This is a genomic window from Geodermatophilus sp. SYSU D00758 (assembly GCF_054049955.1).
In genome coordinates, this window is sequence record NZ_JBJGYK010000006.1 from 1 (window position 1) to 56,272 (window position 56,272).

A 56,272-nucleotide genomic window follows, 5' to 3' on the forward strand; every position below is an offset into this window, starting at 1 on the left:
CCCCCCCCCCCCCCCGCCCCCCCCCCCCCCCCCCCCCCCCCGCCCGCCCCCCCCCCCCCCCCCCCCCCCCGCGCCGGGCCGGGGGCCCCCGCGGCGGGGACCCTGCCGGCACGGGGGCGGCAGGGACCACCCCGCTGGGCGTCAGGACGGCGGGACCACCCACTCCCCCGCCCGCAGGACGCCCCGCACGTCGAGGCGCCCGTCGAGCAGCACCACGTCGGCCCGCCGCCCGGCCTCCAGGGCGCCGGCGTCGGCCAGGCCCAGCGCCGCCGCCGGGGTCGTGGCGCAGACCCGTGCGGCGTCGGCCACGGACAGGCCCAGGTCGCTCACCGCACGCCGGAAGAGCGCCGCGGCGGTCGCCGTCCCCCCGGCCGGCGCGCCGCCCGCGGCCAGCCGCGCCTGCCCGGCCCGCACCGTCACCGCCAGCCCGCCGAGCGCGTAGGACCCGTCGGGCATGCCGGCCGCGGCCATGGCGTCGCTGACCAGCGCGACCCGGCCCGGCCCCGCGGCCGCCAGCACGTGCCGCTCCCAGGCCGGGTGCAGGTGCACCCCGTCGGCGATCAGCTCGACGGTGACCCGCTCGTCGGCCAGCAGCGCCAGCACCGGGCCGGGCTCGCGGCCGGCCGGCGCGGGCATCGCGTTGAGCAGGTGCGTGGCCACCCGGGCCCCGGCGTCCACCGCGGCCCGCACCGCGGCGAACCCGGCGTCGGTGTGCCCGACCGCCGGCACCACCCCCGCGTCGGCGAGCCGCCGCACGGCGTCGAGCCCCCCGGGGAGCTCCGGGGCGAGGGTCACCATGCGCACGCACCCGGCGCCCGCCACCCGGGCGACCTCCCCGGCCGTGGGCGGGCGGAGCACGGCGGGGTCGTGCGCCCCGCAGCGGCCCGGGGCCAGCCACGGCCCCTCCAGGTGCACACCGGCCAGCTCGCCGTCCTGCACCAGCCCGGCCAGCTCGCCGAGCGCGCGGTCGAGTGCCGCAGGGGGCAGGGAGACCAGGGAGGCCAGGGCGGTCGTCGTCCCGGCGGCGCGGTGCACGGCGAGCGCGGTCCGGGCGTCCTCCGCTCCCCCGTCGTAGGCCGCCCCACCGGCGCCGTGCTGGTGGACGTCGACGAACCCGGGCACCAGCGTGCGCCCGGCGCAGTCGAGGACGCGCTCAGCGGCCGGGGCGGGGCCGGCGCCCACCCCGGTGAGCCGGTCGCCGGTGACGTGCACCCAGCCGCCGGCGAGGACGCCGCCGGGCGTGGCGACGTCCCCGCCGGACAGCAGCAGTGAGCCCATGGGTGCCTCCGTGGCGCCGGCGGTCGACCGGGGGCGCCGATCGCCTTTCTCGTCCCCCTAGCCTGGCCGACATGGGGGAGACGGCACGGGAACCGGGCGCGCTGATGGCCACCGAGATCGCCGAGCAGCCGCAGGTGTGGGCGCGCCTCCTGCACGAGGGCGGCGGGGCGGTCGCCGAGGTGGCGGCGGCGGTGCGGGCCCGGCGCCCGCGCTTCGTGCTGCTCGTCGCGCGCGGGACGTCGGGCCACGCCGCGCTCTACGCCAAGTACCTGGTCGAGGTGCGGCTGGGTCTGCCGGCCGGGCTGGCCTCCCCCTCGACGGTCACCGCCTACGGGGCGCGGCCGGACCTCTCCGACGTCCTGCTGGTGGCGGTCAGCCAGTCCGGGGGATCACCGGACCTGGTGCGCTACGCCGAGGTCGGCCGGGAGCGCGGCGCGACGACGGTCGCGGTGACCAACGCGGCGTCGTCCCCCCTGGCGCGGGCGGCGGAGTTCTCCGTCGACGTGCTCGCCGGGCCGGAGCGGGCGGTGGCGGCGACCAAGAGCTACACCGCCCAGCTGCTGGCGCTGCTGCTGCTCGTGGGGGGGCTGCGCGGGGACGCCCCGGACCTCCGCGGGCTGCCCCGGTGGGGGACCGAGGTGCTCGCGCTGGAGCCGGTGGTGGCCCGGGCCGCCGAGCGGCTGCGCTACGCGCAGCGGCTGGTGGTGACCGGGCGCGGGTACGCCCACCCGACCGCGCGGGAGGCCGCGCTCAAGCTCATGGAGACCTGCTACGTCTCCGCGCACGCCTGGTCCGGCGCCGACCTGCTGCACGGCCCGCTGGCGATGGTGGACGCGACCGTGCCCGTGCTGGCCGTGGTCCCCTCGGGAACCGCCGGCGAGGCGATCGCACCGATCCTCCCCCGCCTGCGGGAGACCGGCGCGGACGTGCTGACCGTCGGGTCGGAGGAGGCCGCGCTCGGCGCGAACGCCGGGCTGGTGCTGCCGGACGGCGTTCCCGAGGTCGCCTCGCCCCTGCTGGAGATCCTGCCGTTCCAGCTGCTCGCGCTGCACCTGGCGCGGCTGCGGGGCGGCGACCCGGATGCCCCGCGCGGCCTCCGCAAGGTCACCGAGACGCTGTGACCGCGGCCGGGACGTTCCCCCGGGGACGTCCCGGGCGGTTGGCCTGCCGTTCCTGCCGGCGGGCGCCCTGGTGGTCCGGATCTGCGGGTCGGGCCCGTGCTGGCCGCCACGGCCTCACCCGCCGCCGCGCCGCCGGGACCGGCGTCCCGACGCCCGACTGGCGACGAGGACGTTCCCGCGGGAACGCGGACCGCAGGAGGTGCAGGAGCGGGACGCCGGCATCTCCCAGCTCACCCGCTTGCCACGGAGGACGAGCCGGGCGGGCCCGCCCGGCTGCGTGGGACCCCTCCGCGGTCATCTCAGCCGGGCGCGGCCTGCCGGAGCCGGGCGGCCCGCCGGGTGAGGTGGTCGCGCTCGGCGAGGTTCGTCGCGGCCCGCGCCGCCGTGGCGTACAGGTCGGCGGCGTCCGCGAGCTGCCCGGCCCGCTCGTGCAGGTAGGCCGCGGCCGCGGCGTGGCGCGGGAGGCGCGGGTCGACCTCGGCCAGGGCGGCCAACCCCGCCGCCGCGCCGTCGGCCTCCCCCACCGCCACGGCCCGGTTGAGCCGGGCCACGTCCGAGCCGGTGAGGGCCACCAGCTCGTCGTACCACTCCACGATCTGCACCCAGTCGGTCTCCTCGAACCGCCGCGCGTCGTCGTGCAGGGCGGCGATGGCCGCCTGGGCCTGGTACTCGCCGAGCCGGTCCCGGGCCAGGGCGGCCTGCAGGACCGCCACCCCCTCGGCGATCAGCGCGGTGTCCCACCGGGACCGGTCCTGCTCGGCGAGCGGGACCAGCCGGCCGGCGGGGTCGGTGCGCGCGGCCCGGCGCGCGTGGTGCAGCAGCATGAGCGCGAGCAGGCCGGCGACCTCGGGCTCGTCGACGGCCGCCGCCAGCTGCCGGGTCACGCGGATCGCCTCGGTGGCGAGGTCGACCTCGCCGGAGTGGCCCTCGTTGTAGATCAGGTAGAGCACCCGCAGCACGGTCGCCAGGTCGCCCGGCCGGTCCAGCGGCACCTCGGCGATGCGCCGCTTGGCCCGGCTGATCCGCTGTGCCATCGTCGCCTCCGGCACGAGGTAGGCCTCGGCGATCTGCCGGGTGGTGAGCCCGCCGACGGCCCGCAGCGTGAGCGCCACCGCCGCGGCGGGCGGCAGCGACGGGTGCGCGCACAGGGCGTACAGCTGCAGGGTGTCGTCGGCGGCCGGCACCGGGCCCGGCGGCGGCTCCAGGTCGTAGGCGACCTCCCGGCCCGAGCGGGCGCGCTCGGCGCGGCGCTGGTCCAGGTGCCGGCGCCACGAGACGGTGACCAGCCACCCCTTCGGGTCCCGCGGTGGGTCCGCCGGCCACGTCTCGAGCGCCTTGAGCAGCGCTTCCTGGACGGCGTCCTCGGCCGACGCGAAGTCCGCTCCGCGTCGGCCGAGGACGCCGATCACCTCGGGGATCAGCTGCCGGAGCCGCGGCCCGTCCACGCCGGTGGTCAGGCCCGCGTCCCGGCCCGTGCTCGCGCCCACGACCGCTCCCGTCCCCGTGCCGGTGCCCGGTGCCGCCGTCGGGTCACTCGGTGACCGTGGGCGGGGCGCCGAGGAAGGGCCGCACCTCCAGCCACTCGCGGATCGGCTTCCCGCCGGCGCCGGGCGCGGCCGACAGCTCCCCGGCCAGCTCGACGGCGCGGTCCCAGGAGTCGACGTCGATGATCATCCAGCCGGCGATCAGGTCCTTGGTCTCCGCGAACGGCCCGTCGGTGACCGGCGGCCGCCCCTCGCCGTCGGACCGGACCCACGCGCCCTCGGGCGCCAGCGCCTGCCCGTCGACGTACTCGCCGGACTCCCCGAGCCGCGTCGCGAAGTCCTGCATGTAGGCCACGTGGGCGTCGATCTCCTCGGGGGTCCACCGGTCCATCGGCACGTCGTTCACCGCCGCCGGTGCGCCCCGGTAGTGCTTCAGGAGCAGGTACTTGGCCATGGGATCTCCCTCGTCGGTGCGGCCCATCCTGGCCGCCTCACCCCGGGGACGGAGCCGATCGGGCGTTCTCGACACATCCCGGGCACCGGATCCGGCATGCCGGGCGAGCCCGTGCCGCCGCGGGCGGTCAGCCCGGCGCCCGGCGGCGGTAGAGCCGGGCCGGCCGCCCGGCGAGGCGGCGCGCCGATCCCCCCGTCGGCTCCACGTGCCGGGCGATGCGCAGCCGGAAGGCGTCCTCGGTCGAGTCGAAGTGCCCGGCGACGGCGTCGTGGACGACGAACAGCTCGTGCAGCGTGAACGTGTCCGGCAGCAACCCGCCCGGGTCGGCGGCCTCGGCGTACTCCCGGCGGGCCCGCTCGAGCGCCGCGGCCACGACCTCCGGCCGCGCGGCGCCGGCCTCGCCGACCGGGGCCAGCCGCAGCGCGCCGTCGCTCCCCGCCACCACGGGGGCCACCCGTTCGTGCGGCACCCACGCCAGGTGCGGGACGGTGAGCACGCCGTCGGGCCCCTGCAGGACGGGCAGCTGCCGCGGCCGGACGTCGTCCCCCGGGGCACCGGCCTCGGCCAGGGCGCGGGCCGCGGCCCGCGCCAGGGGCTCCCCCTCGGCGAGCAGGGTCGCCGGCAGCGCCCACCCCCCCTGCGCCGACCGCACCTGCAGGACGGCGAGCTCGCCGAACCGGACCCCGGGAGCGGCGCCGTCGGGCGGCAGGACGGTGAGGACGGCGGTGTCGACGGCGACCAGCGGCCGGGCCGGTGCCGGTCCGGCCGCCCGCGCCCGCCCCGGCCCGTCGCCCGCCTTCCCCGACCCGCCACGCGCCTTCCCGGCCTTCTCCGGTCTCCCGGCCGGTGCGGGCGGCGCCGCGGCGGCGCTCTTCTTCCGGGCGCCCTTCCCGTCCTTCGGTTCCTTCTTCGCGTCCTTCTTGGCCACGAGGGCACCCTAGGGTTGACGAGCCCTGCTCGGGAACCGGTCGTCGCTAGGGTGGACCGGTGCGTGCAGCCCTGACCACCGACCAGGTCGAGGAACTCGAGCTCGGCGCCCGGACGCCGGAGCAGCGGCGCGCCGCGTCCGCCCGGCTCGAGCAGTGGGCGGCCGACCCGCAACCCGGGGACGACCTGTCGCCGGCCGCCCTGCTGGTGCAGGCCGGTGAGCTGCGCGGGATGGCCGGGGACGCCGAGGCCGCGCTCGCGCTGTTCGAGCGCGCGGCGGAGGCGGGGGGCGAGGTGGTCCCCGACGTCCGGACCGCGCTGCACCACGGCCTGGTCCGGGTCGGCCGCCTCGACGAGGCCCGGCGGCTGGCCGAGGAGGTGCGCCGCTCCCGCCCGCGGGACGCCGACGTCTACGCGCTCATCGGCGAGGACTACGAGGAGATCGGTGACCTCCCGGAGGCCAACCGCTGGCTGAACCTGGCCCTGCAGCGGCTGCTGGCCCAGACCGAGGACCCGCTCGGCGAGGCACCCGGCATGGTCGCGGCGATGGTTCTGGTGGCCCGCCGCCGGGTGCGGGAGCGGCTCGGCTTCCCGCCCGACGAGTTCGACCTGGGGCTCTCCCGCGTCCAGGAGACCGACGGGCCGTGACCGTGCACCGCTCGCACCGGGTCGCCGGGGCCCTGGTCGGCTCCGCGGTCGGCGACGCCCTGGGGGCGCCGTTCGAGTTCGGCCCGCCCGGGGCCTTCTCGGCGCGGTTCCCGCGGCCGGCCCGCGGCCTGCGCACGGAGATGTGCGGCGGCGGGTCGCTCGGGTGGGCGCCCGGCGAGTTCACCGACGACACCCAGATGGCCCTGCTCGTGGCGGGGTCGCTGGTGGAGCGGGGCGGCCTGGACGAGGCCGACGTCTTCGACCGGTTCCGCGCCTGGGCGCAGGCCGGGCCGCCGGGCATCGGCACGCAGACCCGGGCGGTCCTGGGCTCGGGCCGGCCGTGGCACGCCGCGGCCGCCGGGCACGCCGCCCGGTCGGGGCACGCCGCGGGCAACGGCTCGCTGATGCGCACCACCCCGGCGGCGATCCGGTTCGCCCGCGAGGGCCGGGAGGCCACGGTGGACGCCGCCCGCCGGATCTCGGCGCTCACCCACGGCGACCCGTCCGCCGGTGAGGGCTGCGCGGTCTTCCACGAGCTGCTGCGGGTCGCGCTCGACGGCGGCGACCCGCTGGCCGCCGTCCCCTCGGCGCTGGCGGCGGTCCCGCCCGCGCACCGCCGGCGCTGGGCGGCCGTGCTCGACCCCGGCTGGACGCCGGCCGACGCCACCGAGCCCGACGGCGCGGTGTGGCCGACGCTCGGCTCGGCGGTGTGGGCGCTGGGGCAGGGCGGCGGGTTCGAGGCGGTCCTGCGCCGGGTCGTCGACCTGGGCGGGGACACCGACACGGTGGCCGCGGTCGCCGGCGGCCTGGCCGGGGCCGTGCACGGGATGGCCGGCATCCCGATGCGCTGGTCCTCGGCCGTGCACGGCCGGGTGCCCGGGCACGGGGACCGGGTGTGGCGGCTGGCCGCCCTGCAGGAGCTGGCCGCGGTGCTCGACGGCCGGCCCGGCGTGCCGTACGAGCGGGGGGTGATCCCGCGGCTGGGGCCGCGCGAGGTCGTGCCCGGCATCTGGGCGGGCAACCTGGACGGCGCCCGCACCAGCGAGGCCGACTTCGCCGTCCTGTCGCTGTGCCGGCTCGGCGAGCCGTTCCCGCACGAGGTGCACCGGCAGGCCTACCTCGCCGACGACGAGCACAACGCCGACGTCGACGTGGTGCTGGCCGACGTCCTCGACGACCTGGCGGCGCTGCGGGCCGACGGTCGTCGGGTGCTCGTGCACTGCCACGGCGGGGCCTCCCGCACCGGGCTGGTGCTGCGCGGCTGGCTGGTGCGCGAGGAGGGCCTGACCGTCGAGGAGGCCACCGCCCTCGTCGCCGGGCGCTGGGAGCACCTCGGGCTGTGGAACGAGAGCTTCACCGCGGCACTCCACCGGCTGGCCGCGCGGCGCGGTCAGGACCCGTCGACGCGGACCACCGCGTAGGTCGTCGCCGGGGGTGAGCCGCGTCCTCTCGGCACCGCGGGTCGCCGGCCGGCGCCGGAGGTGCCCGCGGCGCCCTCCCCCGGCACGCTCTCCCGCATGACGGACGCCCCGACCTGGCCGCGCGCCGCCGGGCGCGGCCCGGTGGTCGTGCTCGGCAAGCTGGTGGCCGACGCGGTCCTCGAGCTGTCGGAGCCGCTGGTGGTGGGCGGGCAGCAGCGGGTGGTCCGGACGACGGCCGCGGGCGGGGCGCCGGCCAACGTGACGGCGGGCCTGGCCCGGCTGGGCGTCCCCGCGCGGCTGGCGGGCTGGGCCGGCGCCGACCCGCTCGCCGACGGGCTGCTGGCCGGGCTGGCCGCCCGCGGCGTGGAACCGGCGGTGGTGCGCCGCGGGCGGACGCCCCTGTCCACGGTCCTCGTGCACCCGGGCGGCGAGCGGACGCTGCTGTCCGACCGCGGCGAGGGCGGGCTGGTGCCGGGCGACGTCGCGGCCGGGTGGCTGCAGGACGCCGCCGTCCTGCACCTGGACGGCTACGACCTGCTGCGCTTCCCGGACGCGCTGGCGACCGCCGCGGACCGCGCGCACGGGGCCGGCGTGCCGGTGAGCCTGGACGTCGCGGCGGCCACCCGCATCCGGGCCCACGGCGCCGAGGGCTACGTCGGGCTGGTCGGCCGGCTGCGGCCGGACCTGCTGCTCTGCAACGCGGCGGAGGCCGGGGCGCTCGGCCTGGTGCCGGACGGCGACCTCCCGTCCTCGGCGCCCGCGCTGGTCGTGGTGCACGCCGGCGCCCAACCCACCGTCGTCCGCACCCGCCGGGGGACGTGGCGGGTGCCGGTGCCAGGAGTGCCGGTCCGCGACACCACCGGCTGCGGGGACGCCCTCGCGGCCGGGGTCCTCGCCGGCTGGCGGGCCGACCACCCCGTGCTCGACGCCGTGCGGAGCGGCCACGCCGCGGCCGCGGTGGTCGCCGGCGTGGTCGGCGCCCAGCCCCCGCCCTGAGCCCGCGCCCCGGACCGCCCGGAGGGGTGAGCGGCGTGCGGCTCCCCGGGCGGACGTCCCCTCCGGGCGTCCTACGTCTCTGAGTGCAGGTGCACCCAGAGACGTAGGACGCCGGGGTGCCGGCGGGGTGCCGACCGGAGCCGGGCCCCGCGGTCAGCCGACGACCGCGGCCATCTCGGCCAGCCGGCACAGCGCGTTGACCTGCCGCAGCTGCTCCGGCGTCCGCACGGTGGCGTCGAGCAGCTGCTCGCTCATCACCACGACGGCCAGCGCCTTGGCCCGCGACACCGCCACGTTGAGCCGGTGCAGGTCGTAGAGGAAGGAGACCCCGCGCGGGGCGTCCTCGGCGCTGGTCGAGGTGGTCGAGTAGACGACCACCGGGGCCTCCTGCCCCTGGAAGCGGTCCACGGTGCCGACCCGGGCGCCGTCCGGGAGCAGCGCGCGGATCGTCGCGACCTGGCTGTTGTAGGGGGCGACGACCAGCACGTCCTCCGGCCCGAGGAGGGCCTGCTGCCCGTCGGCGTCCACCCAGCCCACGCCCTGCAGCGACCGCCACAGCTCGGCCACCGCCGCGGCCTCCTCGGCCGACGACGCCGCCGACACCCGCGCGTGCCGGACGTACCGGACGGCGAGCCCCGAGCCGGACACCAGTCCGCCGGCCCGCACCGCGATGCGCTCCCGCCCGGGCGCGGACTCCAGCCGCCCCTCGTAGGCCAGCTCGGAGACGTACGCGGTCAGCGCCGGGTGCATCCGGTAGGTGCGGTCGAGGAAGACGCCGCGGTCCTCGGGCACGGTCGGGTGCCCCTCGAGCAGGTGCTCCAGCGCCGAGCAGCCCGACTCGCCGGGGTGCACCGCCTGCGTCGGCTGGGCCAGCTGCTGGGGGTCGCCGAGCAGCACCAGCGAGCGGGCGGAGCGGGCCACGGCGAGGGCGTTGGCCAGCGAGAACTGCCCGGCCTCGTCGACGACGAGCACGTCGACGGCCTCGGCGAGGTCCGGCCGGCACCAGAACCACGCCGTCCCGCCGACGAGGGACGCCGACCCGTCGAGCAGCCGGCCGGCCACGTCGGCGGCGTCCCTCGACCACTCGACCCCCGGAGCCCCGCAGGCCTGGTGCTCCTCGCACTTCTGCAGCGCCGGTCGGTCGACGGCGCGCAGGACGTTGCCGATGACCGCGTGGGACGTCGCGGTGACGCCGACCTTCTTCCCGGCGTCCAGCAGCGCGCGGATCAGCCGGGAGGCCGCCCGGGTCTTGCCGCTGCCCGGCGGCCCCTGGACGGCGAGGACCTGCCCGTCGAGCTCCAGCCCGAGCCGGACGACGGCGTCCCCGGCCTCCTCCCCGGGCAACCGCCGGCAGTCGGCCGGGACCACCCGGTCCAGCAGCGCCCGCCCGAGGCACGGCCGGCCGGCGAGGACGTCGTCGGCGGTCGCCGCGATCGCCGCCCGCATGGCCGTGTCGTCCAGCGGGCCCTCCGGGCCCAGGCCGCGCGGCGGCACCGGCTCCTTGGCGCTCTTGACCACGACCCGGCCGGTGACGGCGTCGACCTCGCGCACCTCGCCGACGCGCACGCGGGTGTCGACGTCGAAGGCCTTCGCGCCGACCGAGAGCTTGGTGTCCTGCGGCGGGAAGGTGAACGCGTAGAGCTTGCTGCGTTTCTCGGTGCCGATCTCGACCGGGCGCGACAGCCCGCCGAGCGCGGTGCGGTCCTCGACGAGCTCGTCGTCCTCCAGCTCGCCGCGGCTGAAGAACTCCCACCAGCCGGGCCGGGCCTCGCGGCGGTGCCACTGCACGAGGTCGCCCAGCAGCGCGTGCCCCGCCCCGGCCAGCTGCTCGACGAGGGCCAGCTCGGCGACCTCGGCCTCCGACCGCGGGGCCGGCGCGGCGACCTCGGGCACCGCCGGGCGCGGCTGCTCCCCGTGCTCGGCCTCCAGCTCGGCGCGCTGGGTCTCCAGCCAGTCGTGCAGCTCGCGGGTGGAGTCGACGTCGTCGCGGTTGTAGTCGTGGATGGCCTGCAGCCGGGCCGGGTCGCGGTCGGTGAGCCACTTCTCGTACTCGACGACGCTGCTCATCGCGTCGGCGACGTCCCCGGTGTGCTCGCGCCCGTAGAAGGCCTCGACCTTCTTGATCGAGTACGACTCCTCGCTGATCCGCATCGACTGCCGGACGACGGGGTACAGGTCGACGAACCGCTCGGCGCGCAGCAGCTGGTCCAGCTCGGCCTCGCGGACGCCGTACCGGCCGGTGAGCCGCTTGAGCGCGCTGACCTCGTAGGCGGCGTAGTGGTAGACGTGCATGCCCGGGTCGGCCCGCCAGGCCTCGACGACGCGGTCGACCAGCTCGGCGACCATGCGCCGCTCCTCGTCGGCGCCGTGCGCCCAGAGCGCGGTGAAGGCGCCCGTGCGGTCGCCCAGGCCGGCGAGGTACTCCAGCCCCGCGCCGTCCCCGGCGAGCGGGTCGCCCTCGAAGTCGAGGTACAGGTCCCCCGGGCTCGGCGCGGGCAGCCGCAGCAGGCCCTGCGCGGTGGCCGGCGGGAGCAGGGTGCGGGTGGGCCGCCCGGCGCGGCGGCCGCGCAGCTGCTCGCGGGCCTGGTCGCGCAGCCGCTCCCGGGTGGCCCGGCCGATGCCGGTCGCCCGGAGCGTCTCGTCGCCGGCCCCGGCGAGCTGCTCGAGCGTGGCGACGCCGACGGCCAGCAGCGCGGCCCGCTGGTCGCGGCGCAGCCCGGCGACCAGGCTCAGGTCGTCCCCGCGGCGCAGCTCGTCGGAGCAGCGGGCCGTCCACGTGCAGCGGTCGCAGTAGGCGGTCGGCACCGGGGCGGTGGACGGGACGTCGGCGACGAACCCCTCGAGCCGGGCGCGGGCCCGGCGGGCGTAGGCGGCGACGTCCACCAGCCGCCACGGTCGGTACCCGCCGTCCCCGGTGACGACGCAGATGCGCTCGGGCGCGCGCCCCTGGAGGGTGGCGAGCCGGGCCGCGTAGGTGGCCATCTGCAGCAGCGCCGGCACCGTGATGCGCCGGGCGAGCTTGGCGTCGGCGACCTCGTAGGACCAGCCCCCCAGCGCCGAGGGCGCCTCGACGCGCAGCAGGAAGTCCGCCTGCCCGCCCCAGGTGCCGTCGAACAGGGTGGCCTGGTGGACGACGTCCACGCCCGCGCGCATCGCCTCGAGCGTGGCCGCCTCGCTGCGCCGGCCCTGCAGCCGGACCACGGCGAGGCCCTGCTCCTCCAGGGACTCCAGGTAGGCCAGCTCGTGGGCGATGCCGAGGTCGGCGACGAGCACGGTCTGGTCGCCGGCGCCCTCGGGCGGGGGCTGCAGCGCGCCCGTGGCCACCGCGAGGTTCAGCGCGGTGAGGTGGGTGCACTCCTGGTGGCGGGTCAGGTCGCTGGGGCTGAGCACCAGCCGGCCGTCGAGGCGGTGCACGGGATCAGCCCCCCGCCGCCGGCGCGGAGGTGGGCAGGAGCAGGTCGGGCAAGGGTCCCCCGTGGTGGTGCCGGTCGTGGAGCGCGGACGACCCTGTCATGCCGGCCGGCGTCCGCGGGGTTCCCGCGCCGCCGTCCCCGCCGCCGTCCCCCGATCCGCCCCCCGTGCCTTCCGCCTGCCCGGCCGCGTGCCCGCGGCGGCGCAGGGGCGGCGCCCCTGCGCCGGGAACGCCTCAGCCGCGCGGCACCGGGATGGTCGGGGCGGTGATGTTGACGTTGCGGTGGAAGACGTTGTCGGGGTCGTACCTCGCCTTCACGGCCGCCAGCCGGGAGTACTTCGGCCCGTACGTCGCCTCGACCTCGCCGGCGTCCTCGCCCTCCACGGCGTTGACGTAGGAGCCGGCGCTGAGCATGTGCGGGCGCAGGGCCTGCCACAGCGACCGCACCCACTCCCGCTCGGCCGGGAGCATCTCGGCCATGGGGGTCAGGCCGATGAAGAACCCGGTGTAGCGCGGGGACCGGCCGCCGCCGAGGGCGGTGTCGTCCTCGCCGGCCTCGCTGAAGGCCTCGTCGAGCCGGTAGAACAGCACGACGGACAGGGGCGAGGTCTTGCGTGGAGCGTGTTCGGCGAGGATGTCGATGACCTCGTCGGTGAGGTCGGCGAAGTAGCCGCTCTTGTCGTAGGCGTGGAAGCCCCAGGCGTTCGCCTCGTCCAGGAGCTGCTGCAGCGCCGTGTACGGCATCGGCGTGACCAGGTCGAACAGCGGCGGGAGCGCTCGGCGGATGCGCTCGGTGACCTGCCGGTGCTCGGCGGCGTCCCCGAAGCCGACGAGCAGCAGGGCGTGTCCCGGCTTCCCCTGGTGCTCGGCGGGGACGAACGGGGCCGGTGGGGCGGTGAGCGCGACCGCCGGGACGGCGTTCATCGTGCGCGGGAGCTCGGCGATGACCTCCCGCGCGAGCCGCAACGCCTCGCGGCCGAGCGACTCGTCCCAGAAGAACAGCCCGAACTCGACCATCGGGCCGGCCTCGACGAGCCGGAACTCGAACTCGGTGACCACGCCGAAGTTCCCGCCGCCGCCGCGGAGGGCCCAGAACAGGTCGGGGTTCTCGTCCTCGGCGGCGCGCACCACCCGGCCGTCGGCGAGGACGACGTCGGCCGAGACGAGGTTGTCGATCGTCAGGCCGGCCATCCGCGACAACCAACCCATCCCGCCGCCGAGGGTGAGCCCGCCGACGCCGGTGTGGCTGACCATGCCGGCGGGGACGGCCAACCCGTGGGCCTGGGTGGCCGCGTCGAGGTCGCCGAGCAGCGCGCCGCCCTGGACCCTGGCCCGGCGGGCGTCCGCGTCGACGGTGACGGCGTCGAGCCGGCGCAGGTCGACCACCAGCCCGCCGTCGCAGGTCGAGTGCCCGGGGATGCTGTGCCCGCCACCGCACACGGCGATCTCGAGCGCCTCGGACCGGGCGAACCGGACCGCGGCGGCGACGTCCGCGGCCGACAGGCACTCCACGATCACCGCCGGCCGCCGGTCGACGGCCGCGTTCCACCGCCTGCGGGCGTTGTCGAAGCCCTCGTCGCCGGTCACGTGCACCGGACCGGTCACCGCACCGCGCAGCACCTCGATGCCGCCGCTCAACGTCTCGGACATGGTGCGAACCGCCTCTCGTCCTGGTGCCCACCGGCGTGGTGGCACGGGGGCACTGTCCTCCGGTGGGCGTCCCGGATGACATCCCTCCGCGTCCCGCCGGCCGGTCGCGGTCCCGGCCCCGGGGCCCGGCACCGGGGCTCGTGGCGCGCCGCGACCGGGCGTCCCCGCGCGGCTACCGGCCTGCGCGCGGATCCGGCGCGGCGCGCGACCGCCCCCGCGGGCCGGACCCGGTCCACGGCGCCCGTACCAGGGCGGCGCTCCGGAGGGTGACACGCTCCGCCACGGCGTCCCCGGTCCCGCGCGGCGCCGGTTACCGTCTCCTCCGCCATGGCCCACAACCCGCCCGTCGACGTCGCCGTCCTCGGACCCGTCCAGGCCACGGTCGCCGGGCAGCCGGCAGCCCTCGGCGGCCCGCGGCAGCGCGGCGTGCTCGCCCGCCTGGTGCTCGCCGGTGGGCACGTGGTCTCCGCCGACCGCCTGGTCGAGGACCTCTGGGAGGGCGAGCCCCCGCCGAAGGCGCTGGCCGGGCTGCAGGTGCACGTCTCCCGGCTGCGCCGCGCCCTGGACCCGGCCGGCGGGCGCCGCACCGGCGCCACCGTGCTGGTCAGCGTGGCCCCCGGCTACCGGCTGGCCCTGCCGCGGGAGGCGGTCGACGCCTGGCGGTTCGAGGACCTCGTCGCCCGCGCGCACGCCACCGCCGACGCCGCCGCCCGCCGCGGCCTGCTGGACCGGGCGCTGTCCTGCTGGTCCGGCCCCGCGTACGCCGGGCACGCCGACGCCGGCTGGGCGGCGCCGGAGGTGGCCCGGCTGGAGGAGCTGCGGCTGGTCGCGGTGGAACTCCGCGCCGACGCGGACCTGGCGCTCGGGCGGGCGGCGGCCGTCGTCCCCGAGCTGGAGCGGCACCTGCACGACTTCCCCGCCCGCGAGGAGGCGGTGCGGCTGCTGGCGCTCGCGCTCTACCGCAGCGGCCGGCAGGGCGACGCGCTCGCCGTGCTCCGCCGCGCCCGCGAGCACCTGGCCGAGGAGCTCGGCGTCGACCCCGGACGCGGGCTGCGCGACCTGGAGGCCGCCGTGCTCGGCCAGGCGCCGGCGCTGGACCTCCCCGCTCCGCCGATCGCCCTCCCCGCCCGGCCGGTCAGCGCGCCCCCGCCGGCGCCGGCCCGGGCGGCGGAGCTGCGGCGGCTGCTCGACCTCGCCGCCTCCGGGACCCGCCTCGTGTGGGTCGCCGGCGAGGCCGGGGCGGGCAAGACCACGCTGGTCGGGACGGCCGCGGCCCGGCTGCGCGAGGACGGCTGGCGGGTCGTCGAGGGGCGCTGCCCCGAGGTGGACGGCGCTCCCCCGGCCTGGCCGTGGACCGAGATCACCCGCGCCCTCGGCGGCACCCCGCTCGAGGAGGGCTCCGCCTTCTGGCTGGGCCGGGCGGTCGCCGGGCGGCTGCGCGAGGCCGTCCGCGAGCAGCCGCTGCTGGTCGTCCTCGACGACGTGCACCGGGCCGACGAGCTGACCCTGCAGCTGCTGCGCCAGGTGGTGGACTCCCTCGCCGGCGACCCGCTGCTGGTGCTGGCCACGTACCGGGACGCCGAGGGCGGTGAGGCGCTGGCCGCCACCCGCGCGGCGCTGGCCTCCGCCGGGGCGGCGCACCTGGAGCTGCGCGGGCTGGACGACGCGGGGGTCGCCGTCCTGGCCCGGCAGGCCGGGCTGGAGGACGCCGGCGCCGACGAGCTGAGGCTGCTGCGCGAGCGCACCGACGGCAACCCGCTCTACGTGCGCGAGCTGACCCGGCTGCTGCTCGCCGAGGGCCGGGGCGCGGCGGCCACCGGCGTCCCGGCCGGGCTGCGCGACGTGCTGCGCCGGCGGGTCGGCCGGCTCCCCGGACCCGCGGTCACCGCCCTGCGGCAGGCCGCGGTGCTGGGCCGGGAGGCCGACGTCGACGTGCTCGCCGCGGTCGCCGGCCGGGACGTCGACGAGCTGCTCGACGCCCTGGAGACCGCGGTGCTCGCCGGCCTGCTCGACGAGCCGGCGCCCGGCCGGGTGCGGTTCACCCACGCGCTGGTCCGGGACGTGCTCTACGAGGACACCCCGCTGCTGCGCCGCGGCCGGCTGCACGCCGCGGCGCTCGCCGCGCTGCGCGAGCAGGGCGGGGCGGACGCGGCGACGCTCGCGCACCACGCGGTGGCCGCTGCGGTCCCGCGCACCGCCGCCGACGCCGTGCCGTACGTGACCGCCGCGGCGCGGGAGGCCGGCCGGCTGGGGGCCGCGGCCGAGGAGGCGCGGCAGTGGGCGTCGGCGCGGCGGATGCTCGCGCTGGCCGGCCGCGGCGGTGGGGAGGAGGAGCTGGCGGTGCTGCTGCCGTCGGTCCCCGCGCACGCCCGGGCCGGGGACGCGGTGGCCGCCCGCGCCCAGCAGCGGGACGCCGTCCGGATCGCGCGGCGGCTGGACCGGCACGACCTGCTCGTCGCCGCCCTCGCCGCCTGGGACGCGCCGCTGGTGTGGACCGTCCGCGACGACGGCGCGCAGGACCCCGAGCTGCTCGACCCGCTGCTCGAGCTGCTGGAGACCCCGGCCGGGGAGGGCCTGCCCGGCGACGTGCGCTGCCGGCTGCTGGTCGCGCTCGTGCGGGAGGTGGAGGGGACCGACGACGCGCGGACCGACGCCGCCAGCGCGCGGGCGCTGGACCTGGCCCGCGACGCCCGCGGCCCGGACGCCGCCCGGCTGCTGTGCGCGGCGCTCAACGTGCGGGCCTTCGCCGCGCTCGGCCCGGACCTCGCCGCCGTCCGCGAGCCGCTGGCCGAGGAGCTGCGCGCGGTGGCGACCGCGGCCGGGCTGACCGACCACCGGGCGGTGGCGCACTGGCTGCTGTTCCTGGCCGCCGCGGCGCGCACCGACCTGGTCGCCGCCCGGCGGCACGCCGACACCGCGGTCGCGCTGGCCGACGCCGGCCAGCTGGGCCACGTGCTCGGCGCCCTGCAGGTCTTCGACGGTGCGCTGCTGGTGCTGGCCGGCCGGCACGACGAGGGGCGAGCGCGCTACGAGCAGGTCGCCGCCCGCCTGGCCGAGACCGGCGCCACGAACGGCGGGCTGATGGCGCTGGTGGGCCGGTTCGCGGCCGGCTTCGCGAGCGGGAGCTGCGTGGCGGTGGCCGACGAGCTGGCCTGGCTGCACGGCGCGATGCCCGGAGCGCTCACCGACGCCGTCGTCCTGGGGCTGCTGGACGCCGGCCGGGACGACGAGGCGCGCGCCGCCTGGCAGGCGCGCCGGCCCGTCAGCCGGGACTACTACTGGCTGGCCGCCACGACGCTGCGCGCGCACGCCGCCGCCCGGCTCGGCGACCTCGCGACCGCGCGGGCCGCGCGCGAAGAGCTGCTGCCGTGGGCGGGGCGGATCGCCGGGCTGGACTCCGGCACCCTCGTCGTCGGGCCCGTGGACGACGCGCTGGCCGCGGTCGCCGACGCCCTCGGGGACGCCGGTGCCGCGGCCGCGGCCCGCCGGGACGCCGAGCGGGTGCGCGCGGACCTGGCCGCGCAGCTGGCCGCCGCCGGCCTCTGACCCGCCGCGCGGGCGGGCTCGACGCCGCGACCCCGGGCCCCGCGGCCGCGGAATCGAACCCGCGGCCGCGGGATCGAACCCGGTGCCGCGGCGTCGAACCCGGTGCCGCGACCGCGTACCGGCGTGAAGCCCCGCGGCTGGTCCCTCCCGGACGCCTACGTCTTTGAGTGCAACTGCACTCAGAGACGCCGGGTCCAGGTGGGTGTCCCTCCGGTGCCCCGGCTCCGGCGCGGCAGCCGGCCACCGGTGCGGACCGGCAGCCGCGCGGTCGGCGGCACCGCGGGAACAGCGCGACGACAGGCAGCCCGCCGACCCTGGTCCCACCAGCCGCACCACCCGGGAGGAGACCCCGATGTCCGAAGCTGTCTTCCGCGCGCACATCGAGCAGATCTGGAACGCCCAGGACCCGGCCGGCATCGAGCGGTTCATCGCGCGCAGCTACCGCGGCCACGACCCGGCGGAGCCGGAGGTCATCGTAGGCGTCGACGGGTACAAGGAGCACTTCCGGGTGCTCACGACCGCGTTCCCGGACGTGCGGATCACGATCGAGGAGACCCTCGGCGTGGCCGACCGCGTCACGGCGCGGTGGTTCGTCGAGGCGACGCACCTGGGCGACTTCGGCGGCATCCCGCCCACCGGCGCGCGCATCCGCGTCCAGGGGATCAGCGTCGTCCGGATCACCAGCCGCCAGCTGGTCGAGGAGCACGGGATCACCGACGCGCTCGGGCTGATGAAGCAGCTCGGCGTCGTCCCCGGGACGGTGCGCCCCCCGTCCCTGCTCTTCTAGGCCACGCGCACCCAGCCTTCCAGGCCACGGGCACCCAGCCTTCCAGGCCACGGGTCCTCGGCCTCCCAGGCCACGGGCACTCAGCGCACCCGGACCAGCACCCTGCCGGCGGCCCGCCGCTCGTCCAGCTCGCGGATCGCCGCGGCGGCGTCCCCCAGCGGGAACACCCGGCCGATCGGCGGGGCGATCGCGCCGGAGCGGATGAGCGGCAGGAGCTCGCGCCACTGCCGGCCGGGGAGATCGGGCTCGTCGGCCCAGAGCTCCGCCGAGGCCACACCCACCACCGTGGTGTTGGTCAGCAGCAGCCGGTTCACCCTGACGGTGGGGATCTCACCACCGGTGAAGCCGAGGACGAGCAGCCGGCCCTCCCGGGCCAGCGAGCGCAGGGAGTCCGGGAAGCGGTCCCCGCCCACCGGGTCGACGACGACGTCCACCCCGCGCCCCCCGGTCAGCCGCCGCACCTCGTCGCGGAAGCCGTCGACCGGGACGACGTCGTGCGCCCCGGCCGCCCGGGCGACCTCCGCCTTCCCGGGGGTGGACACGACCGCGACGACCCGCGCGCCGGAGGCCGCGGCGAGCCGGCAGGCGGCGGCCCCGAGACCCCCGGCGGCGCCGTGCACCAGGACGCTCTCGCCCCGCTCCAGCCGCGCCCGGCGGACCAGCGCGAGGTGCGCCGTCAGGTAGTTCAGCGGCAGGGCGGCGGCCTGGTCGGACGGGACGCCGTCCGGCAGCGGGAACACCAGGGAGCCGTCGACCGCGACGGTCTCGGCGAGGCCGCCGGTCGTCGGCAGGGCCGCCACCCGGTCACCGGCGCGGAAGCCCGCGGCGTCCGCCCGCACCACGCCGGACACCTCCCACCCGGGGGTGAACGGCAGGTCCGGACGCCGCTGGTACCGGCCCCGGGTCTGCAGGACGTCGGGGAAGGTGACGCCGGCGTACTCGACGTCGACGAGCACCTGGTGCGGCCCGGGTACCGGCTCCGGTCGCTCCCGGACCTCCACGGCGTCCGGCCCGGTGAGCGCGGTGATCATCGCGGCACGCATGAGGCACGCTAGAGCGACCGGGAGCCGGCCCACCAGGTCAGCTGCCGAAGACGGCCCGCTCGCGGCGCCGGAACGGCGGGACGAGGACGGCGAGCAGCAGCCGCAGCACCAGGCCGCCGGCGGCCTCGATCGCGGCGCGCTCCTGCGGTGTCGTGATGCCGAGGACCCGCGGCGCCTCGAAGGAGAGCTTCGCGTGCTTGCGGATGCGGGCCTCGACCGCGGCCCAGTCCCCCACGGACATGTAGCGCTCGATCACCGGGAACAGCGCCGCCTCCTCCTCGCCGATGTGCTCGGTGAGCGAGTCGCGGAGCTCGGCGAGCTCGGCGCCCATCGCGGTCGCGGTGTCCGCGCCGGGGCGGGCGCGGAAGGCGTCGGCGGCGGCGCGCAGCCGGGCCAGGGCCGGGTCGAGGGCGGCGTGGTCGTCGGAGAGCTCGGTGAGGTCGACGTGCGGGCCGGCGGAGGCGGCGAGCACGGGCCAGAGGACCTCGTCCTCGACGGTGTGGTGGTGGTGCACCGAGTCGGCCCAGTCGCGGACGTAGCGGGCGACGGCGTCGGCGCGCTCCCCGTCCGGGGCGGGACCGGCGGCGAACCGCTCGGCGAGGTCGGTGAGCCGGCCGGCGTCGCGGAGCATCGCGCGGTGCGCCAGGCGCATGCCCATCACGTCGGGCACGGGGTCGCCGTCGTGGCGGGGGTGGACGGGCAGGGCGTCGGTGCGGGACATCGCGGGTCTCCTCGGGTCGGTGGGTGGTCGCCGCGGACGCTCGCGCGGTCCTCTTGCCGGGGGGGGGGGGGGGGGGGGGGGGGGGGGGGGGGGGGGGGGGGGGGGGCGGGGGGGGGCCGCCCCGGGGGCCCGCGCCCCCCCCCCCCCCCCCCCCCCCCCCCCCCCCCCCCCCCCCCCCCCCCCCCCCCCCCCCCCCCCCGGTAGGCGGAGCCGGCCACGGTGCTCGCCGACCGGGGTCACCCGGACCCGCTCCCGACCCCGAGGAACCGCCATGCCCAGCACCGCCCCGACCAGCACCGCCCCGACCAGCACCGCCCCGACCGCTCCCGCGCCGCCGACCCCGGCCGCCCCGGCTGCCGCCGTCCCCGACCACCGACCGTCCCTCGCGCTGCGCGGGCTGTCCGTCGTCGCCGGCGGCGTGCTGTTCGCCGCCGGCAACGCGCTGCACCCGCTGGAGCACAGCCACGCGGCGCACGAGGCCGCCACCTGGGTGGCCGCGCACGTCGTCTTCAGCGCCGGCGCGCTGCTCGTCGCGGCCGGGGCCGGCGCGCTGGCCGCGCGCCTGGGCCGCTCCCGGGTGGCCACCGCCGGGGTGGCCGTGCTGTGGGTGGGGCTGACCCTCATCCCGGTCGGCGGGTACACCGAGGCCTACGTCGCCCCGGCGATGCACGGCGGGTTCGCCGCGGTCGAGGAGGCCACGCTGTGGTTCTCCGCGCTGGCCGGCACCGCCACCCTGCTCGGCCCGCTGCTGATCGCGATCGGTGCGCTGCGGCACCGGCTGCTGCCCGCGCCGGTCGCTCTCGCCCTGGTCGCCCTGCCCGTCGGCGGGGTGCTGGGCGGGGCCCTGCCGGTGGAGGGCCACGGGATCATCCCGGGCACCGTCCTCTTCGGCCTGGGGATCGCCGCGGCCGGCTGGCTGAGCCGGAAGCCCTGACGCCGTCCCCGGGACCTCCGGCCCTGCCCGCGGGGTCCGGTCGGCACCCGGCGACGGCGCTCCCCCCGGCCTAGCGTCGGGGCACCGCATCCACCGGGGAGAGGGACACCGTGCGCGCAGTGCAGTACCGGACCATCGGCGGCGAGCCCGAGGTGGTGGAGGTCGAGACCCCCGAGCCCGGGCCGGGCCAGGTGCGGCTGCGGGTGACCGCCGCGGGGCTGTGCCACTCGGACGCCTTCGTCATGGGCCTGCCCGCCGAGCAGTACGGGTACGGGCTGCCGCTCACCCTCGGGCACGAGGGCGCCGGGGTCGTCGACGCGCTCGGCGAGGGCGTCACCGGGGTCGCGGTCGGCGAGCCCGTGGCCGTGTACGGGCCGTGGGGCTGCGGGCTGTGCCACGCCTGCGCGCGGGGCGCGGAGAACTACTGCACCCGGGCGGCGGCGCTCGGCATCATGCCGCCCGGGCTGGGCTCCCCCGGGGCGCTGGCCGAGTTCATGCTGGTGGACGACGTCCGGCACCTGGTGCCCCTCGGCGGCCTGGACCCGGTGGCCTCGGTGTCGCTGACCGACGCCGGGCTCACGCCGTACCACGCCGTCGTCTCCAGCCTGGACGAGCTGCCGGCCGGGAGCACCGCGGTCGTCATCGGCGCCGGCGGCCTGGGGCACGTCGCCATCCAGGTGCTGCGGGCGGTCACCGGGGCGACGGTGGTCGCCCTCGACGTGAGCGAGCAGAAGCTGGAGCTGGCGCGGGAGGTGGGCGCCCACCACGTGCTGCGCTCGGAGCCGGCGGCGGTCGAGGCGATCCGGTCGCTGACCGGCGGGGTCGGCGCGCAGGCGGTGTTCGACATCGTCGGCGCGCCGCCCACCCTGGAGATCGCCCGGCGGACGGTGGCGCCGGACGGCGTCGTCCAGATCGTCGGCATCGGCGGCGGGACGCTGCCCACCGGCTTCTTCTCCACGCCCATGGGGGCGTCGGTTCGGGCGCCGTACTGGGGTACCCGCACCGAGCTGATGGAGGTGCTCGACCTGGCCCGGGCCGGGGCGGTGCACGTCGAGGTGGAGCGGTTCGGCCTGGACGAGGCGCCGGAGGCCTACCGGCGGCTGCACGAGGGCACCATCCGCGGCCGGGCGGTCGTCGTCCCCTCGGCGTGACGCGGGCCCGCCGCGCGCGGGAGGCTGGGGCATGGCCGCCGACGTCCCGATCCTGCTGCTGGACGTCGACGGCGTGCTCAACGCCGTCGCCCCCGAGCTGCCGGCCGGGTGGCGGCGCGGGCGGTTCAACGGGTACGTGCTGTCGTGGGACCCGACGGTGACCGCGCGGCTGCGCGAGTGGCACGACGCCGCCCGGGTGGAGATCCAGTGGCTCACCACGTGGGCCGGCGACGCCGACCGGCTGCTGGCCGAGCCGATGGGCCTCCCCCGGGGGCTGCGGGTGCACGCCCGGCCCGGCGTCGGCCCCACGGGCTTCGCCGGGTCGGTGTCGAGCGCCTCGGGCTGGTGGAAGCTCGACATGGCCCGCGCCGTCGCCGAGGAGCACCCGGACCGCCGCATCGTGTGGATCGACGACGACCTGGCCTACGAGGCCGCCGGCACCGGCGACTGGCTGGCGGCGAACCCGCACGTGCTCGTGGTGGCGCCGGACGTCTTCGCCGGCCTCACCCACGAGCACCTCGACGCCGTCGAGGAGTGGCTCGCGGGCTGAGCCGGGTCGGTCCCGCGCGGTCAGCGGGCGATCGGCACCCGGGGGCCACCCGTGGGGGTCGCCGCGGCGGCGCTGCCGTGCCCCTGGCCCGTGAGCAGCCGGTGCACCTGCTGGATGGCGATCGAGCCCTCCCCCACGGCGGAGGCGACCCGCTTGACCGACCCGTGCCGGACGTCGCCGGCCGCGAGGACGCCCGGGACGCTGGTCTCCAACCCCAGCGGCGGGCGCTCGAACCCGCACAGCGCGTCGTCGCTGAGGTCCGCCCCGGTCAGCACGAAGCCGGCCGGGTCCCGCTCGACGTCCGCCGGCAGCCACCCGGTGCGCGGCTGCGCCCCGATCATCAGGAACAGCGCGTAGGCGTCGACCCGCTCCAGCTCGCCGGTGCCGCGGTCGCGCAGCACCAGGTGGTCCAGCCGTCCGTCGCCGCCGCCCCCGACGACCTCGGTGCCCGTGCGGACCTCGATGCCGGGGGTCTCCTCGACCTGGCGGACGAGGTAGTGCGACATGCCGGCCTCCAGCGTCGCGGCCCGCACCACGAGCGTGACCCGCTCGGCGTAGCGGGCCAGGTGCACCGCGGCCTGCCCGGCCGAGTTCGCGCCGCCGACGATGAAGACCTCCTCCCCCGCCACGAGCGGTGCCTCGGAGGCGGCGGCGCCGTAGAAGACGCCGGCCCCGTGCAGGGCCTCGAGGGCCGGGACGCCGAGGCGCCGGTAACTGGCCCCCGTCGCCAGGACGACCGCGGGGGCGCACACGACGCCGCCGGTCTCCGAGGTCAGGACGACGTGGTCGTCCTCCCGCCGCAGGCTGGCGATCTGCTGCATGAAGGCGAAGCGGGCGCCGAAGATCCACGCCTGCTCGTAGGCCCGCCGGGCCAGCTCCCCGCCGGTGACGCCCCGGGGGAAGCCGAGGTAGTTGCGGATCGCGGAGCTCGCGGTGGCCTGACCGCCGAGGCTGCCGGCGTCGACGACCAGGGTGCGCAGCCCCTCGGAGGCCCCGTACACCCCTGCGGAGAGACCGGCCGGGCCGCAGCCGACGATCACGAGGTCGTACCGCTCCCCCGCCGGCTCGATCACCGTCCCCGCCGACCGGGCGATGTCCACGTCGCTCGGGTCCTCCACGATCCTGCCGTTGGGCATGACGATGAGCGGCAGCCGCCGGTCGCCCGCGCCGTCGAGGACGGCCCGGGCCTCCGCGGAGTCGGCCAGGCAGAACCGGTGCGGCATCGCGCAGCGGCCGAGCACGTCGCGCAGCTCGTACGCCCGGCCCGACCAGGTCTCCCCGATCACGTCGATGGTGTGCGGGGCCCGGCGCGCCGCCTCGGCCCAGGTGAGCAGGAAGCCCGACATCGCCTGGTGGAACGACTCGTCCGGCGGCGGGGCAGGACGCACCACGTAGTGGTCCATGCGCCCGCGCGCGATCTCCTCGAACATCGCGTCCCCGGCCTCGGCGATCCCCACGTGGTCCCAGCCGATGAGCAGGACGCGCTGCGCCTGCGGGAACAGCGGTCGCACCTCCGCGAGCACGTCCGTGCCCGGTTTCCCGGCGAGCTCCTCGCCGGCGAGCACCAGGGCGACCTGCTCGCCGGCCAGGGCCAGCTCCTCCAGGGTGGCCAGCGCCTCACCCGCCGAGCGCAGGCAGCAGATGCGGTAGTCGGAGGCGTAGCGGTTGCGCAGCTCGCGCTCGACGTCGTGCAGCAGGGTGGGGTCGTCGTCCACGGCGACCAGCAGCGGAGCGCTCATGTTCGCTCTCGATCGGGGGGTCGGCTGGTGCCCGGGCCCGGTTCGCCCGGACCTGCCGACCCTAGGAACCCGCGCCCTCCCGGCGCCAGGGTGCGAAGGTCTCTTTCCCCGCCGCGCCGGGCGGGGCGCGGCTCGCCGGTGACCTGCGGCGGACGCGCTGTCACCCGATCGGCGCCGTCAGGCGTCGGCCAGCGCGTCCCGCCACTCGATGCCGCGGTTCTCGGCCGCGACGGAGTCCATGACGTCCAGCACCGGCTCGACCGTGAAGACGAACGCGGCGTAGACGGTGGTGAGGTACTGGAGGTCGGCCGGCTCGTCGGTCTCGATGACGGCGTAGCCGCCGAACTCACCGACGCGGACGACGAACTGGTGGAAGGTCAGGCTCTTCGGCATCTCCCACACGGCGAAGATCTCGAGGACCCGCTTCTGCGCGGTCTCGTACTCCGCGGCCGACCCGGCCGGCCGCTCCCGCCAGGTGACGACGTACTTCATGTCGGTCTCCCTCCCGGACGCCCCGACGAGGTTCCCGGGTACCGCAACCGGCGGGAAGGGGGACGGCGACGGCCCGCACACGACGTCCGCCGTCCCGACGCGTCGGCACAGCCGGTCCACCGGCGGTCGCTCCCCGGCACGGGCCGTGGGGTAGGCACGCCTCGTGGACACGCGCACGCTGCTGCTGGGGGACTGGACACCGGTCATCAGGGACGGCATCGACGTCCTGCGGCTGGTCGTCCTGGGCGGGGCCGTGGTGTACGCGGTGGCCGGGGACTGGGGCGCGGCGGCGCTGCTGGCCCTCCTGGGCGGCGTCACGCTCGTCGCCCGGGTGATCAACCTGCCGCGCCCCTACGACCTGTCGCTGACCCTGGCGATGGCGCTGCAGGGGTTCGGGGAGGTCCTCGGCCTGTACGACGAGTGGGTGCGCTTCGACGACCTCGTGCACTTCACCCTGCCGATGCTCACCGCGCCGGTCGTCTACATCGCCCTGGCCCGGGTGGAGGTCGTGCCCGACCCCCGCGACGAGACGCACCTGCCGCACTACGTCGGCATCGGGGTCGTCACCGCCGCGCTGGGCATCGCGATCGGGGCGCTGTGGGAGATCTACGAGTGGCGCTCGGACGCCTGGTTCGGCACCGACCTGTCGGAGGGCAACGACGACACCAACGGCGACCTGGTGCGCGACACCCTGGGCTCGCTGGTCGGCGGCGCGCTGCTCATCGTCTGGGCCCGCTTCGGCTGGGGGTCGGTGCGGCGCATCCCCGGGGTGAACACCCACGAGGACGTCAGCGCCTGACCGGCCGGGAGCCTCGGGCTCCCGGCGGAGCGCTCCGCGGGGCGTCCCGTCGGCGTGCGCGGACCTGTTGACACCCCTCCCCGGCGGGTCGAGGTTGGTCCGCGCCAGGCAGGACCACTGGTGTGCGGGGTCGAACGGCTGCCGCACCGCTGGGAGGCCGCCATGCCCACGCCGGACGAGCGGGTCGCCGAGTTGCTGGCCGAGGTCGGCGGCGAGGCCGCCCCCGCCGTGCTGCTCTGCGACCGCCATCCCGCCGACCAGGTCGCGCTCACGGTGGTCGAGGGTGACCTGTCCGGCCGGGACCTCACCTACGGCCACCTGAGGGCCCGCTCCGAGCAGGCGGCCGCGGCGCTGGCATCGCTCGGGGTCCGGGCCGGCGACCGCGTCGCCACGCTGATGGGCAAGGGCGAGGACCTCGTCGTCACCGTGCTGGGCATCTGGCGCCTGGGCGCGGTCCACGTGCCCCTGTTCACCGCGTTCGCCCCGGCGGCCATCGGTGCGCGGCTGCTGCCGAGCCGCACCGCGGTGGTGGTGTGCGACGCCGATCAGCGGGCCAAGCTCGACCCGGGGCCCGACATCCCGGCCGACGCGCCCTGGCGCATCGTGGTCGCCGGGGATCCGGCGCAGTGCCGCCCGGGGGATGCCGGGCTGGACGACCTGCTCGACGCGCAGCCACCCGGTTCCGCCGCCGCGGTGCGGCGGCCCACCGATGCGCTGATCCACCTGTTCACCTCGGGGACGACCGGAGCCCCCAAGGCGGTCCCGGTTCCGGGCGGGGCCCTGCCCGGCATCGCCGTCTACCTGCAGTACGGCCTGGACGTGCGCGCGGACGACGTCTTCTGGAACATCGCCGACCCCGGCTGGGCGTACGGGCTGTACTACGGCATCGTCGGGCCGCTCCTCACGGGCCGCCGGAACCTGCTGCTGCGCGCCGGCTTCGACGTGGCGACGACGTGGCAGGTGCTCGGCCGGTTCGGCGTCACCAACTTCGCCGCGGCCCCGACGGTCTTCCGCGCCCTGCGTGCCGGGGAGGCGCAGGCGCCGTCCGCGGATCTGCAGCTGCGGGTGTGCTCGAGCGCCGGCGAACCGCTCAACCCCGAGGTGGTGTCCTGGGCCGAGCAGCGGCTGGGGGTGCCCGTCCGGGACCACTACGGCCAGACCGAGCTCGGCATGGTCGTCGTCAACGGCTGGCACCCCGACATCCGGGCCGAGGTGCGGCCCGGGTCGATGGGGCGCCCGATCCCCGGCTACCGGGCCGCCGTGCTCGCTCACGGCGAGGACGTGGTGGCGCCGCCCGGCGAGCCGGGTCGCCTGGCCGTCGACGTGCCGGGCAGCCCGCTGATGTGGTTCACCGGGTACGCCGACGACCCCGAGCGGACGGCGGAGCGGTTCAGCGCCGATCGGCGTTGGTACCTGACCGGCGACGTCGCGTCGGTGGACGAGGACGGCTGGTTCTCCTACTCCTCGCGCGACGACGACGTGATCATCATGGCGGGCTACCGGATCGGGCCGTTCGAGGTCGAGTCGGCGCTGGTGTCGCACCCCGCCGTCGCGGAGGCGGCGGTGATCGGGGTGCCCGACGCGCTGCGCGGCGAGGCGATCGAGGCCTACGTCGTCCTCCGCGACGCCGGGTCGGCGGCGCCGGGCCTGGTCGAGGAGCTGCAGGAGCACGTCAAGCGGCGCTACGCCGCCCACGCCGGCCCCCGGCGGATCCACGTCGTCGCCGCGTTGCCGCGCACGCCGAGCGGCAAGGTGCAGCGGTTCGTCCTGCGCGAGCGGCGCCGCAGCGAGGCCGACCGGCCGGAGCCGACCAGCAGCCCCGCGTGAGCCGTCGACCGTCCCGGCCGGCGGGCACCGCACGGCGGACCGGGACGTCCGGGTCCTACCAGGTGTCGACGTTGGGCCGTACCCGCCCGGCCGGGCGCGGGGTGCCGGCGACCTCGCGGGTGAGGGTGGCGATCCAGCGGCGGGTGTCGGCGGGGTCGATGACGTCGTCGATCTCCCAGTGCGCGGCGACGTTGAGCCCGCGGCCCTTCTCGTAGGAGGCGGCGACGGCGGCCTCGTAGGCGGCCTGCCGCTCGCGCTCGTCGTCGATCGCGGCCAGCTCGCGGCGCATCCCCAGCCGGACGGCGCCCTCCAGGCCCATCGGCCCGAACTCGCTGGTCGGCCAGCCGACGGCGAACCGCGGAACCTTCATGCTGCCGCCGGCCATCGCCTGGGCGCCCAGGCCGTAGGCCTTGCGGACGACGACGGTGCCGATCGGCACCGACAGGTTCGCGCCGATGACGAACAGCCGGGAGAAGTGCCGCACCGTCGCCGTCCGCTCCGACTCGGGGCCGACCATGAAGCCGGGGGTGTCGCAGAAGGAGACGACCGGCAGCCGGTGCGCGTCGCACAGCTGCAGGAACCGGGCGGCCTTGTCGGCGGCGTCGGCGTCGACGGCCCCGCCGAGGTGGGTGGGCACGTTGGCGAGGACGCCGACCGGGGCGCCCTCCACCCGCGCCAGGGCGGTGATCATCCCGGCGCCCCAGCCGTCGCGGAGCTCGAGCACCGAGCCCTCGTCGCACACGCTGCGGACCACCGCCCGCATGTCGTAGGCGCGCTTGCGGTTCTCGGGCACCAGGTGGCGGGCCAGGCGGGGGTCGGGGGCGGTCCAGTCGTCGACCGGCCCCTGGAAGTAGGAGAGGTACTGCCGGGCCGCGGCCACGGCCGCCGCGTCGTCGGGCACCCGGAGGTCGACGACGCCGTTGGCGTGCTGGACGTCGATCGGGCCGATCTCCTCCGGTGCGACGACGCCGAGGCCGCCGCCCTCGATCATCGCCGGGCCGCCCATGCCGATGGTGGCGTCCTCGGTGGCGATGACGACGTCGCAGGTGCCCAGCAGCGCGGCGTTGCCGGCGAAGCACCGCCCGGACGCGATGCCGACGGTCGGCACCAGGCCCGACAGCCGGCCGAAGAGGGTGAAGGCCATCGTGTCGAGCGCGGAGACGATGGGCAGGTCGACGTCCCCCGGCCGGCCGCCGCCGCCCTCGGCGAACAGCACGACCGGCAGCCGGCGGGCCTCGGCGAGCTCGAACAGCCGGTCCTTCTTCAGGTGGCCGCGCATGCCCTGGGTGCCGGCGAGGACGGTGTAGTCGTAGGAGACCACGACGGCCGGGGTGCCGCCGATCTCGGCCAGGCCGCCGACGACGCCGTCGGCCGGGGTGGTCCGCTCGAGCTCCTCCCGGCTGCGGCGGCGCTCCTGCGCGGCGATGGCCAGGGGCCCGTACTCGAGGAAGCTGCCCGGGTCGACGAGGTCGGCGAGGTTCTCCCGGGCGGTGCGGCGGCCCTGCGCGTGCCGCTTGGCGACCGCCTCGGGGCGGTGCTCGTCGAGGCCGAGCTCGTGCCGCCGGCGCACCTCGGCGAGGTCGGCCCGCTCGGCGTCGAGGTCGAGCTCGGCCGCGGCCTCCTGGTCACGCACCGCGTCGTGCTCGACGGTGGCCAGCAGCTGGCCCTGCCGGACGGTCTCCCCCACCGCGACGGCGACGGACCGGACGACACCGCCGGCCGGCAGCGCGACGACGTGCTCCATCTTCATGGCCTCGAGGACGACGACCGCCCCGCGCGGCTCGACCGCCGTCCCGGCCGGCGCCTCGATGGCGACGACCGTGCCGGGGACCGGCGCCCGCAGCGCGTCCTCGTCGGCGTCGAGCGGCTCCTCGCAGCCCGGCGCGTCGGGCTGCCCGGCGACCAGCTCGGCGGTGCGGTCGTCGACGAAGGTGGTCGTGGCCTGCTCGACCTCGGGGTGGGCGAGCAGCGCGCGCAGGAGGCCGGCGTTGGTGGCGACGCCGCGGACGTCGAGCTCGGCCAGCGCCCGGCCGGCCTTCCGGAGCGCGCCGGCCAGGTCGCGCTCGGAGACGACGACCTTGGCCAGCAGCGGGTCGTAGCGCGCGCTCTGGACGGCGCCCTGCCGGGCCGCGGTGTCGACCCGCACGCCCGGGCCGCCGGGGACGGTGAGCGCGGTGAGGGTGCCGGCGGAGGGGACGACGGCGCCGTCGGCGGTGACGGTCTCGGCGTTGACGCGGGCCTGCACCGCCCAGCCGGTGGCCCGGGGCGGGCCGTCGGCGAGGCCGAGGTCGGCGAGGGTGGCGCCGGTGGCCACCCGCAGCTGGAGGCGGACGAGGTCGAGGCCGAGGGTCTCCTCGGTGACGGTGTGCTCGACCTGCAGCCGCGGGTTGCACTCGAGGAAGACGGACCGCTCGGGGTCGTCGGCGGCGGCGAGGAACTCCACGGTGGCCAGCCCGGTGAGCCCGGCCTGCCGGGCGAGGACGGCGGCGGCCTCGTGCAGCCGCCGGCGGACGGGCTCGGGCAGGTGCGGCGCGGGCGCGATCTCGACGATCTTCTGCCGGTGCCGCTGCAGCGAGCAGTCGCGGTCGCCGAGGACGACGACGTCGCGGCGGGCGTCGCCGAGCAGCTGCACCTCGACGTGCCGGGCCCGCTCCAGGTAGGCCTCGGCGAAGACCGCGCCGTCGCCGAAGGCGGCCCGCGCCTCGGACGACGCGCGGGCCAGCGCCGCCGCCACGTCGTCGCCCGGCCGGACCAGCCTCGTGCCGCGCCCGCCGCCGCCGGCGCGGGCCTTGAGCACCACCGCGCCGGCGCTCTGCAGCAGGTCGGCGACCTCGCCGGCGGTCACGCCCGCCGCGGTGCCCCGCAGCACCGGGACGCCGGCGGCCTCGGCCAGCGCCCGGGAGCGGACCTTGTCGCCGAACAGGTCGAGCGCTTCCGGGGACGGGCCGACGAAGGTGACGCCGGCGGCGGCGCAGGCGCGGGCCAGCGCCGGGTTCTCGGAGAGGAAGCCGTAGCCGGGGTGCAGCAGGTCGCAGCGGGTCGCCGTCGCGGCCGCCACCACCGCGGCGACGTCGAGGTGCGCGGCCGGGCCGGTGCCGGGCAGCGGGTGCGCCTCGTCGGCCGCGGCCAGGTGCGGGGCATCGGGCTCGTCGGCGCCCGCGACCGCGACCGATGTCGTCCCCTCGGCCGCGGCGGCGCGGGCGATGCGGACGGCGATCTCCCCGCGGTTGGCGATCAGCAGGCGGTGCGCGGCGGCCATCCCCGGATGCTCGCACGGCGCCCTGGTCGCACTGTGCCCGCCGTCACAACCGGCCGTTCGGACCCTCACAGCCACTCGACCAGCCCTGGCGCCGCCTCCCCTGGTCCGGTCCGCACGCGCAACCAGGCTGCGAGGGCGGCTGACAACCGCGGCAGGCCGGCAGGGGTACGTGGCCGGCGACGGGCGTTCACCAGGAGCAGCCCGGCGTGCTCGTCCGGCCCGAGCGGGGCGTAGTCGACGACGTTCTCGGTGACCACCACGCGCCTGCTCTCGCGGGCCTGGCGCGCCACCTCGGCGTCCTGACGCCCGATCAGGTCCGGCAGCTCGACGACGGCGACAACGTCGTACCCCTCGGCGCGGAGCTGCTCGGCGAGACGGCGGGGGTACATCTCGTCGAGCAGCAGCCTCGTCACGCGGGGCCGGCCAGGATCTCCTGCTGGCGGCGCCAGGCCGCCTCGAGTTCCTCCGCGGCCCGGTCGTTGGCGGCGATCCGGTCGTCGACCTCCGACCGGTGGTCGGCGTAGTAGGCCACGGCCGCGCGCACACGGGCGTGGTCGAGCGACATCATCTCGGCCACCACCGGGACAGGGTCCTCGTGTCGCTCCTCCTGCACGACGCGGAGGGTCCGGACCACCTCGTCGACGTCCGGGCCGCCCGACAGGCCGGCGCGGCGGCCGCTCGGGCCGTCGCGGAAGGTGATCATCGGATGGGCCTCCCGGCGCAGCGCCTCGTCCAGCAGCCGCTCGATGGTCGAGGAGACCGACGTCCCGCGCCGCCCGGCCAGGTCCGTCAACCGGCGCAGCACGTCCTCGGACAGTCGGACCGAGCGCGGGGTCACCATGACTACAGAGTAGTCACGAGCGGCCTCCTCCGGCGCGCACGAGTTCGGCCGCCTCCGCCTCGACCGCCCGGGCGAGCACGCCGACGTCGTCGACCACCGCCGGGTCGGCGACCAGCCCGACGCAGAGCCGGTCGGCGACCGACACCACCGCCACCCGGAGGGCGTGGTGCTGGGCCACCTCGGCCAGCGAGTGGAGGGTGTCGACGCGGGCGCCCAGCACGCTGACCGGCCGGGTCGGCCCGCGCACGTTCGACACGTTGAGCGCGAAGGCCCGCCCGCTGCGCTGCAGCCGCTGCGACCAGCGCGCCAGCCGCGGGGAGGCGCGGGCCAGCCGGGCCATCAGCTCGTCGAGCTCCTGGGCGTCGTGGCGGGTCTTGCGCAGGGCGGTCCCGGTGCGGACGGCGGCCAGCCGCGCCCCGACGTCCGGTTCGTCGACCGGGAGGTCCACCCGGAACCAGGAGTCGCGGTTGCCGGCCGCGTCGCCGGCGGAGTGCAGCGTGACCGGCACCTTGACGCGCAGCGGGTGCAGCGGGCCGTGCCGCTGCTCCAGCCAGCGGCGCAGCGCACCGGCGACGACGGCGAGCACCGCATCGTTCACCGTCGCGCCGGCCAGCGCGCGGGCGGCGTCGTGCAGGGCGGGCAGCGGAACCGTGGCGAGGGCGACGGCGCGGTCCCGCCCCACCCGGGCGTCGAACGGGGAGCGGCGCAGGCCCGGCAGGAGCTCGCCGGAGAGGACCCCGGCGAGGTCGTGCCGCCGGGCCTCGTTCCCCGGCGGGTCCCCGGGCGCGTGTGCGTCGCGGGGGTCGGGCACCGCCGGGGCGTGGGCCGTGCGGGGCGCCGGCACCGCCGGCGCGGGGTCCCAGAGGACGTCGTGGGCGAGGCGCATGAAGGTCGTGCCGTCGGCCAGCGCGTGGTGCACCCGCCAGACCAGGGCCGCGCCGCCGCCGGCCAGCGGCCCGACGAGGTCCATCCGCCACAGCGGCCGGCTCCGGTCGAGGTGCCGGACGAACAGCCGCGCCACCTCCCGGCGCAGCCCGGCCGGGTCGAGCGGCGCGGCCGCGCGGACGGCGCCCACGTGGGCGGCGACGTCCACCGCGTCGTCGGGGAGCCACACCGGCGCGTCGGCGGGACCGGCCAGCCGCCAGGTCAGCCGCGGCGCGTCCGGGAGCCGGCGGGCCACCGCGTCGCGCAGTGCGGCCACGTCCGGGGCACCGGCCGCCAGGCGGACGACCTTGCACGTGTGCCCGACCAGGTGCGGGCCCTCGAGGGCCAGGATCGCCCGGTCCTCGGCCGTCAGCGGGACCGGATCGGCGCGCCGCTCGGGCGTCGTCCCGGCCACCGGCTCGGCGTCCCGGGGATCAGCGACGGCCGGCGTCGACGGCCACCGGCTCGCGCCGCGCCCGCTGGTGGTGGGCGTTGCGCGGTGTGGTGAGCACGGCGCGGGTCCGCTCGTCGAGCTCCGCCGGGTCCAGCACCCCGCCCTCGGCGAGCAGGGTCTCCAGCGCCTCCAGCCACCGGTCGTAGTAGCGCCACTCCTCGCCGGTGCCGGCCTCCTCCCAGGTGCGGATCGCGGCGACGAGCGCCTGCTGGAAGGCCGGCCAGTCGTACTGGCCGCTCTGGTGGGCGGCGAGCGCGAGGGCGAAGGCGCGGATCTCCCACGCGGTCTCGAAGGCGACCTCCCCGTCGTCCGGCCGGATCTGGTCCTGGTGCGGCAGCTGCAGGAGCAGGTGCTCGACCCGCCGCCGGGCGGTCTCCCGGTCCTCGCCCGCGGTCACCGGCGCGACGCCCCCGGGTGCAGCGGCTGCCCGACGCCGATCATCGAGTCGCGGGTGACCAGCGCCGCGAGCTCCTCCTCGCCGAGGTCCTCGGTGCCCTCCGGCCGCTGGGGCAGCACGAAGTACCGCAGCTCGGCGCTGGAGTCCCACACCCGGATCTCCACCGACTCGGGGACGTCGAGGCCGAAGTCCTCGCGCAGCACCTGGCGCGGGGCGCGGACCATGCGGGCGCGGTAGGGCGGGGCCTTGTACCAGTTCGGCGGCAGCCCGAGTACCGGCCACGGGTAGCAGGAGCAGAGCGTGCAGACGATGACGTTGTGCACCGCGTCGGTGTTCTCCACGGCGATCATGTCCTCGCCCTGCATGCCGCCGATGCCCAGCTCGGCGCAGGCGGCGCTGGCGTCGGCGAGCAGCCGCTCCCGAAAGGCGGGGTCGGTCCAGGCCCGGGCGACGACCGTCGCGCCGAGGTGCGGGCCCACCTCGTTCTCGTAGATCTCGGCGAGGCGGTCCACCGTGTCGGTGGTCATGACGCCCTTCTCGACGAGCAGGGACTCGAGCGCCTTCACGCGGGCGGCGATCTCCTCCTCGGAGCGCTGCGCGGGCCCGGGGACCGGCAGCGGGGTCTGCGGGCTCTCGACGGTCGACATCGGGCTTCTCCTCAGGGGCTGGGGTGGGGTCAGGACGCCGGCTCGAGGTAGGGGTCCCACACGTCGAAGGTCACGCTCCCGTTCGGGTCGGCGGCCTCCTCCCCCCACAGGTCGGCGGCGCGGAACAGGACGGTGTAGACGTGCTGGGGGTCGTCACCCCTGCCGTTGCCGGCGCTGTCGGGGTAGATGAAGGTGCCGTGCGCCTTGGTGATGACGCCCTCCCGGCCGCGGACGTAGCGCGCCCGGCGGGTGTGGCCGAACGGGCTGTCGTCGACCACGCGGACCCGGTCGCCGACGGCGAACCTCGCCGGCCGGTCCGAGTCGCGGCGCGCGGGCACCCCCTGGCGGAGGAGCGCCTCCATCGCCGCGACGAGGTCGGGGTCCGTGCGCTCGGGGACCTGCGCGTCGGGGTGCTCGAGGTAGTACTGCGTGCGCTTCTCGAGCTCGTCGGGATCGATGGCCCCGGCCTTGACCGCGTGGTGCTCGACGGTGCGCGCCCAGTGCTCGTAGTAGGGGGAGAGCAGGTACTCGGCGGCCGGCATCTGCTCGATGCCGTAGCGGAACTCGTCGATGCCGAAGAAGCCCTTCGCGGCGTTCGTGGGGAGCATCGCGAAGACCGCCTTCTCCCAGTCGGCGTGCCAGACCGGCTCGTCCTGCTCCACGCGGACGGGGCCGAGCCCGTCGGTTCCCCCGAGATCGTGAACGCCGTTCATGCGCCTCTTCTCCTCTGCCGGGGTGGGTGCGCCGGGGTCAGCGGGCCCGCTCGGTCCGCGTCGCGGGAGGGGTGCCGCCCGGGCCGCGGCCGAGCGCGCGTGCGGGCTCGGGGCGGAGCGAGGGGCGTCCGGCCGTCGCGGTCGTGGGCCGGTCGATGCGGTCGAGCGGGTACGGCATCCGGGGCACACCGCCTTCACGGGAACGGTGGGCTCACGGTGGCACAGCCGCGAGGACCGTGTCCACATCCACGGGCGGGCTCACCAGGTCACCCGAGCCGGAGCCAGGCGGCCCGGGAGGGGACCCCGTCGTCGTCCACGGCGAACACCATGTACCAGCCGGGTGGCGCCAGGGCGGGGTCGTCCGGCAGGACGACGTCCACCCGCCCGCCGTCCTGCACGGTGAACGCGAGGTCGACCAGCCGCTGCTCGTTCTCCGTCGAGTGCGTCGTGGCGGCCGGCCGCACCAGGCACATCGACCCGAGTGCGCGCTCCCCCTCGACGGTGGCGGTCACGGTCGTGCCGTGGCCCGCCGCGTCGGTGTCGAGCGCGAGCGCCGGCCGGGCGCCGCGGAACAGGTAGGGCGGGTGGTAGACCTCGATGCGGAGGTCCTCGGCCCGGCGCACCGGGTTGGACCCGGCGGTGACCACCGTGCCGTCGGGGACGAGCAGCGCCACGGAGTGGTAGAGGCGCGGCACCCGCGACGGGGCGGTCATCGTCCAGGTCTCGGTTCCCGGGTCGAAGACCTCGCCGTGGAGGGCGGCCATCCCGGCGTCCTCCTCCATCATCGAGCCACCGTTGACCAGCACCGTCCGGTCGGGCAGCAGGGTGGCGCACAGGTGCATGCGGGCGTGGTGCATCGGCGCCACGGGCCGGAAGGCCGGGGCCGCCCGGGTCAGGTCGGCCACCGCGGCGTCCGCCACCGCCGGCGCGTGCCCGTGCACATCCCACGCGCCGCCGCCGACGACGAGCACGCGCTGCTCCTGGGCGGGCGGCAGCAGCACGGCGGCCGACTGGTTGCGCAGCTCCGGCGCGGTCAGCCCGGGGACCTGGGTGGTCGCGCCGGTGGCGAGGTCCCACAGCGTCGGGCGGACGCCGTTGTCGTCGCCGTACTGCCCACCGGGAAAGAGGACCCGGCCGTCGGCGAGCAGCACCAGGTGGGCGTACATCGGCCAGGGGCCGGGCGAGGCGATCGCGGTCCAGTCGCCGGTGTCCGGTGACCAGATCTCGGGGACGACGTTGAGCAGGCCGTCCTGGCCGAGCCCGGAGACGGCCAGCACCCGGCCGTCGGGCAGCGGCAGGAGGCTGGGGTACCAGCGGCCGCCGGCCATGGGCTGCACCTGCGTCCACTGCGACGTGGCCGGGTCGAAGACCAGGGCGTCGGGGATGCCGTGGAAGGGGTCGTACTGCTCGGTCCCGCCGGCGGCGAGCAGCCGGCCGTCGGCCAGGAAGGCGTGCCCGCAGCAGAAGAGGTCGACGGGGGTGTCCGGGGCGTCGAGGACGGGCGAGGGGTGGCGCCACACCCGGGTCCGGAGGTCCTGCGCGGTGAACCGGATGTCGTCGTTGCCGGACCCGGCGAAGAAGAGCACGTCCCCGGTGTGCAGCAGGGCGGCGTGCACGGGGTTGACCTCGGTGCCGAAGTCCAGCAGCCGCCAGACGCCGACCTCCGCCGCGGTGTCGAGGTCGGTCTCGAGGTCGGTCACGTGGAGGTAGCCGGCGTTGGGGCCCTCGGGGGCGTCGACCGTGACGACGGCGAGCCGCGGCCGCCCGCCGTCCGCCCCGGGCAGGACCGCCACCGACGTCCCGGCGTTCTCCCAGAACGGCCAGTCGGGCAGCCGGGTCCACGGCCCCCAGCCGTCGACGGCCCGCCCCGACCCGTCGAGGCCCCAGCCGACGGTGCAGAAGGCGGCGTTGTTCCCGGCCGGGTTGTCCACGCAGAGGACGACGAGCTCGGGGCGGCCGTCGCCGTCCAGGTCGGTGACGGCGAGGCCGGCGCCCTGGTTCTCCCAGAGGTTCCACTCCGGGATCCCGATCCACGGCCCCCAGTCGTCGACCGTGCCGTCGGCGGCCAGCCGGCGGCCGACCCGGTACCAGCCGGCGTTGGGTCCCTCGGGGGCGTCGACCATGAGCAGGACCAGGTCGAGGACGCCGTCCCCGTCGACGTCGGCCACCGCGAGGTCGGCGCCCTGGTTCTCCCAGACGTCCCAGCCCGGGACCTGCTGCCACGGGTCCCAGCCGCCGGTCACCGCCCCGTCGGGGGCCAGCCGGTGGCCGACCCGGTACCAGCCCGCGTTCGGCCCCGGCGGCGCGTCGACGAGGAAGACGACGAGGTCGGGCTGCCCGTCACCGTCGACGTCGGCCACGGCCACCCCGGCGTCGGCGCAGGTCTCGGAGAACCAGCCCGGGACCTGCTGCCACGGCCCCCAGCCGCCGGTGACCTCGCCGTCGACGAGCCCGCGGCCGACCCGGTAGAAGCCGGCGTCCACGCCCGCCGGGGCGTCGACGGTGAGGACCACCAGGTCGGGCACGCCGCTGCCGTCGAGGTCGGCGACCGCCACGCCTGCCCCGGAGTTCTCCCAGAAGTTCCAGTCCGGGATGTCGTCGAATCCCTCGGGCATCGCCCATCCCCCCTCGCTCCGGCCCCGCACCGCGGTCCCCGGGACCGCCGGCGCAGTCGTCCGGTCGGTCCCGGGGGTGCTGCAGAGGGTGCGGAGCCTCCCACCGCCACCGGCGGCCGGGAAGGGGCCGAGGTCAGCCGCGGGCGCGCCGCCGGGTGTGCCGGTCGTACAGCTCGAGCAGCTCGCTGGTCGCGGCGGCGTCGAAGGCCTCGGGGTCGAACTCCCCGCCGATCCACTCCCGCAGCTCGTCGTGCTCGGGGTCGTCCGGGTCGGCGAGCACCGTGAGCAGGCGCTCGTAGCCGTGCGGGCCGCCGCAGTCCTCCGGCGGGCAGGCGCGGGCGCCGTCGAGGCAGCGCGGCGCCCCGGAGCCGACGGATGCCAGCCGCTCCCCGATCCGGACGTCGTGCTCCCAGCCGTCGCCGAAGTCGTACTCGTAGGTGAACTGCTGCGTGACGGCCGCGGCGTCGCCGACGGTGGAGGTGTCCTCGTCGCCGAGGGGGTCCGGGAGGTCCTCGACGTCGCCGAGGGGGTCCGGGAGGTCCTCGACGTCGCCGTAGACGACGCCGGCGACCTCGAACTGGTGCAGGTGGTAGCCCTGCCAGCCCATCGCCGTCTGCAGCACCGCGTGCAGCTGGCGCAGGGTCAGCGAGGCGGGGACGAGAAGCCGGCGCCAGACGGGGGGCTCGGTGTCGCGGAGGACGACGGTGAGCTCGACGGCCTCGTCCCGTCGTCCGGACGCCGCTGGGCCGGCAGGCCCGGCACTCGCGGTCTCCGCGCCCTGCCCGAGCAGCGCGGCGCGGGCCAGCTGCACCGCCCCCGGTCCGGGCCGCCGATCCCCGTACCGCGGGCCCTCGAGCAGGCCCATCCGGTCGAGGACGGCCTCGGTGTACCGGGTGAGCGCGATCGCGTCCACCTCCTCCGGCGGCCGGCCGGTGACCTCGTCGACCAGGCCGAGCGCGGCCAGGCACTCCGCGACCAGCGCCTCGGTCCGCGACCGCCCCGCGGCGACCGCGAGCAGGTACAGCAGGCCGGCGTCGCGCTCCACCTCGCCGCGGGCCAGCGGCAGCCGCTCGGCGACGTGCCACCACAGGCCGACCGGGTCGTCGGTGAGCCGCCGTCCGGCGACGGTGCGCAGCAGGACGCCGCGGGAGGCGCGCAGCAGGCCGAACCGGCGGGCGGAGTCCCGCAGCAGCAGGACGGGGAGGGTGTGCTCCTCCCGGTTCTGCTTGCCGTACCAGCGGTCCGCCCAGCCGAGACCGGTCATCGCCTCGGTGACGAGCGCGGGCGGCAGGTAGCCGGACCTGGTGAGCCGGACGCCGTCCCCCACCCGGGCCAGCAGCCACCGGTAGGGCTCGACGGCGGCCGGGTCCGGCACCGGCGGCGGGCCGGCGTCCAGGCCGGCGGCGTCGAGCAGCCGCAGCACCGGCACCGACCGGGTGCGGCGCAACCGGTCGATCAGCTCGGCGGCCTCGCGGGGTTCCACCCGGGCATGGTGCCAGCCGCCGGGCCGCCGGGCGGCCTCTTCGTGTTCCCCCTGCGCTTCCTACGGCCGTGAGTGCACCGAGCACTCATTGCCGCAGGCGCCCGGGACCCACCCGTGCTACGACGCGGTTCCTGCCGATGAGGGGGACGTCCAGCACCGCCCCCCCTCGGAGCTCCCCATGTCAAAGTCAGGCAGGTTCCGCTTCCACGGCGGCGCGGCCACCCATCTCGGGGACCGCCCTGCTCGGCGCCCTCATCACCATCTGCACCGTCGGGATCTGCTACCCGTTCGCCCTGGTGTTGCGCGAGCGGTGGCGGGCCAAGCACAGCTCCATCGACGGCTACCCGCTCGTCTTCACGGGTTCTGCCACCGCACTGTTCGGCAACTGGATCAAGTGGTTCCTGCTGATCATCGTCACGCTCGGCGTCTACCTGCTGTGGGTCGGCCCGCGCATCGCCGAGTGGAAGTGGGAGCACACCGACTTCGACCGCAGCCGGTACCCGCTCCCGCTCACCGATCCCAGCAGGGTCGTCCCTGTCCAGCAGGCGGGCGCCTCGCCGATGCCGGGCCAGGTTCCTGCCGCTCCCCTGCAGTACTGAGCCAGGCACCGGGTGGTGGCTCCGGCTCCCACCCGGTGCCTGCCTCGCGGCTGATGCGATGCAACAACCCGGACCGACGACATGACCCACAAGGTCGCCGGTGGCCCGAGACGCATCGACCGCCGATTTCCGCTTGATGGACAGTGTCGCTGGGACGACATTGTCCGTATGGCGCTGATGACCACCCGGCAGGCGGCCGAGCGGATCGGCGTCTCGGCCCGGCACGTGCAGCGCCTGGTGGCCGCCGGGGACCTGGTCGCGATCGGCCCCGACCGCATCGACCCGGAGTCCGTGGCGCAGTGGGTGGCCCAGCGGCGAGGCAGCCGGCTGCGGGCGTGGGAGGAGCCGACCGCCTGGGCCGCCGTCGCCCTGCTCGAGGGTGCGCCGGCCCGATGGCTCGGGCAGGCCCAGCGCTCGCGTCTCCGGGCCGCCCTGGCCGACGTCCCGGTGTCCGAGCTCGCGCCGCGGACGCGCAACCGGGCCGCGGTGCACCGCTACTCGGCGCACCCGCGAGCGCTCGACCACCTCGCGGCCGACGTCGTCGAGTCCGGCGCGACGCGGGGGATCGGCGGGCTGACCGCCGTCCCCGGCCGGCTCGACGGGTACGTGGACGTCACTGCACTCCCCCGGCTGGTGCAGCGCTATGGGCTGGAGACCGACCCGGCGGGCAGCGTCACGCTGCGTGCGACGGGCATGCCGGGGGAGGTCGTCGCGGAGCTGGCGCGGGGACGCCGGCACGTCCTGGCCGGGCTGGACCTCGCCGGGTCGACCGACGCCCGGGAGCGCTCGGCCGGCGAACGCCTCCTCGACCGGGCACGGGCGTCGCTGCGTGGCTGAGGTGCTGCGGGTCCCGACGCCGGCCGGCGGCTGGGGTCGCCCGTGGCCGGACGTCGCCGAGCTGGCCGCCGCCGTCCCGCACGAGGCGTGGACCCTGATCGGCGGGCTGATGATCCGGCTGCACGCCGTCGCCGCGGGGCTCCCGGTGGTGCGGCCCACGAACGACGTCGACGTCCTGCTGCACGTGGAGACCGGCCGGGGCCGCGCACAGCAGGTCGCCACCGCGCTGGAGGGGCTGGGCTACCGGCTCCGGCCGAGCATCGACCCCGCGCGGGGACGGCGCACCGGTTCGTCCTCGACGGCGCCACCGTCGACCTGGTGGCGTCCGGGCCTCATCGCTCCGTCGTCGACGTGGTCGCCGCCGACCACGCCCCGCCGCGGCGGCTGGAGCGGTTCCGCGGCTACGACCTCGTCCAGGTGACGGGCGGGACGCAGGCACTGCGGCGGACGGTGCTCGCCGAGCTGGAGATCACCGGAACGGCGCGGACGACGGTCAGCGTGCCCGACGCGTTCGGCGCGCACATCCTCAAGGCGGCGGCGCACCGGGCGGACGGCCGGGACCGGGAGCGCCACCTGACCGACGCCGCCGTGCTGCTGGCCTGCGTCGACCCCTTCGAGCAGCGCACGTCCTCGGGCAGCGACCGGTCCCGGCTGCTGCACCTGCGCGAGCACCTCGCGGACCCGACCGCCTCGGCGTGGCTCCCGTTGCCACCGGAGGCCCGCCGCAACGGTCAGGTCGCCCTTGACCTGCTCTGCACTGAGCAGCCGGTCGATCGTCGGGCCGGCTCGACAGGACCACTCGGTATCACCGGCGGTATCATCCCGCTCGTGGCCATGACGCTCCGCCTGGACGACCAGGAGACCGAGGCACTGCGCCGCAGGGCCGCCCTCGAGGGCCGGTCGATGCAGGAAGTGGCCCGCCAGGCGGTCCGGGACTACATCGAGCGCACCAGCAAGCGCGAACTGCTCGACCGGGTGCTCGACCAGGAACTGCCCCGCTATGCCGAGGCGCTGGAGCGGCTCGGCCGTTGATCCACCTCGACCTCGACGACCTGCTGCACGTCGCGCGACGGACGCTGGGCGAGGTGCAGGTGCGCGACGTCGGCCTGCTGGAGTCCGCGTCGGCGAGACCGCGCTCCACGGCGTTCGGCGCCGACGCCTACCCGTCGGTCCACGACAAGGCCGCGGCGCTGCTGCACTCCCTGGCGCGGACCCAGCCGCTGGTCGACGGCAACAAGAGGCTGGCGCTGGCCGCCACCATCGCGTTCTACGGCGTCAACGGCGTGCGGCTCGCCCTGACCAACGACCAGGCGTACGAGCTCGTGATGGCGGTCGCGGTGGGCGACCTCGACGACGTGGAGTCGATCGCCGGGCGGCTGCGGGTCGGCACTGCGCCGTGGACGTGAGGGAACGGGACGTCGGCAGCTCGGGGCTCGCTACCGTCGTCCTGTGAGCAGGCAGATCGCCGTCCGGCTGCCCGCGGAGCTCGTCGAGTTCATCGACCGGCTGATCGCTGACGGTCGAGCGCCGTCCCGTGCCGCGGTCATCAGCCGCGCACTCCAGCGGGAGCGGCGTCGTGAGAGCGCAGCTCGCGATGCGGCCGTCCTGGCCGCCGAGGACGGCGCGGCCGAGGACGACCTGGACGCCCTGGCGGAGCACGCCGTCCGTATGCCGTTCGACGACCTCGAGGACCTGCCACCACCACCTCGCTGAGGCCCGACGCCTCCCGGCAGGAGAGGACGAGCACGCCGTCGTGGTATCCCGCCGCTTCTCCGCCCGCACCCGGCACGGCCGGGCGGTCAACGACCTGCACGGGCAGCGGCTCCGGCCCCGTCCCGGGACTCCCCTACCTGCCCCGCGGCACGTCGCGTGGCACCGGGATCAGGTCTTCCAGGGGACGGCGCTGGCCGGCTGATCCGGGCGCACGCCCGCCGGCCCGTGCCCGGGGGAGCAGCCACCGGCCCGCGGAGCCGTCGCCGGTGATCGGGTCGGCGAGGACGTCGACGTCCCGACGGTCAGCAGGTCGCCAGGTCGGCAGGGTGACCGAGGACGGCGATCCGGCCGAGTGCCCGATCCGGTGGGTCACCGGCACGCCGTGCGTCGCCCGGCCGGGCGGCTCACCGGTGCCGAGGTTGCGGGCGTAGCGCGGGTGGGCACCGCCGGAGACCTGCAGCCGGATCCGGTGCCCGGCCCCGAACCGGTGCGCGGTGTCGGGCAGCGCGACCTCCACCGCCCGCTCCCCCGCCGCGGGCGCCGTCCCGGCGCGCGGGTCCAGCCGGACCAGCCGGTCGGTGACGTTGACCGACCGGCCGCGCTCGTCGACGTCGCACAGCCGCAGGAAGACGTCGGCGTACGGGTTGTCCGAGGTCAGGAACAGCCGCACGGTGGCGGTGCCCAGCACCTCCACCGGCTCCTCCAGCGGCGCGGTGGTGAAGGTCCGGACGTCGGCCCGCGCCTCCAGCCGCCGGTTGTCCCGCCGGCCGCTCCCCAAGGCCAGGGTCCGCCCGCCGACCGACGGGGTGGGGTCCATCGGGTCGTACCGGAAGGTCGTGGCCCCCTCCCCCGGTGTGCCGGCCAGGCGGCCCCCGCCGGCCAGGAACCAGGTGCGGTCGGCCCGCCCGGCCGGCGGCCAGTCCGGCAGGTGGCGCCACCCGGCCCCGCCGGTGACGAACACCCGCACCCGGCTCGGCCGGGCGGGAGACGGCGGCGCGCCGTCCACGGGGAGGTGGGCGGCCAGCCAGGTCAGGCTCTCGGCCGTGGCCAGCGCCGAGTCGACGGTCGCGTGCGCCCACGGGCCGACGGTCAGCCCGACGTCCACCCCGCGGTCGCGCAGCACGGCGTACTGGTAGAGCGTCTGCTCGAGGAACCAGTCCTGCCAGCCGCCGACGAGCAGGGTCGGCACGGTCGAGGAGTGCACCGCCGCGGTGGCCCGGTAGCGGTCCCAGTAGGGGTCCGACACGTCCGGGTGGGCCAGCCACTCGTCGAACCACGGCGCCGGAGTCCCGCCGAACCGCTCGGCCAGGCCGTGCAGCGGCAGCAGGTGCAGGTGCGGGGCCAGCCGCCGCTCCGCCGTCACCAGCCGGTAGGTGCCGCGGACCGCCCCGACCCGCTCCTGGTGGGCGACCTGCTCGGTCCAGACGGCCAGGTTCTGCAGCTGGAAGGCGCCGTCGAGCAGGCCGGCCTCCGCCACGTCGTGCGGGCCGACGAGGAGCACCATCGCGGCCAGCTCCGGCGGCGGGTCGAGCGCGAGCGCCCACTGGGTGTAGGCCAGGTAGCTGGGGCCGAGCGTGGCCAGCCGGCCGTCGAACCAGGGCCGGTCGCGCAGCCAGGCGACGGTGTCCTGCCCGTCGTCCCGCTCGTGCACGGCGGGGGCGAACTCGCCGCCGGAGCCGAACGTCCCGCGGACGCTCTGCAGCACCACCGCGTAGCCGCGGGCCGCGTACTGCACGGCGTAGGGGACGCCGGCCGGCGCGCCCCGCCCGTACGGGGAGCGCAGCAGCACGGTCGGGTGCGGCCCGGCCGACGCCGGCAGGTAGACGTCGGCGCGCAGGACGGCGCCGTCCCGCATCGGGACGCCGGCGCCGCGCAGCACCCGCACGGGCCCGGTCTCCCCCGGGAGCCGCCACCGCCGGCCGAGCGCGGTCCCGGCCAGCCGCGCCGCGCGGGGCAGCGGCTGCGCCGGGTCGGGCAGCGGGGCCAGGGGCAGCGGTCGCGTGCGAGCCGGCGGGGTGGGGTCGATCGTGGCCACGAGCGCGTCCTGCTCTGTCCGGGGTGCGGCAGTTCCGGAACGTAGCGCCGGGTACCGACAGCGGCCCTCACCCCGCGGGGAGGAGAGGTGGACCGGGGCCGGCCACGCCCGGGGCCGTTGTCCGACGCGCGCGGGGCGAGGACGCTCGCCGGTGCGGCGACTCCGCCGGGGCGTCGCCGCCGGCACGAGAGGAGCCGGGAGATGTATGCCCGTTCAACCACCCTGATGACCAACCCCGGATCGATGGACGAGGCCATCGCCTACATGAGCGACGAGGTGTGGCCGGCGATGCGCGACATGGACGGCTGCGTCGGCCTGTCGATGATGTGCGACCGCGAGTCCGGCCGGTACATCGTGACCTCGGCCTGGGAGGACCGGCAGGCCATGAGGAACAGCGACCGGAACGTCCGGCCCATGCGCGAGCAGATGGTCGACCGCTTCGGCGTCGGCGCCGGCGAGCCCGAGATCCAGGAGTGGGAGATCGCCGTCATGCACCGGGAGCAGGCCACGGGCAGCGGCGCCTGCTGCCGGGTCACCTGGAGCCGCACCGACCCGGACCGGGTCGACCGGGTCCTCGAGATGTACCGCGACGACCTGATGCCGCGGCTCCAGCAGATGCCCGGTTTCTGCAGCCTCAGCCTGCTCGTCGACCGCGACAGCGGCCGCGCCGTCGGCACCGTCGTCCTGGAGAGCCGGTCGGCCCTCGAGCAGACCCGCGAGCAGGCCCGGATGACCCGCGAGCACGCCGTCCGGACGATGGGGATCGACATCCTCGACGTCGCCGAGTTCGAACTCGCCCTCGCCCACCTCCGGGTGCCCGAGACGGCGTAGCCCTCGACCGCCGCACCGGGTGGCGTTCCGCGGCGGCCCCGTTCGGCGGCCGGCTCCGTTGCCGCGGTCAGCCGGTGGCGACCGAGCCGGTGCCGGTGGGGACCAGCTCGACCCACGTGGTCCCGGGCGCCAGCGTCACCGGGGCGCCGTCCGCGCCGGTCAGCGTGACCCGGTCGCCGGTCCCCGGCTTGGACCAGGTGGCCTCGACGGTGTGCCCCGCGGAGGCGACGAGGGCCTCGCCGGTGCCGGTCAGGATCGTCTCGGGGACGGGGTTGCCGGCCGGGTCGCGGGCCTCGGTGGCGACGACGTCCACCCGCAGGACGACGACGTTGGTGGCGCCGATCCGGCGGCCGTCCGCCTCGACGGCCGGGGTGCTGCCCTCGCTGCGCAGCCAGCGGTCGTCCGCGTCGCTCCAGGCCCACCCGGGGGAGCTGATCCCGGACAGCGTGAGCTCCAGGGTGCCCGTCGGTCGCCCCGCAGCGACGGCGGTGGGCTGCTCGCCGGCCGCGGCGTGGTCGAACTGGGCGCCGGGTGGGGTCCGGTGGGCGGCGTCGGCCTGGTCGACGAGGGCCTGCGGGGCCGCGTAGACGTTGTGCGGCGCCGCGCGGGTCGATGTCCGGGAGAAGCCGGCGGCCCCGGAGTCCTGGCGGATCACCTGCAGCCCCGCGGCCTCGGCGGCGGCGACGTAGGGCGGCACGCCACCGGAGAAGGCGAGCAGCCCGCCCAGCGGTGCGGCGATCGCGGGGTCCATCGGGCGGATCGACCGCACCGGGCCGATCTCGGGCGGCAGGGTGGAGTGGTAGACGGCGACGAACCGGGTGATCCCGCCCTCGACGACCTGCTCCCACACCACGTCCGCGGCGTTCAGCCCCGTCTGCGGGCGGGCGTCGACGGAGTTCTCGATCTTCACCGCGAGCGCCGGGCGGTCGGCGACCGCGTCGGCGGGGACCCCGGTCAGCGGCCAGACGGGTCCGGCCGGCGGGGCGGGGTCGGCAACGAGCTCGCCGAGGACGGGCACGTCGCGCAGGTATTCCTCCGCCGCCTGCCACCCGACCACGCCGGCGACCACGAGAGCGACGAGCAGGGCGGCTCGGAGGCTGCGTCCGGACCTCGACCGGCGGCGGCCCTTCGCCGTCCTCTTCCGCGCCGGGGCGGGCCGCTTCGTGACCGGGGTGGTCCTCGCCGACCGAGTGCCCTGCGGGCTCCGCGTGCCCTTCGTGGGCCGTGCACCCTTCGTGGGCCGCGCGCCGGTCCCTGCCCCCGAGCGGGGCCGGGACGTGGTGGACCGGGGCACGTCGGGACTCCTGGATCGGCGAGGCGTTGCCCTTCCTCTATCGGCACGGCCTCGCGGGCTCGGCACCAGGACTGCACGACGTTGTCGGACGCCCCAGCCCGGAGCCCGGGTCTGGTGCCGACCCGGCCGTCAATGCTCCGAGACTCCCCTCGCCCGAGCTTCACCGACCCCTTGAGGTACCTAGAGAGGTAGGAGCCTTGTGCACGTGGAGACGATCGATCTGCGGGAACTGAACCAGAACCCGTCCCGAGCGGTGGCGCGGGTCCGGGCCGGCGTGACCGTCCTCGTCACCGATCGCGGTCGCACAATCCTTCGCATGGTGCGCGAGGTCAAGCGGCCCGGCCCGCTCCACAACCTCGTGGCCGCCGGAGAAGCCACCGCACCGATCGACCACGGCATGCCGGAGTTGATCCCCGACCTCGCACCCGAGCGCGCCAGCCTGGCGGACCTCGTGATGGCCGATCGGCGCCGCGAGCCCAGCCGTTGATCGACCTCGAAGCCAGCGCACCGATCAGGTTCGTCAGGCGCGAGCCGGAGTCGGAGGCCCTGCGGGCCTGGCACGGTCGGCTTCCCCCCGGCAACGAGCTGGCGACGAGCGAGCTGGCCGATCGGGGGATCACCCGCACTCTCCTGCGCGCCGGCGTGGACCACCGGCGCGTGCCGTACGTGGCCGGGCAGGCGCTGTGCGGCCTCTACGTCCTGGACCTCAGCGGCGCGGCCCTCGTGCGGGCGAAGGGCTACCGGCTCCGCCGGCTCGGTTCGCTGGACGCCATCCACCTGGCCACGGCCGAGCCGTTCGGGTCGGAGCTGACCGACTTCGTCAGCTACGACTCCGAACTGGCCGCCGCGGCGACCGACGTGGGCCTCCCCCTGACGGCTCCGTCCTAACCCGCTGGCTCCCTGACCTGGTGGCTCCCCTCCAAGCTCCGGCCGGCGGGCTCAGCCGACCCACGGTCGGCATCTCGACGAGTCGACACAGCGCCTCCGCCTCGACCGCACCGGCGAGCACGTCGACGTCGTCGACCGCTGCCGGGTTGGCGACGAACCCGAAGCACACGGCATGCCCTTCGGCCCGCCTTCCCCGATGAGCCAGCACAGGGGCTCTCACCTGCGGACGACGCTCCCGCTGGCCCGCGCGGCGTCCGGCCGTCGGCGACGCCCGGAGTCACATGCCGCTGGATGCACAGGGGTCCCGGTCACCTCGATGAGGTGACCGGGACCCGTGTGTGCCGAGGCGCGCTGCTCAGCCGAGGGAGACCGTGACGCCCCCCGAGAAGGGCGAGTCGTGCAGCTCGATGTCGGTCAGCTGGGTGCCGGCCGGCACGTCGTAGACGAGCTGGCCGTCGACGGCGCTGCCCGGGTTCAGCTGCTCGAGGAAGCTGTTGGCGTCACCGATGTAGATGCCGGCGCCGGAGTCGGCGGAGAACTCACGCCCCTGGGCGTCCAACGCCACCTGGCTCGACGCGTCGAAGTACTGGGCCTCGTTGCCGATGTTGGAGACGTTCAGGGACACGATGCAGAAGACGCCCTGAGCGGTGGTGGTGATGGGTGCAGTCCCGAGCTCGGTCTGCGAGCAGTCGACACCCGTGACGGTGAACTCGAACTTGCCGTCCCGCACCGGGGTACCGATGCCGGCGGCCGCGGCCTCGGCCGAGCTGTCGCCGGCCGCCGCGCCACCGTCCGACGAGGTGCTGCTCGGCGACGACGTCGAGGTACCGCCGGCAGCCTGGACGATGACGACGATCAGGACGATGGCGGCGAGCGCCAGGAACCAGATCCGCTTGTAGATCGGCTTCTTCTTCTTGAGCTTGTAGCCCTCGGGCGCGACGGGCGGCTGCTCGGTCTGCTGTGCCACTGAGATCCACTCCATGGTCGTTTCGGAACGTCAGCTACCGTCTCGGCGGCTCCGGAACAACTCTTGACCAGAAATGGCCGGGGCAGGTTCTCACTCGGCCCAGTGGCCCCAGGGGACCCCAGCCGTTCCCCATGACCGGCCATGGGTAAGGACGTCACGGATGGGTCATCCCCACCGGTACACATGCGGCCTGGCAGCGATGCATGCACGTGGCTGGCACTTCCGACCTCCTGTGGCGTTCCCGGGCGGTGCTGCGCGGGCATCGAGGCCTCTGGCGAATCATCCGTCAGCGACCTCGAGGCCCTCGCCGACCACGGCCTTCCGTGCGGCCTCCGTCCCCGGCCAGGACGAGCTCGACCTGCACGGTCGGGCGGTCTGCTCCGGCGTTCATGCCGCGCGAGGCGGCCTGGACGGCGTACATCACCACGTCGAACCGGCGATCAGAGCTCCGGAACGCACTCTCCCCGGCCGAGCTCGGCCAGACCCGCGAGGTCGCCCGGGGCGTAGTCGAGCGCGGTGCTGGTCATCGGGTACATGAGCTGCGCCGGGTCGGTCACGTGGTCGAGACCGACCAGGTGACCGAGCTCGTGCAGGACGATCGCACGGGCCCGGGCTGTTCCGGCCTCGTCCGCGAGCAGATGGCCGAAGGCCGCGGCGTCCAGGTCGACGGCGCCGGTGACGAACACCTCCGGCCCGCCGGGTCGCGACACCGCCGCGCTGCCGGCCAGCCCGACGACGTCGGTCAGGAACTCCGGCACCTCCGCCTCGGTCCGCCAGGAGACGAGCACGGGTGCCCAGCGGTCGCCGTAGCGGTCGGGCTGGAAGGGCACCCGGTCTCCCGATGGCGACTCGTCGGTACCGCCGTCGAAGACGAACTGCAGCCCGGTCACCTCCGACAGCCGGGCGAACCCCTCGTGCACGACCGCCTCCCCACCGGCGGGTGCGTTGTCCGGGCGGACGACGTAGTGGACCGGCCGGCAGGGGTCGTAGGCCACCGGCTGCACGCCGTCCTCCTGCCGGGCCGTGAAGGTGTGCGCCCCACCCGGGACGGGAGCGGGTGGCGGGGTGCCGAGAGGCGCGTCCGCCGCCTCGATCCCGGGAGTGGGCCAAGAGGCGGAGGCCGGTGCGGCACCACGGCCGGCCAGGAGGTCGAGCGGGTCGACCACCGCGACGGTCCCGACCAGGCCGAGCAGCAGCGCGAGGGCGATCGCCCGGCGGAGCCGACGCGGTCGCCCGGGACCGGTCGGCGGTCCGGATGGCTCCCAGGCGCGCCACGGGACGGGTGCGGGCGGCCGACCGCCGGCCTCGTCGAGGACCCACTGCGGCACCCTGCCGGTGGGCGAGGTGCGCAGCCCGCTGGGCACCCCCTGCCCCGCTCCGTCCCTGACCACCGCTGTCCCCTCGCCCCGGGCCCGTCCCGGACGACATGTCAGCGGGCAGGAGGTGGGACACGCCAGGCCACGTGCGCGGTCGTGCCCCGATCGGAGGACGCCGGGCGGCGTCAGAATCAAGAGGCCGCCCGCGGGCCAGCCAGGTTCACACCGTTCCTGCTCATGCCGACCTCGTCAGCGCCGAGCGCAGCCGGGTGAGGGTCTGGCGCAGCGGGGTGCGTGGCACCCCGCTCAGGTTCAGCGGCGGATCGGCCTCCTCGAGCAGCTGCGACTCCCCCAGGCTGACGTCCTCGGGCGCCAGCGGCAGGACGGCGACCCGCAGGTGCGCGTGCATCCAGTCGCTGACCTCCGCCTCGCCGACCGCGCGTCCGGAGGACGCCGAGAGGCAGGCCGCCAGGGTCAGCCGGAAGGTCGAGAACGACCGGTTGCCGCCGAGGTGCATCTCGGCGACCCGGCCCCACAGCGTGTTCGTCGAGGCCGAGCCGTTCGGCCGGATCCCGCCCGCCCGGCCGGCGTAGACCAGCCCGGGTTCGACCGGGTGCCCGAGCCCGGCGGTCAGCTCGTCGGCTCCGGCGGCGTCGACCCACCAGCTGTAGAGCCCGGGACGGTCGGCCGCGGCCCGCCCGGCCGCGAGGAAGGCGGTGGGAGCCGCGGCGTTCGCCGGATCGAGCAGCGGGCTCACGTCCGGAACAACACATGAGCCGGGCGTCAGCCGGAGCTCGTCGGACGCAGGCCGACGCCCGTACCAGGCCAGCCGCTCCCCTTGCTTGAGACCGGCGAGCGGCTCGACGAGCGTGGCCCCGACCGCGGCCAGCGGCGCCCGCAGCGGATCGCAGTACGCCCGGCCGGCGTGCACCTCGACCACCGCGCCCGAGAGCTCGTGCCGCACCCCGAGCTGGGCGACCACCCAGGCACCCCACGCCGCCCGGTACGACGCCGGCTGGTCCGGGAGGTAGACGTCGTACGGCGCGACGACCTCCGCCGGGTCGAGCAGGCCGAACTTCGCGCTCAGCACGTACCAGTGGGCGCCGGAGGACCTCGCCAGGTCGCGGGCCTTCATGAACGCCGCACCGGTGAACAGCTCGGCCGCCGGGCGGGCCGCCGACGCCTTGCTGCTGGAGCAGCCGACCAGGACGACGCGGGTCGAGGAGACGGACGCCGGACCAGGAGCCGGCTCTACGGGAGCGGTCGCTCCGCGGCCGGCAGGACTCCAGTCACTGGTGGGGAAGCGGAGACGGTGGAGCTGCCGGAGCGCCGTGTGGGAGGTGAACTCACCGCGGTGGAGGCCGGTCGCCAGCGCGAACACCTGCTTCGGTGGCCAGCGCACGCCGTCGACGTCCACCCAGTGCTCGCGCACCTCGTCCGGCGTGCGGCCGCGGACGGCGGCGCGGACGGTCTCGGCGTCGAGCGCGTACCGGGTGCCGTTCAGGACGAAGTCCACGCCGTCCCTCATCTCGTGGCGGCCGCCGTCAGGCGCTGGGCGACGCCCTCCCCGCCGACGCGGCGGATCAGCTCCAGGTCGCCGCAGACGACGAGCAGGTCGCGGGCGCGGGACAGGCCGACGTAGAGCATCTCCCGGGCGCGGGACTCGTCGCGGAAGCCGTTGACGGCGAGGACGACGGCCGGCCGCTCCAGGCCCTTGAACCCGAGCACGTGCCCGTAGAAGAGGTCCTCGTCGTCCCAGAAGGTGGCCCAGTAGGCGTCCTGCCCCTCGGCCTGCCGCTCCTTCTGCACCGGGTGCCGCGCGTGCGTGGTCAGCAGGGCCACCGACTCCGGCGGCCAGTCCTCGTCCTCGAGCAGCGCGGCGGCGACGTCGTCCGCCACGTCGACGGCCTCCTCCGAGGTGCACGGCACGAAGCGCACCGGCACTCCGGAGAGGCCACGCACCCGCATGCCCGGCGCGAGGCTGGAGAAGGTGCCGGCGATCTGCTTGGTGTTGCGCAGGTTCTCCGTCAGCGGGAAGGACTCCAGCGCGACGGTGGGCCGGCCCTGCCGGGCGAAGATGCGCTGGCCCTCGTCGGAGAAGACGTACAGCGCGCCGGTCGCGGGGTCGCGCAGGGCCGCGAGGACGGCGTCCCACCAGCTGGCGGCGAAGTCCTGCCCCTCGTCGACGACGATCGCGTCGAAGCGCTCGGCCTCCGGCAGGGCCCCGGCCAGCGACACCATCCGCGCCGGCAGGAACTCCTCCCAGTACCGGCTGTCGTCGTCCGAGCCCTCGGGGACGCCCCAGCCGATGCCGAGGTAGTGGAAGGTGCCGACGTAGTCCGGTCGCTGCCGCTTCGGCAGCTTCTCGACCCGGCGCCGGAGGAACTCGGCGAGGCCCCGCGAGTAGCACATGAGCGCCACCCGCTGCCCGTCGGCGGCCAGCCGCCGGGCCTTCTCCACGGCCAGCCAGGTCTTGCCCGAGCCGGCGCCGCCGGTGATCTCCACCCGGTTGCGGCCGGCGAGCAGGTCGAGCACCTTGGCCTGGTCCCGGGTGAGCAGGTCGCAGGCGGCCTCGCGCTCGGCGAGCCAGGCCACCAGGTGCTGCTGCGGGATCGCCGTCCCGGCCAGGCAGTCGACGAGGTCCTCCACGTCGCGGTCGGTGGGCGCTTCGGGCTCGTCGCGGACCTGCTGCAGCGCCGTCCGGATGCGGGCGGCGGCGTGCGGGACGTCGGTCTTGTCGAGGGCCATCCAGCGGGCGAGCCCCGGCGCCCGGAAGTCGGCCGGCAGCGTGGTGGCCGGCAGCGCGACCAGGTGCGCCGTCCGCGGGCGGCCCGCCGTCCAACGGGGGTGGTCGGCCAGGTAATCGCACAGCAGGTACTTGCACGCGACCGCCTGGTCGACCGGGCGGATCACGCGGTCGATGCCGTCGCCGACCTGCCGCCACTCACCCCGCTGCAGGGAGACGCTGCCGCCCTTGACCTCGACGACGGCGAGGCCGACGCCGGGCCAGGCGACGACCACGTCGGCCTCGCGGTCCTCCCCGCCGTCGCTGAACGGCAGGTTGCAGAAGATGACGGCATTGTCCGGCAGCTGCTCCTGCAGGATCTGCACGAGGAGCTGCTCGGCCGCCGAGCCGAACGCCGGCTCGTCCGGGAACAACCGCGCCGTCACGAAGACTCCCCTCCTGCGTGCACCGGGGGAGCTTGGCAGTCAGCGGGCGCGAATCCGGGATGTCGGCGTTCCGCGTCCTCCTCGCGGGTCACCCGATGCCGGCGCGCACCTTCGCCGGCGGGACGGCGGCCGACGGCAGGGAGAGCCGGATCTCGGCGATGTAGGCGGCGTGGTCGCTCAACGCCCCGTGCTCCCACGGGGGGCGGTGCACCTCGGCGAGGGGATCCCCGTCGACCAGCTCGGCGCTGACCGCCAGGTGGTCGATCGCGAAGTAGCCGGGCTTCAGGTGCTCAGCGCGCTCGGTGAGCGGGACCAGGCCGAAGCCGTCGAACGCCGCGCGCACCGCACGTGCTCCCTCGACGGTGGCCAGGGCGGACGGCTCCGTCAGCGGCTGGTTGAAGTCGCCGCCCCAGATGATCGGCTCGCCGGGCAGCCGCTCCGCAGCGATACGCGCGACGTGGTGGTCGAGGACGTGGCGGAGCTGCGTGGCGTGCCCTCCTGACGGGAGCCCCGGCCAGGACTCGCCGGGGTCCTTCCACGGGAGGACGGAGCAAGCCACCAGCACCGTGGACCCGGGGATGTCGACCACCAGCCGGGCCAGCGAGAGGCCCTCCTCCCCAGCATGGCCAGGGTCGCCGACCGTGCGCAGCGTGCCGGACGGCAGGGTGGTCGCGATGCCCGCCCAGCGCTGGTGGTCCGGACCGAAACCCCGGGGTGGCCAGACCGCGAGCTTCCTGCCCCGCGGGTCCCCGTCCCGGTGCACCTCGGTCAGCAGCCAGATGTCGACGTCCTGCTCGTCGAGCCAGGCCGCCATGGCGGGGCCCTTCTCCGAGGCGGCGGTCGGGTACTTGAGCAGGTTTCAGGTGCCGATGCGCACGGCTTTCCTCGTCTCCGGTGGCGGGGAGCAGCACCTTCACATCACGGGACGACGGATCGGGGGACGCCGCCGTCGAACTCGGCACACGAGACCCAGTCGTCCCACCCGGCCGCGCCTCCTCGATGGATCGACCGGCACTCCGCACCCTGACCGCCATGCCGAACCAGGGGATCTTCTGCCTCGAGGGCGAGTGGGGCGACCGGATGACCGAGAAGCTCAGCGTCCGACCCGGCCTCGACATGCTGACGACGATGCGGCGCGACCGCCTGGTCCACCGCAACACCGCGACCCGGGACGAGTTCGCGTACTACCTCCAGAAGTGGGTCACCGCTCGCTATGCCGGCTTCCCGCTGGCGTACCTGTCCTTCCACGGTGAGCGGGGCGTCATCCACCTCGGCAGGGATTCACTGACCCTCGCCGACATCGCCGAGATGGTCCCCGGCAGGCTGACCGACCGGACCGTCTACTTCGGCTCCTGCGGGACGCTCGGCGCATCGGACGACGACCTGCGCGCCTTCGTCGAGGTCACCGGAGCACGGGCGATCGCGGGCTACACGAAGGACGTCGGATGGGCCGAGTCCGCGGCGTTCGACTTCACCCTCCTACCCGAGTTGCTCGACAGCGTCGACATCCGCAAGTTGCACACCCGGCTGTGCAAGCGTCACCCGTACTTCGTCGACGGCCTGGGGCTTCGACTGGCCACGAGGTCGTGGGTCTCGTGACGTGCCCACCGAGGTGAGCGCTCAGGTCCGCCGGTACGGCTGCGCCGCCTTGCCCGCGATGTCTTCCCACATACCGGGCCGGCCTCGAGTACCCGGGCTCAACGAGCGGGCGCCCGATGCGGTCAGCGGGCGTCGGCTTCCGGGTCCTGCCGCGCGGTGGGCGCCGGCCGCTGCGGTCGGAGACCGGAGTTGAAGCGCTGGGTCTGCTCCAGCTCGCCCTCGTCGGCGGCGGCGTGCCGCGCGACCCGAGGCAGGGTGAACTCGGCCGTCTCGTCGAGCAGGTGCTTGCCCACGTTCCCGTCCTTCCGTGGTCGGTTGCGGCCGAGCGTACGGACGGAAGCCGGCCCACGAGGGGCCTCGCCGCAAAGGCCCAGGTGGCCTGGTGCCGGCGGGACAACTGTGATGATCGAGGCGCGGGCTGGATGCCCCACCTGGTCGTCGCCGCTGCACGATGCCGACGCATTGCATCGCCACGCCCGGCCGAGGATTCCGGCGCCGGGTTCCTGCACTCACCTGCTGAAGCGCTGCTGAGCGGCCTGGCGTGAGATGCCCAGGGCGGCGCCGACCATCGCCCATGAGTCGCCGGCCTGCCGGGCGTCGGCCACCGCCTTGCGGAGTTCCTCCTCGGCTGCGCTCACTGCCTTGCTGGCGGCGAGGATGCGGCGGAAGTGCGTCGTGTCGCGAGACTGCGTCGTCGCCGGGTCGAGCTCGTCGAGCCACTGCTCGGCAGCGGTCTGCTCGGTCACGTGCTTCGCGTCGGCCATGTCTGTCACCTCAGGTAGTCCAGGAACTTGGGACGCATTCGGTCGGCGTGGGTGATCCGGGTCGGGTTGTCCCCCGTAACGGCCACCAGTTCCGGGAGCGCGCCGTCACGGGCCGGTCCGAGAACCAGCAGCCGGGTCTCGAATTCGTACTCCTGAGTCACGATGCGTAGCGCGTTCTCCCAGGCACGGAGGACGTCGGCGTCCGCGTGCTTGCGGGCGCTGCCCCTGATCTCCCCTCGCCCACGGTCACCGACCCGGCGATCATGTCAACGCCTCCTTGACGAGCCTTGTACGTCACGCCCGCGACCGCCGTCCGGCGAGGCGGTCGACGGGGTCTTGGCGCCATCGGCGGGCGGCGGCGAGCGGGACATCGGTCCGGTCGAGGGCCGTTTAGCGGGCGGGTGTCAGCACCCGGAAGCCGCCCGACAGCGCGCCCAACGACAGTGCGCTGACAAGAACTCAGATCATTCGGGTGAAGTACTTGACTCCCACTCGATACATCGGCTAATGTACTCAGTACATCGACTCGGACGAGGGAGTGATCGGATGATCTTCGTACACCTCAGCAAGTCTTGGCCGGATGTCATCTCCGGACACCGCAACGCCGCCGACGTCACCCTGGGCGACTGGGCACTGGTCTCCGATGACGCCATCGCCGCTTACGGCGACGTCATCTGCGGCGTGTACCAGTCCGAGGTGGTGACCGCCTACGACGTCACAGGATTCGTCCGCGGCACGGACGGGCGGGTCCGGTTCGACGGCACACCGTCTCGCGACTGGTCCTCGCTCGTCGGCGAGGCCAGCCCCGTGACGTGGACTCGAGGACAGGCGCGTCCGGTGCGGTACCTCGACACCGAGATTCTCCGTAGCGGGACGGTCGAGACCGAACAGGTCGACCACGGCGTCCACCGCGCCGTCGTGGGCGGATACACCCTGACCGTCGACACGGAGGGCAACGCCACGCTCGTCGCCCCGGCGGGCGGGGCAGTCACCGTCACCAGTCGGGCGAGCTGATCGACGCCCGGGTCGCGCCGCGACGGCAGCGCGACCTGGGCTCCCGTCAGGTCCGGCGGACGTACAGCTGCGCCGGCTTGCCCACGGTGCCCTCGGAGGTCCGTTTGGTCTCGCGCAGCATCGGAAGCATCGCGCGGCGGAAGGTGTCGACCGAGTAGCCCAGGCCACCGGCCACGGCGTCGTGCAACCGGTACAGCCGCCGCACCGTGAAGGGCTCGTCGAGCAGCCCGTCGGGGTCGGGACGCTCCCGGTAGACCGACCGCATGTCGGCGGCGGCTCTTCGCACGATGTCGTCGTGGTCGAAGAGCAGACCGGTGATGTCGTCCACCGACCGGACGCAGACCGCGTCGGGTCGGAGAGAGAGCACCGGCTCGACGTCCCGCCACGGCAGGGCCACGACATGCGCGACGGAGAGCACCCACCCTCGGTCGTCACGGGTCGGGTCGTCGAAGACGTGCAGTTGCCGAGGGGCGACGTCCGGCCTCAGGCCGGCCTTGTCCCGCAGCGACCGGCCGACCGCCACGGCGAGCGTCTCCCCCTCGTGCAGGAACGTGCCGGGCAACGCCCACTCCTGACCGTGGTGACCGTCCGCCCGCCGGACGAGCAGCACCGCAAGACGCGCCTCGTCGTCCGGCACGGTCAGGACGGCGGTGTCCACGGCGACCGACGGTCGCGGGTAGTCGGTCAGCGCCTTGCCGTGGCTGTCGCGGTACACGCCTGTTGACGTTAGCGCAGGTTCCGCCTAATCTCTCGATTGACGCAGAGTTGCGCTAACCAGGGGAGGGTGGTCGTCATGACGGACATCGGCGTCCGGCTGCACGTCGGACAGGGCACGCACCGGGGGCCGCTCGCGGTCTTCCCGGTCTGGACGGACGCGCCGCCGTCCCCCACCGGCTACCTGACCGGGGCCGCGGCGCCAGTCGAGGTGGCC

The 56,272-nt window shown here is 76.4% G+C and carries 52 protein-coding genes and 1 pseudogene (1 of these 53 cut by a window edge); 24 read left to right on the forward strand and 29 right to left on the reverse strand.

The annotated features are described in order from the left end of the window. Positions 1 to 141: 141 nt before the first annotated feature. Positions 142 to 1,278, reverse strand: coding sequence for an N-acetylglucosamine-6-phosphate deacetylase (locus ACI8AC_RS06000; protein WP_456896156.1), 1,137 nt, complete (start codon positions 1,276 to 1,278; stop codon positions 142 to 144). A gap of 71 nt (positions 1,279 to 1,349) precedes the next feature. On the opposite strand from ACI8AC_RS06000, the gene ACI8AC_RS06005 reads away from it, so the two are divergent. Beyond that, a complete protein-coding gene (locus ACI8AC_RS06005) occupies positions 1,350 to 2,399 on the forward strand; it encodes an SIS domain-containing protein (protein WP_456896158.1) in 1,050 nt (349 codons plus the stop codon). 299 nt (positions 2,400 to 2,698) lie between these two features. Here the strand turns inward: ACI8AC_RS06005 and ACI8AC_RS06010 are convergent, their stop codons facing one another. From ACI8AC_RS06010 to ACI8AC_RS06020, 3 genes are all read right to left on the reverse strand, one after another. After that, on the reverse strand, positions 2,699 to 3,886 hold the full coding sequence (locus ACI8AC_RS06010) for an RNA polymerase sigma factor (protein ID WP_456896160.1): 1,188 nt from the start codon (positions 3,884 to 3,886) through the stop codon (positions 2,699 to 2,701). A gap of 43 nt (positions 3,887 to 3,929) precedes the next feature. Then, complete coding sequence (locus tag ACI8AC_RS06015; RefSeq protein WP_456896162.1) at positions 3,930 to 4,364, reverse strand: YciI family protein; 435 nt, start codon at positions 4,362 to 4,364, stop codon at positions 3,930 to 3,932. A gap of 100 nt (positions 4,365 to 4,464) precedes the next feature. Beyond that, positions 4,465 to 5,265, reverse strand: coding sequence for an NrtR DNA-binding winged helix domain-containing protein (locus ACI8AC_RS06020; protein ID WP_456896164.1), 801 nt, complete (start codon positions 5,263 to 5,265; stop codon positions 4,465 to 4,467). Positions 5,266 to 5,324: 59 nt separating this feature from the next. Between ACI8AC_RS06020 and ACI8AC_RS06025 the strand changes: the two genes are divergently transcribed. From ACI8AC_RS06025 to ACI8AC_RS06035, 3 genes are all read left to right on the forward strand, one after another. After that, positions 5,325 to 5,912, forward strand: coding sequence for a tetratricopeptide repeat protein (locus ACI8AC_RS06025; RefSeq protein ID WP_456896166.1), 588 nt, complete (start codon positions 5,325 to 5,327; stop codon positions 5,910 to 5,912). Then, positions 5,909 to 7,333 (forward strand): ADP-ribosylglycohydrolase family protein, encoded by a 1,425-nt coding sequence (locus tag ACI8AC_RS06030; protein ID WP_456896168.1) that lies wholly within the window; start codon positions 5,909 to 5,911, stop codon positions 7,331 to 7,333. Before ACI8AC_RS06025 ends, ACI8AC_RS06030 begins: the two co-directional genes overlap by 4 nt. A gap of 96 nt (positions 7,334 to 7,429) precedes the next feature. Further along, positions 7,430 to 8,329 (forward strand): carbohydrate kinase family protein, encoded by a 900-nt coding sequence (locus tag ACI8AC_RS06035; protein ID WP_456896169.1) that lies wholly within the window; start codon positions 7,430 to 7,432, stop codon positions 8,327 to 8,329. A gap of 153 nt (positions 8,330 to 8,482) precedes the next feature. Here ACI8AC_RS06035 and ACI8AC_RS06040 read toward each other — a convergent pair whose 3' ends face one another. Together ACI8AC_RS06040 and ACI8AC_RS06045 are read right to left on the reverse strand one after the other, a co-directional pair. Then, complete coding sequence (locus tag ACI8AC_RS06040; protein WP_456896172.1) at positions 8,483 to 11,743, reverse strand: TM0106 family RecB-like putative nuclease; 3,261 nt, start codon at positions 11,741 to 11,743, stop codon at positions 8,483 to 8,485. Between the two features lie 232 nt (positions 11,744 to 11,975). Beyond that, positions 11,976 to 13,391, reverse strand: coding sequence for an FAD-binding oxidoreductase (locus ACI8AC_RS06045; protein WP_456896174.1), 1,416 nt, complete (start codon positions 13,389 to 13,391; stop codon positions 11,976 to 11,978). 327 nt (positions 13,392 to 13,718) lie between these two features. Between ACI8AC_RS06045 and ACI8AC_RS06050 the strand changes: the two genes are divergently transcribed. Beyond that, on the forward strand, positions 13,719 to 16,937 hold the full coding sequence (locus tag ACI8AC_RS06050) for a BTAD domain-containing putative transcriptional regulator (RefSeq protein WP_456896176.1): 3,219 nt from the start codon (positions 13,719 to 13,721) through the stop codon (positions 16,935 to 16,937). 352 nt (positions 16,938 to 17,289) lie between these two features. After that, complete coding sequence (locus tag ACI8AC_RS06055) at positions 17,290 to 17,724, forward strand: ester cyclase (protein ID WP_456896178.1); 435 nt, start codon at positions 17,290 to 17,292, stop codon at positions 17,722 to 17,724. A gap of 80 nt (positions 17,725 to 17,804) precedes the next feature. Here ACI8AC_RS06055 and ACI8AC_RS06060 read toward each other — a convergent pair whose 3' ends face one another. Together ACI8AC_RS06060 and ACI8AC_RS06065 are read right to left on the reverse strand one after the other, a co-directional pair. Further along, positions 17,805 to 18,767, reverse strand: a complete 963-nt coding sequence (locus ACI8AC_RS06060; RefSeq protein WP_456896180.1) for an NADPH:quinone oxidoreductase family protein — start codon at positions 18,765 to 18,767, stop codon at positions 17,805 to 17,807. A 37-nt stretch (positions 18,768 to 18,804) separates the two neighbouring features. After that, the gene (locus tag ACI8AC_RS06065; protein WP_456896182.1) at positions 18,805 to 19,488 is read right to left on the reverse strand and encodes a hemerythrin domain-containing protein; all 684 of its coding nucleotides are present in this window, start codon (positions 19,486 to 19,488) and stop codon (positions 18,805 to 18,807) included. A gap of 271 nt (positions 19,489 to 19,759) precedes the next feature. Here ACI8AC_RS06065 and ACI8AC_RS06070 point away from each other — a divergent pair, with 271 nt between their 5' ends. The 3 genes from ACI8AC_RS06070 (at position 19,760) to ACI8AC_RS06080 (ending at position 22,123) form a co-directional block, all read left to right on the forward strand. Further along, positions 19,760 to 20,422 carry a hypothetical protein gene (locus ACI8AC_RS06070; protein WP_456896184.1) on the forward strand — a complete coding sequence of 221 codons (663 nt, stop codon included), beginning with the start codon at positions 19,760 to 19,762 and terminating at the stop codon, positions 20,420 to 20,422. A gap of 119 nt (positions 20,423 to 20,541) precedes the next feature. Further along, positions 20,542 to 21,573, forward strand: coding sequence for an NAD(P)-dependent alcohol dehydrogenase (locus tag ACI8AC_RS06075; protein ID WP_456896186.1), 1,032 nt, complete (start codon positions 20,542 to 20,544; stop codon positions 21,571 to 21,573). A 31-nt stretch (positions 21,574 to 21,604) separates the two neighbouring features. After that, complete coding sequence (locus ACI8AC_RS06080; RefSeq protein ID WP_456896188.1) at positions 21,605 to 22,123, forward strand: HAD domain-containing protein; 519 nt, start codon at positions 21,605 to 21,607, stop codon at positions 22,121 to 22,123. Between the two features lie 20 nt (positions 22,124 to 22,143). Here ACI8AC_RS06080 and ACI8AC_RS06085 read toward each other — a convergent pair whose 3' ends face one another. Next, entirely contained in the window at positions 22,144 to 23,862 is a 1,719-nt protein-coding gene (locus tag ACI8AC_RS06085) for an FAD-dependent oxidoreductase (protein ID WP_456896189.1), read from the reverse strand. A 177-nt stretch (positions 23,863 to 24,039) separates the two neighbouring features. Then, positions 24,040 to 24,354 (reverse strand): DUF3303 domain-containing protein, encoded by a 315-nt coding sequence (locus ACI8AC_RS06090; RefSeq protein WP_456896191.1) that lies wholly within the window; start codon positions 24,352 to 24,354, stop codon positions 24,040 to 24,042. Between the two features lie 163 nt (positions 24,355 to 24,517). On the opposite strand from ACI8AC_RS06090, the gene ACI8AC_RS06095 reads away from it, so the two are divergent. After that, positions 24,518 to 25,153, forward strand: a complete 636-nt coding sequence (locus tag ACI8AC_RS06095; RefSeq protein ID WP_456896192.1) for a hypothetical protein — start codon at positions 24,518 to 24,520, stop codon at positions 25,151 to 25,153. 120 nt (positions 25,154 to 25,273) lie between these two features. After that, positions 25,274 to 26,980: an AMP-binding protein gene (locus tag ACI8AC_RS06100; RefSeq protein ID WP_456896193.1), complete on the forward strand. Its 1,707-nt coding sequence runs from the start codon at positions 25,274 to 25,276 to the stop codon at positions 26,978 to 26,980. Positions 26,981 to 27,035: 55 nt separating this feature from the next. On the opposite strand, the gene ACI8AC_RS06105 is transcribed toward ACI8AC_RS06100, so the two are convergent. The 9 genes from ACI8AC_RS06105 to ACI8AC_RS06145 form a co-directional block, all read right to left on the reverse strand. Beyond that, a complete protein-coding gene (locus ACI8AC_RS06105) occupies positions 27,036 to 30,239 on the reverse strand; it encodes a carboxyl transferase domain-containing protein (RefSeq protein WP_456896194.1) in 3,204 nt (1,067 codons plus the stop codon). 65 nt (positions 30,240 to 30,304) lie between these two features. Then, positions 30,305 to 30,652 (reverse strand): DUF5615 family PIN-like protein, encoded by a 348-nt coding sequence (locus ACI8AC_RS06110; RefSeq protein WP_456896196.1) that lies wholly within the window; start codon positions 30,650 to 30,652, stop codon positions 30,305 to 30,307. Continuing rightward, positions 30,649 to 31,080: a ribbon-helix-helix protein, CopG family gene (locus ACI8AC_RS06115; protein WP_456896198.1), complete on the reverse strand. Its 432-nt coding sequence runs from the start codon at positions 31,078 to 31,080 to the stop codon at positions 30,649 to 30,651. The genes ACI8AC_RS06110 and ACI8AC_RS06115 overlap by 4 nt, the downstream gene beginning before the upstream one ends. Before the next feature lie 13 nt (positions 31,081 to 31,093). Continuing rightward, the gene (locus tag ACI8AC_RS06120) at positions 31,094 to 32,419 is read right to left on the reverse strand and encodes a wax ester/triacylglycerol synthase domain-containing protein (RefSeq protein WP_456896200.1); all 1,326 of its coding nucleotides are present in this window, start codon (positions 32,417 to 32,419) and stop codon (positions 31,094 to 31,096) included. Between the two features lie 19 nt (positions 32,420 to 32,438). Continuing rightward, positions 32,439 to 32,855, reverse strand: a complete 417-nt coding sequence (locus ACI8AC_RS06125; RefSeq protein WP_456896202.1) for a nitrile hydratase accessory protein — start codon at positions 32,853 to 32,855, stop codon at positions 32,439 to 32,441. Further along, on the reverse strand, positions 32,852 to 33,502 hold the full coding sequence (gene nthA / locus ACI8AC_RS06130) for a nitrile hydratase subunit alpha (RefSeq protein ID WP_456896204.1): 651 nt from the start codon (positions 33,500 to 33,502) through the stop codon (positions 32,852 to 32,854). Before nthA ends, ACI8AC_RS06125 begins: the two co-directional genes overlap by 4 nt. 29 nt (positions 33,503 to 33,531) lie before the next feature. Further along, the gene (gene nthB, locus ACI8AC_RS06135) at positions 33,532 to 34,215 is read right to left on the reverse strand and encodes a nitrile hydratase subunit beta (RefSeq protein WP_456896205.1); all 684 of its coding nucleotides are present in this window, start codon (positions 34,213 to 34,215) and stop codon (positions 33,532 to 33,534) included. A gap of 266 nt (positions 34,216 to 34,481) precedes the next feature. Further along, a complete protein-coding gene (locus tag ACI8AC_RS06140; protein ID WP_456896207.1) occupies positions 34,482 to 36,830 on the reverse strand; it encodes a galactose oxidase-like domain-containing protein in 2,349 nt (782 codons plus the stop codon). A gap of 133 nt (positions 36,831 to 36,963) precedes the next feature. Then, on the reverse strand, positions 36,964 to 38,313 hold the full coding sequence (locus tag ACI8AC_RS06145; RefSeq protein WP_456896209.1) for a plasmid pRiA4b ORF-3 family protein: 1,350 nt from the start codon (positions 38,311 to 38,313) through the stop codon (positions 36,964 to 36,966). A 296-nt stretch (positions 38,314 to 38,609) separates the two neighbouring features. On the opposite strand from ACI8AC_RS06145, the gene ACI8AC_RS06150 reads away from it, so the two are divergent. The 7 genes and pseudogenes from ACI8AC_RS06150 to ACI8AC_RS06180 all read left to right on the forward strand — a co-directional run. Next, positions 38,610 to 38,912: a DUF898 family protein gene (locus ACI8AC_RS06150; protein WP_456896211.1), complete on the forward strand. Its 303-nt coding sequence runs from the start codon at positions 38,610 to 38,612 to the stop codon at positions 38,910 to 38,912. Positions 38,913 to 39,080: 168 nt separating this feature from the next. Further along, the gene (locus ACI8AC_RS06155; protein WP_456896213.1) at positions 39,081 to 39,749 is read left to right on the forward strand and encodes a helix-turn-helix domain-containing protein; all 669 of its coding nucleotides are present in this window, start codon (positions 39,081 to 39,083) and stop codon (positions 39,747 to 39,749) included. Beyond that, on the forward strand, positions 39,742 to 40,170 hold the full coding sequence (locus ACI8AC_RS06160; RefSeq protein WP_456896215.1) for a hypothetical protein: 429 nt from the start codon (positions 39,742 to 39,744) through the stop codon (positions 40,168 to 40,170). Before ACI8AC_RS06155 ends, ACI8AC_RS06160 begins: the two co-directional genes overlap by 8 nt. Next, positions 40,101 to 40,781 (forward strand): ribbon-helix-helix protein, CopG family, encoded by a 681-nt coding sequence (locus tag ACI8AC_RS06165; protein ID WP_456896216.1) that lies wholly within the window; start codon positions 40,101 to 40,103, stop codon positions 40,779 to 40,781. The genes ACI8AC_RS06160 and ACI8AC_RS06165 overlap by 70 nt, the downstream gene beginning before the upstream one ends. After that, positions 40,778 to 41,155: a type II toxin-antitoxin system death-on-curing family toxin gene (locus ACI8AC_RS06170; protein WP_456896218.1), complete on the forward strand. Its 378-nt coding sequence runs from the start codon at positions 40,778 to 40,780 to the stop codon at positions 41,153 to 41,155. The genes ACI8AC_RS06165 and ACI8AC_RS06170 overlap by 4 nt, the downstream gene beginning before the upstream one ends. 43 nt (positions 41,156 to 41,198) lie before the next feature. Then, positions 41,199 to 41,462: a ribbon-helix-helix domain-containing protein gene (locus tag ACI8AC_RS06175; protein WP_456896220.1), complete on the forward strand. Its 264-nt coding sequence runs from the start codon at positions 41,199 to 41,201 to the stop codon at positions 41,460 to 41,462. A 25-nt stretch (positions 41,463 to 41,487) separates the two neighbouring features. Next, positions 41,488 to 41,664: pseudogene (locus tag ACI8AC_RS06180) on the forward strand (phosphorothioated DNA-binding restriction endonuclease); the annotation flags it as partial. Here the strand turns inward: ACI8AC_RS06180 and ACI8AC_RS06185 are convergent. After that, complete coding sequence (locus ACI8AC_RS06185; protein ID WP_456896222.1) at positions 41,596 to 43,497, reverse strand: CocE/NonD family hydrolase; 1,902 nt, start codon at positions 43,495 to 43,497, stop codon at positions 41,596 to 41,598. The pseudogene ACI8AC_RS06180 and the gene ACI8AC_RS06185 sit on opposite strands and share 69 nt — an antisense overlap. A gap of 201 nt (positions 43,498 to 43,698) precedes the next feature. Between ACI8AC_RS06185 and ACI8AC_RS06190 the strand changes: the two genes are divergently transcribed. Continuing rightward, positions 43,699 to 44,328 carry an antibiotic biosynthesis monooxygenase gene (locus ACI8AC_RS06190; protein WP_456896224.1) on the forward strand — a complete coding sequence of 210 codons (630 nt, stop codon included), beginning with the start codon at positions 43,699 to 43,701 and terminating at the stop codon, positions 44,326 to 44,328. 67 nt (positions 44,329 to 44,395) lie between these two features. On the opposite strand, the gene ACI8AC_RS06195 is transcribed toward ACI8AC_RS06190, so the two are convergent. Beyond that, complete coding sequence (locus ACI8AC_RS06195) at positions 44,396 to 45,385, reverse strand: DUF3048 domain-containing protein (protein ID WP_456896226.1); 990 nt, start codon at positions 45,383 to 45,385, stop codon at positions 44,396 to 44,398. 442 nt (positions 45,386 to 45,827) lie between these two features. On the opposite strand from ACI8AC_RS06195, the gene ACI8AC_RS06200 reads away from it, so the two are divergent. After that, positions 45,828 to 46,109 (forward strand): type II toxin-antitoxin system Phd/YefM family antitoxin, encoded by a 282-nt coding sequence (locus ACI8AC_RS06200; RefSeq protein WP_456896228.1) that lies wholly within the window; start codon positions 45,828 to 45,830, stop codon positions 46,107 to 46,109. Then, positions 46,106 to 46,510: a PIN domain-containing protein gene (locus ACI8AC_RS06205; RefSeq protein WP_456896230.1), complete on the forward strand. Its 405-nt coding sequence runs from the start codon at positions 46,106 to 46,108 to the stop codon at positions 46,508 to 46,510. Before ACI8AC_RS06200 ends, ACI8AC_RS06205 begins: the two co-directional genes overlap by 4 nt. A gap of 355 nt (positions 46,511 to 46,865) precedes the next feature. On the opposite strand, the gene ACI8AC_RS06210 is transcribed toward ACI8AC_RS06205, so the two are convergent. The 5 genes from ACI8AC_RS06210 to ACI8AC_RS06230 all read right to left on the reverse strand — a co-directional run bounded on the left by ACI8AC_RS06210 (position 46,866) and on the right by ACI8AC_RS06230 (position 52,778). Beyond that, positions 46,866 to 47,477: a DUF4352 domain-containing protein gene (locus ACI8AC_RS06210; RefSeq protein WP_456896232.1), complete on the reverse strand. Its 612-nt coding sequence runs from the start codon at positions 47,475 to 47,477 to the stop codon at positions 46,866 to 46,868. Positions 47,478 to 47,917: 440 nt separating this feature from the next. Next, positions 47,918 to 48,868, reverse strand: a complete 951-nt coding sequence (locus ACI8AC_RS06215) for a matrixin family metalloprotease (protein ID WP_456896234.1) — start codon at positions 48,866 to 48,868, stop codon at positions 47,918 to 47,920. A gap of 160 nt (positions 48,869 to 49,028) precedes the next feature. Further along, positions 49,029 to 50,309, reverse strand: coding sequence for a DUF6884 domain-containing protein (locus ACI8AC_RS06220; RefSeq protein ID WP_456896235.1), 1,281 nt, complete (start codon positions 50,307 to 50,309; stop codon positions 49,029 to 49,031). Positions 50,310 to 50,317: 8 nt separating this feature from the next. Next, positions 50,318 to 51,964, reverse strand: coding sequence for an NERD domain-containing protein (locus ACI8AC_RS06225; protein WP_456896237.1), 1,647 nt, complete (start codon positions 51,962 to 51,964; stop codon positions 50,318 to 50,320). A gap of 88 nt (positions 51,965 to 52,052) precedes the next feature. Further along, positions 52,053 to 52,778, reverse strand: a complete 726-nt coding sequence (locus tag ACI8AC_RS06230; RefSeq protein ID WP_456896239.1) for a hypothetical protein — start codon at positions 52,776 to 52,778, stop codon at positions 52,053 to 52,055. A 218-nt stretch (positions 52,779 to 52,996) separates the two neighbouring features. Here ACI8AC_RS06230 and ACI8AC_RS06235 point away from each other — a divergent pair, with 218 nt between their 5' ends. Then, complete coding sequence (locus ACI8AC_RS06235) at positions 52,997 to 53,563, forward strand: DUF6642 family protein (protein WP_456896241.1); 567 nt, start codon at positions 52,997 to 52,999, stop codon at positions 53,561 to 53,563. 122 nt (positions 53,564 to 53,685) lie between these two features. Here the strand turns inward: ACI8AC_RS06235 and ACI8AC_RS06240 are convergent, their stop codons facing one another. Together ACI8AC_RS06240 and ACI8AC_RS06245 are read right to left on the reverse strand one after the other, a co-directional pair. Beyond that, complete coding sequence (locus tag ACI8AC_RS06240; RefSeq protein WP_456896243.1) at positions 53,686 to 53,856, reverse strand: hypothetical protein; 171 nt, start codon at positions 53,854 to 53,856, stop codon at positions 53,686 to 53,688. Between the two features lie 216 nt (positions 53,857 to 54,072). Beyond that, positions 54,073 to 54,327 carry a hypothetical protein gene (locus ACI8AC_RS06245; RefSeq protein WP_456896245.1) on the reverse strand — a complete coding sequence of 85 codons (255 nt, stop codon included), beginning with the start codon at positions 54,325 to 54,327 and terminating at the stop codon, positions 54,073 to 54,075. Positions 54,328 to 54,873: 546 nt separating this feature from the next. Here ACI8AC_RS06245 and ACI8AC_RS06250 point away from each other — a divergent pair. Continuing rightward, positions 54,874 to 55,341, forward strand: a complete 468-nt coding sequence (locus tag ACI8AC_RS06250; protein ID WP_456896247.1) for a hypothetical protein — start codon at positions 54,874 to 54,876, stop codon at positions 55,339 to 55,341. A gap of 46 nt (positions 55,342 to 55,387) precedes the next feature. On the opposite strand, the gene ACI8AC_RS06255 is transcribed toward ACI8AC_RS06250, so the two are convergent. Next, the gene (locus ACI8AC_RS06255; protein WP_456896249.1) at positions 55,388 to 56,056 is read right to left on the reverse strand and encodes an NUDIX domain-containing protein; all 669 of its coding nucleotides are present in this window, start codon (positions 56,054 to 56,056) and stop codon (positions 55,388 to 55,390) included. A 78-nt stretch (positions 56,057 to 56,134) separates the two neighbouring features. Here ACI8AC_RS06255 and ACI8AC_RS06260 point away from each other — a divergent pair, with 78 nt between their 5' ends. Then, positions 56,135 to 56,272, forward strand: partial view of an ARPP-1 family domain-containing protein gene (locus ACI8AC_RS06260; RefSeq protein WP_456896251.1) — the beginning only. 720 nt of this gene lie beyond the right edge of the window; 138 of the gene's 858 nt are visible here — the first part of the coding sequence; the start codon lies at positions 56,135 to 56,137; its stop codon lies off the right edge, out of view.

Coding starts and splice junctions, on each gene's coding strand:
- ACI8AC_RS06055 (WP_456896178.1), top strand. CDS start 17,290: ATGTCCGAAGCTGTCTTCCGCGCGCACATCGAGCAGATCTGGAACGCC.
- ACI8AC_RS06090 (WP_456896191.1), bottom strand. CDS start 24,354: ATGAAGTACGTCGTCACCTGGCGGGAGCGGCCGGCCGGGTCGGCCGCG.
- ACI8AC_RS06230 (WP_456896239.1), bottom strand. CDS start 52,778: ATGGCGGCCTGGCTCGACGAGCAGGACGTCGACATCTGGCTGCTGACC.
- ACI8AC_RS06070 (WP_456896184.1), top strand. CDS start 19,760: ATGCCCAGCACCGCCCCGACCAGCACCGCCCCGACCAGCACCGCCCCG.
- ACI8AC_RS06085 (WP_456896189.1), bottom strand. CDS start 23,862: ATGAGCGCTCCGCTGCTGGTCGCCGTGGACGACGACCCCACCCTGCTG.
- ACI8AC_RS06105 (WP_456896194.1), bottom strand. CDS start 30,239: ATGGCCGCCGCGCACCGCCTGCTGATCGCCAACCGCGGGGAGATCGCC.
- ACI8AC_RS06035 (WP_456896169.1), top strand. CDS start 7,430: ATGACGGACGCCCCGACCTGGCCGCGCGCCGCCGGGCGCGGCCCGGTG.
- ACI8AC_RS06140 (WP_456896207.1), bottom strand. CDS start 36,830: ATGCCCGAGGGATTCGACGACATCCCGGACTGGAACTTCTGGGAGAAC.
- ACI8AC_RS06115 (WP_456896198.1), bottom strand. CDS start 31,080: ATGGTGACCCCGCGCTCGGTCCGACTGTCCGAGGACGTGCTGCGCCGG.
- ACI8AC_RS06250 (WP_456896247.1), top strand. CDS start 54,874: ATGATCTTCGTACACCTCAGCAAGTCTTGGCCGGATGTCATCTCCGGA.
- ACI8AC_RS06050 (WP_456896176.1), top strand. CDS start 13,719: ATGGCCCACAACCCGCCCGTCGACGTCGCCGTCCTCGGACCCGTCCAG.
- ACI8AC_RS06000 (WP_456896156.1), bottom strand. CDS start 1,278: ATGGGCTCACTGCTGCTGTCCGGCGGGGACGTCGCCACGCCCGGCGGC.
- nthB (WP_456896205.1), bottom strand. CDS start 34,215: ATGAACGGCGTTCACGATCTCGGGGGAACCGACGGGCTCGGCCCCGTC.
- ACI8AC_RS06155 (WP_456896213.1), top strand. CDS start 39,081: ATGGCGCTGATGACCACCCGGCAGGCGGCCGAGCGGATCGGCGTCTCG.
- ACI8AC_RS06245 (WP_456896245.1), bottom strand. CDS start 54,327: ATGGCCGACGCGAAGCACGTGACCGAGCAGACCGCTGCCGAGCAGTGG.
- ACI8AC_RS06045 (WP_456896174.1), bottom strand. CDS start 13,391: ATGTCCGAGACGTTGAGCGGCGGCATCGAGGTGCTGCGCGGTGCGGTG.
- nthA (WP_456896204.1), bottom strand. CDS start 33,502: ATGTCGACCGTCGAGAGCCCGCAGACCCCGCTGCCGGTCCCCGGGCCC.
- ACI8AC_RS06080 (WP_456896188.1), top strand. CDS start 21,605: ATGGCCGCCGACGTCCCGATCCTGCTGCTGGACGTCGACGGCGTGCTC.
- ACI8AC_RS06060 (WP_456896180.1), bottom strand. CDS start 18,767: ATGCGTGCCGCGATGATCACCGCGCTCACCGGGCCGGACGCCGTGGAG.
- ACI8AC_RS06015 (WP_456896162.1), bottom strand. CDS start 4,364: ATGGGCCGCACCGACGAGGGAGATCCCATGGCCAAGTACCTGCTCCTG.
- ACI8AC_RS06065 (WP_456896182.1), bottom strand. CDS start 19,488: ATGTCCCGCACCGACGCCCTGCCCGTCCACCCCCGCCACGACGGCGAC.
- ACI8AC_RS06235 (WP_456896241.1), top strand. CDS start 52,997: ATGCCGAACCAGGGGATCTTCTGCCTCGAGGGCGAGTGGGGCGACCGG.
- ACI8AC_RS06190 (WP_456896224.1), top strand. CDS start 43,699: ATGTATGCCCGTTCAACCACCCTGATGACCAACCCCGGATCGATGGAC.
- ACI8AC_RS06005 (WP_456896158.1), top strand. CDS start 1,350: ATGGGGGAGACGGCACGGGAACCGGGCGCGCTGATGGCCACCGAGATC.